Here is a 57,455-nt window from a genome sequence, read left to right as displayed (position 1 = left end):
GCCGCCGTACGGGCCGAGGAGGCCGGGGCCGAGCTGGACGACGGGGCGCTGCTGATCAGCCGTACTGTCTCCGCCGAGGGGCGTTCGCGCGCGCATGTGGGCGGGCGGTCCGTGCCGGTGGGGATGCTCGCCGAGCTGGCCGACGAACTCGTCGCGGTGCACGGGCAGACCGATCAGCAGGGGCTGCTGAAACTCTCCCGGCAGCGGCAGGCGCTCGACCGCTACGCGGGGGACGCCGTCGCCGTGCCGCTCGCCAAGTACGCCGAGGCGTACCGGCGGGTGCGGGCCGTCGCCGTGGAGCTGGACGAGATCACCACCCGGGCGCGGGAGCGGGCGCAGGAGGCCGACATCCTCCGCTACGGGCTGGACGAGATCGCCGGGACCGAACCCCGGGCCGGTGAGGACGTGGAGCTGGCCGAGGAGGCCGAGCGGCTCGGGCACGCCGAGGCCCTGGCGTCCGCGGCGACGGTCGCCCACGCCGCGCTCGCCGGGAACCCCGAGGACCCCGAGGGGGTCGACGCCACCACGCTGGTCGCGGGGGCGCACCGGGCACTGGAGGCCGTACGGGCGCACGACCCGGCGCTCGCGGCGCTCGCCGACCGGATCGGGGAGATCGGGATCCTGCTGGGCGATGTGGCCGGGGAACTCGCCGGGTACGCCGACGACCTCGACGCCGATCCGCTGCGGCTCGCCGCGGTGGAGGAACGGCGGGCCGCGCTGACCGCGCTGACCCGGAAGTACGGGGACGACATCGCGGCCGTGCTGGGCTGGGCCGAGCAGGGCGCCGCGCGGCTGACCGAGCTGGACGGCGACGACTCGCGGATCGGTGAGCTGACCGCCGAACGGGACGCGCTCCGCGGTGAGCTGGGCGGACTGGCCCAGGCGCTCAGCGAGGCCCGGGAGGAGGCGGCGGAGCGGTTCGCCGCCGCGGTGACCGCCGAGCTGGCGTCGCTGGCCATGCCCCACGCGCGGGTGTCCTTCGCGCTGCGGCAGAGCGAGGACCCGGAGGGCGTCGAGATCGGCGGACGGACCGTCGCGTACGGGCCCTCGGGTGTCGACGAGGTCGAGCTGCTGCTCGCGCCGCACCCCGGGGCGCCGCCGCGGCCGATCGCCAAGGGGGCCTCCGGGGGTGAGCTGTCGCGGGTGATGCTCGCGGTGGAGGTGGTGTTCGCCGGGACCGATCCGGTGCCGACGTATCTCTTCGACGAGGTGGACGCCGGGGTCGGTGGCAAGGCCGCCGTCGAGATCGGGCGGCGGCTGGCGCGGCTCGCCAGGTCCGCTCAGGTGGTCGTCGTGACGCATCTGCCGCAGGTCGCCGCGTTCGCCGACCGGCAGCTGCTGGTGGAGAAGACCGACGACGGGTCGGTGACGCGGTCCGGGGTGAAGGTGCTGGAGGGCGAGGAGCGGATCCGCGAGCTGTCCCGGATGCTGGCCGGGCAGGAGGACTCGCAGACGGCTCGGGCCCATGCGGAGGAGTTGCTGGCGACGGCTCGGGGGGATGGGTAGGGGGCCGTTCGGGTGCCCGCCGGGTGTTGCGGGCAGGGTGGTGGGGCGCCCGGGGCCGGGTCTTCCGGGTGCTGCGGTGCGGCCGGTGGTGGTTGCCGGGCTGGGCGCTTCTGGGGCGCGTACGGGGTTGGCCCCGGCGGGGTCGAGAGGAGTCCGGCGCCGGGTGCTCCGGTGGGTTCTCGGCGTGTGGGTGTGTTCCGCGAGGCCGGGTGGCTGAGGGGGGTGGTCCGTAGGTCTCCGAAGGTTCCGGGCGATGCCGTCGATGGGCTGGTTTCGGCCAGTTGGCCCCTGGGTCCGCGTGGGGTGGTCGGGCCGTCGGGGGACCCGGTGGGCGGTGTTCCCGGGGGCTGGTGGGGTGTGCGGGGCGGGGTGGACGGGTGATCCGCCGGCCGTCCGGGTCGGGGGTGTTCCCGGGTCACTCGTGTGAGTGGAAAGAATGACCTCGGTGTGACCGGTCGTGACCTCGGGCGTTGCGGGAACCGGTGGGCGTGCTGGCATCCTTGGGCGGGTGCAGGGAGGGAGCCGCGCGGTGCAGGGTGCGGGGCCGATCCTTCTGTACGTTTCTTCGTGACCGTTCGATGCCGAACCAGGAGCCCCGGCCACGTGACCCCCGTGAGCAGCCCCCCGCACGGCCAGTCGACGCTGCGCACCGTGCAGGTGCTGGGCGGCGGCAGCGCCGGAAGCAGCGCCCATGTGCGCTCGCTGGCCGCGGGGCTCGTCGCCCGGGGCGTGCGGGTCACGGTGTGCGCGCCGGCCGAGGCGGAGCGGGAGTACGACTTCAGCGGGGCCGGGGCCGATCACGCGCAGGTGCCGCGCAGCAGCGACCCGTCCTCCGTCGCGGCGCTGCGGGCGGCCTGCGCGGACGCCGATCTGGTGCACGCGCACGGACTGCACGCCTCCCTGCGGGCCGCGCTCGCGCTGAGCGGCCGACCCGTCCCGCTGGTGGTGACCTGGCACAGCCCGGCCCGGGTCGAAGGGGCGCGGGCCCGGCTGCTGCGGATGCTGGAGCGCCGGGTGGCGCGGTCCGCGGCGGTGGTGCTGGGGACGTCGTCCGATCTGGTCGACCGGGCCCGGCGGCGCGGCGCCCGGGATGCCCGGCTGGCGCCCGCCGCGCTGCCCGGGACGCGGTCGGCGCCCGGCGACGAGTCCGACCCGGGCAAGCTGCGCGCCGAACTCGGCGCCACAGGCCGGGCGTTGGTCCTCGCCGTCGGACCGCTCGAACGGCACCGGGGCCACGACGTGCTCCTGGACGCGGCGCGCGCCTGGCGCCTGCTGGATCCCCCGCCCTTCGTCGCCGTCGCCGGTGAGGGCGACCTGCGCGGCCCGTTGCAGCGGCGGATCGAGGACGAGGAACTGCCGGTGCGGCTGCTCGGGCGGCGCGACGACGTCCCCGAACTGCTCGACGCCGCCGACCTGGTGGTGCTGCCCGGCCGCTGGGAGTCGCGGTCGGTGCTCGCCCAGGAGGCCCTGCACGCCCGGGTGCCGCTGGTCGCCTCCGCCGTAGGGGGCATCCCGGACCTGGTCGGCGACGCCGCCGAACTCGTCCCGTACGGGGACGCGTCAGCGCTGGCGGCCGGGGTGCTGCGGCTGCTCGGGGACGCCGGTCGGCGGGACGAACTGCGCCGCAAGGGGGAGGCACAGGCGGCGACCTGGCCCACGGAGGACCAGACGGTGGCTCAGGTGCTGAGCGTGTACGACGAGCTGACGCAGCCGCGGCCGATGGTGTGAGCGTGGGGTGGCCGATTGGTGGGTTGTGGGTGCGGGTCCGTGGGGCGGCGGGTGGCTGGTTGGTGGGGCGCGGGTGCGGGTCCGGGTGTCGGTCGGTGGGCTGGTTGGTGGGTTGCGGGTGCGGGGCCGGGTGCCGGCGGGGTGAGCTGGGTGGTGGGCTGCGGGGTGTCGGCGGGTGGGCTGGCTGGTGGGTCGCGGGTGTCGACAGGTGAGCTGGCTGGTTGGCCGCGGGATGTCTGCCGGTGGGCTGACTGGAGGGCCGTGGGTGCGAGCCGGTCCGTCGGCCCGTGGGTCGTGGGTGAGCCGGTGTGCCGCCGGTCGGTCGGTGCGCCGCAGGTCGGCCGGTGGGGCCGCAGGTGCGAGCCCGGGTGTCGGCCGGTGTGCCGTCGGCGGGATGACGTGCGGCCCGTCGGTCGGGTGACGCGCGGTCTGTCGGCGGGATGGCGCGCGGTCCGTCGGTCGGGTGACGTGCGGTCCGTCCGTCGGATGGCGCGTGGTCCGTCAGCCGACGTGTCGGCGGGCCCGGAGGGCGAGGCTGAGGGCCCGGTCCGTCCGTCGGATGGCGCGTGGTCCGTCAGCCGACGTGTCGGCGGGCCCGGAGGGCGAGGCTGAGGGCGAGGACGGTCTGGGGGTCGTCGAGGTCGCTGCCGAGGAGTTCGCCGATGCGGGCCAGCCGGTTGTAGAGGGTCTGGCGGTTGAGATGGAGTTCCCGGGCCGTCTCCGCCTTGCGGCCGGCGTGCGCGAGATAGGTCTCCAGGGTGGGCAGCAGGGGCGGCTTGGAGCGGCGGTCGTGCTCGCGGATCGGGCCGATGGCACGGTCCACGAACGCCGCCAGGTCGGGATGGTCCCGCAGCCGCCACAGCAGCAGGTCGATGTCCAGGCGCCGGGCGTCGTACCAGGGCCGGTCGGCGAGGCCCTGGGCGGCGGTCGCCGTCTCCGCCGCGTGCCGCAGTCCCGCCGAGGCCGCCGCCCAGCCGCCCGGCACCCCCACGACCACCACCGGCGGTCGGGCCCCCGGCCGCTGCATCCCGGCCCGCTCGACGCCCGCCCGCAGCGCCGCCGCGACCCGGTCGGCCACCGACGCCCGCTCGGCCTCCGTCCGCAGGCCCACCAGCAGCGGCACCCGGCCCTCCACCGGCCGAACCCCCAGCAGCGCCGGCACCCCGACCGAGGCCAGCTCCTCGGCGACCGCGCGGGCCAGCAGTGCCCAGCCACCGGCCTGTGCGATCGGGTCGCCCAGCCGCATGACGACCGGCAGCAGCGGACCGGTACCGGGCTTGAAGCCGAGGACCCGGGCCTGCGCCGGGGCGTCCTCCGCGGTGATCCGGCCCTCGGCGAGGTCGGTGAGGAAGTCGCCGCGGCCCCGCGCGGCCAGCTCCTCCTCCTGGCGGGCCTGCATCAGCACCACCGCGAGGATCTCCGCGGCGCGCTCGGTGGCGATCCGGTGCACCGGCGCCAGCGCCCCGCGCACCGGCAGGATCACCAGCCGGGCCCGTACCGAGCCGGAGCCCGGCCCGCCGCCCGGTACGTCCACCAGCACCGAGCCCGCCGGGGGCGGGGCGTCCTTGTGCTGGCCGCGCAGCCCCTCCCACACCTGGAGCGGCTCGGCGCCCTCGGGGCCCGACCCGGCCGCGTACAGCAGCAGGCCCTCGGGGGTCTCCAGGAACACCGGGTTGCCGCTGGAGTCCGCCAGGATGGCCAGCACCTGGGGGACCCCGCCCCCGCCGAGCAGTGCCTCGGTGCAGCGGCGGACCACGTCCTCGGCGCGCTGGAGCAGGGCGTAGTGGCCGTTGACGATCTCGGTGTGGATCTCCTCGGTCACCGTCACGAACGGGACCTCGCGGTGCAGCTGGATCAGCGGCAGCCCGGTCGAGCGGGCCGTCTCCACCAGGGTGGCCGGCAGCCGGGTGAAGCGCGGGCCCAGCTCCATCACCAGGGCCGCGATACCGCGCTCGGCGAGGGTGCGGACGAACGCGCGCTGCTCGGCGGGGCGGGTGCCGAGGCCGTAGCCGGTGGTCAGCAGCAGTTCGCCGCCCTTGAGCAGGGAGGCGATGTTGGGCACCTCGCCGGCGTGCACCCAGCGCACCGTGCGCTGGAGCCGGTCGGCGCCCGCGAGCACCTCGGGGAGACCGCCGCGCAGACCGGGCAGCTCCAGCGCCCGCTGCACGGTGATCCCGGCGCCGCTGCTGTCGTATCGCTGGTCGGCGCCCGGCCGGTCGGTCCGGGGGTCGGTCCGGTGATCCGGGCGGGCGTCGGCGCGGGCGTCCGTGCGAGGGTCGGTGCGGGGGTCGGTGCGGCTGTCCATGGGGCGGACGCTACCCGCGCGGACGGGGTGGTGACAGTTCGGCCCCACCCCGTCGATGCCCCGCCGGTGCCCCCGCGGGCCGGGTCAGCCGCCGTACGCGCCCGACGCCGTCAGGCGCAGGGCCGTGTCGATCAGCGGGACATGGCTGAACGCCTGGGGGAAGTTGCCGACCTGGCGCTTCAGACGCGGGTCCCACTCCTCGGCCAGCAGGCCCAGGTCGTTGCGGAGCGCGAGGAGCTTCTCGAACAGCCTGCGGGCCTCGTCGACCCGGCCGATCATCGCGAGGTCGTCGGCGAGCCAGAAGGAGCAGGCGAGGAAGGCGCCCTCGTCGCCGGGGAGGCCGTCGACGCCCGCCTCGGGGCCGTCGGTGGGGTAGCGCAGGATGAAGCCGTCCGGGGTGGACAGCTCGCGCTGGATGGCCTCGATGGTGCCGATGACCCGCTTGTCGTCCGGGGGCAGGAAGCCCATCTGCGGGATCAGCAGCAGGGAGGCGTCCAGCTCCTTGGAGCCGTAGGACTGGGTGAAGGTGTTGCGCTCCTTGTCGTAGCCCTTCTCGCACACGTCCCGGTGGATGTCGTCGCGCAGATCGCGCCAGCGGTCCAGGGGGCCGTCCGCGTCGCCGGACTCGATCAGCTTGATGGTGCGGTCCACCGCGACCCAGGCCATCACCTTGGAGTGCACGAAGTGGCGGCGCGGGCCGCGCACCTCCCAGATGCCCTCGTCCGGCTCGTTCCAGTGGTTCTCCAGGTAGTGGATCAGCTTGAGCTGGAGCAGCGAGGCGTAGTCGCTGCGGGCCAGGCCGGTCATATGGCCCAGGTGCAGGGCCTCGGTGACCTCGCCGTAGACATCGAGCTGGAGCTGGTGGGCGGCGCCGTTGCCGACGCGGACCGGGGCCGAGTTCTCGTAGCCGGGCAGCCAGTCCAGCTCGGCCTCGCCCAGCTCGCGCTCACCGGCGATGCCGTACATGATCTGGAGGTTCTCCGGGTCGCCGGCCACCGCGCGCAGCAGCCACTCGCGCCAGGCGCGGGCCTCCTCGCGGTAGCCGGTGCGCAGCAGCGAGGAGAGGGTGATGGCGGCGTCACGGAGCCAGGTGTAGCGGTAGTCCCAGTTGCGCACCCCGCCGATCTCCTCCGGCAGGGAGGTGGTGGGGGCGGCGACGATACCGCCGGTGGGGGCGTACGTGAGGGCCTTGAGGGTGATCAGGGAGCGGACCACCGCCTCGCGGTAGGGCCCGTGGTACGTGCAGTGCTCGACCCACTCGCGCCAGAAGTCCTCGGTCGCCGTCAGTGACAGCTCGGGCTCGGGCAGTGCGGGCGGCTGCTTGTGCGAGGGCTCCCAGGAGATCGTGAACGCGATCCGCTCGCCCGGGGAGACCGTGAAGTCGGAGTAGGTGGTGAGCGCCTTGCCGTAGGTCTCGGCCGGGGTGTCGAACCACACCGAGTCGGGGCCCGCGACGGCGACCGTGCGCCCCTCGTGCTTGTGCACCCACGGCACGATCCGGCCGTAGGAGAAGCGCATCCGCAGGGTGGAGCGCATGGGGACACGGCCCGAGACGCCTTCCACGATCCGGATGACCTGGGGCGCCCCGTCCCTCGGGGGCATGAAATCGGTCACCCTGACCGTGCCGCGCGGGGTGTCCCACTCGGACTCCAGGATCAGCGAGTCCCCCCGGTAGGTCCGCCGGTTCGCCGTGGGCGGCTCGGTGTCCGGCGCGTGGGCCGGGCCGATCCGCCAGAAACCGTGGTCCTCGGTGCCGAGCAGACCGGCGAAGATGGCATGCGAGTCGAAGCGGGGCAGGCACAGCCAGTCCACCGTGCCGTCCCGGCAGACCAGTGCGGCGGTCTGCATGTCTCCGATGAGTGCGTAGTCTTCGATGCGCCCGGCCACGTGCAACTCCAGTCGAACGGCCACGTCACCCCATGAAGGGGCTGTCGCTGGTGCGGTCAAGGATGGTGTGTCATACAGCTGCGAGATGGATGTGTCATACGTCGTTGAGCGATGAAGCAAAACAGCCGATCGGCCTGGTGGCAAACGGCGGTCCGTGCTCAGCAGTCTGTGCTCAACGAACTGACGAGCTCTCGTTGTTCCGGCTTGTTCCTGCGTGTTCCGGTGGAACTCCGGGATGGAACCGGCATGGAAATACGGGCGTGGGTGGTGCCGTCGTTCCGGCGGGCTCGGCAGCGAGTGTCCGAGCAGGATACGACGCACGTAGATGATCTGCGCGCCGCTCCGGGCAACGCGGGTGAGCTGATCGAGTGAGCGATCGGTGAGAAGTGCGTAAGGCGTGTGCGTCCGTGTGGATCCGTGGCCGTGTGTGCGCGGAGCGTGGCCGGGCCGTACCGCCCCGAGGCGCTGTTACCCTGGTAGCCCGTGGACCGGTGGGCGTAGAACCCCCGAACCGCAGCGACGGCGCCCCCGGAGGCCCGGTACGCAGTCCCCGGCGGAATCTCCAAGGAATCCAGTCCCAAGGAAATCCGCGGAATCCCGCAGGGAGGCTCGTACGTGAATCCGGTACGGCGGCGCCACCGCACCCCCAGACCGCGACCACGGGAGCCCCGTCTTGGCCATGCCGCCCACCGCCTTTCGAAACAACACAGCCACGACGACCAAGCACATCTTCGTCACCGGGGGTGTCGCCTCCTCGCTCGGCAAGGGTCTGACGGCCTCCAGCCTGGGCATGCTGCTCAAGGCCCGCGGCCTGCGCGTGGTGATGCAGAAGCTCGACCCCTACATCAATGTCGACCCGGGCACGATGAACCCCTTCCAGCACGGTGAGGTGTTCGTCACCAACGACGGCGCCGAGACCGATCTGGACATCGGCCACTACGAGCGCTTCCTCGACCGCGACCTCGACGGCTCCGCCAATGTCACCACCGGCCAGGTCTACTCCACGGTGATCGCCAAGGAGCGGCGCGGCGAGTACCTCGGCGACACCGTGCAGGTCATCCCGCACATCACCAATGAGATCAAGAACCGCATCCGGCGGATGGCCGCGGACGACGTGGACGTCGTCATCACCGAGGTCGGCGGCACGGTCGGCGACATCGAGTCGCTGCCGTTCCTGGAGACCGTCCGCCAGGTCCGGCACGAGGTCGGCCGGGACAATGTCTTCGTCGTCCATATCTCGCTGCTGCCCTACATCGGCCCCTCCGGCGAGCTGAAGACCAAGCCCACCCAGCACTCGGTCGCCGCCCTGCGCAACATCGGCGTCCAGCCGGACGCCATCGTGCTGCGCTGCGACCGCGAGGTCCCCACCGCCATCAAGCGCAAGATCTCCCTGATGTGCGACGTCGACGAGGCCGCGGTCGTGGCCTGCCCCGACGCCCCGTCCATCTACGACATCCCCAAGGTGGTCCACTCCGAGGGCCTGGACGCCTACGCCGTCCGCCGCCTGGACCTGCCGTTCCGCGATGTGGACTGGACGACCTGGGACGATCTGCTGGACCGGGTCCACAGCCCGCGCCATGAGATCAGCCTCGCCCTGGTCGGCAAGTACATCGACCTGCCCGACGCCTATCTCTCGGTCACCGAGGCGCTGCGCGCGGGCGGCTTCGCCAACAAGACCCGCGTCAAGATCAAGTGGGTCACCTCGGACGACTGCAAGACCCCAGCCGGGGCCGCCGAGCAGCTCTCCGACGTGGACGCCATCTGCATCCCCGGCGGCTTCGGCGACCGGGGCGTCTCCGGCAAGGTCGGCGCGATCCGCTACGCCCGCGAGAACCGCATCCCGCTGCTGGGCCTGTGTCTGGGCCTCCAGTGCATCGTCATCGACGCGGCCCGCAACCTGGCCGGCATCACCGACGCCAACTCCACCGAGTTCGACCCCGCCACCGGGCACCCCGTCATCTCCACCATGGCCGAGCAGCTCGACATCGTCGCCGGTGAGGGCGACATGGGCGGCACCATGCGGCTCGGCATGTACCCGGCCAAGCTGGCCGAGGGCTCCATCGTGCGCGAGGTGTACGACGGCAAGGAGTACGTGGAGGAGCGGCACCGGCACCGGTACGAGGTGAACAACGCCTACCGCGCCGAGCTGGAGAAGAAGACCGGCATCGTCTTCTCCGGCACCTCGCCGGACAACAAGCTCGTCGAGTACGTCGAGTACCCGCGTGAGGTCCACCCCTATCTGGTCGCCACCCAGGCCCACCCCGAGCTGCGCTCCCGCCCGACCCGGCCGCACCCGCTGTTCGCGGGGCTGGTCAGGGCGGCGGTGGAACGCAAGACGGGTACGACGGGTACGGGGTCCGGCCCGGCGGAGCGTTCCGAGTAACGAGTGACACGCAGTACACCGGTTGTACGGTTGCCGGGGTGCGTCCCTGCGTGGGGACGCGCCCCGGTTTTCTCGTTCGCGCGTGGGAGGGCACCCGGCATGCAGGGCACGACGATCAAGGACACCCCCGAGGAGTGGGAGGTCCGGGCGACCGAGACCCCGTTCGTGGGCAACAAGACCTCCGTGCGGACGGACGAGGTGGTCATGCCCGACGGGACCGTGGTCCGGCGTGACTACCAGGTGCACCCCGGGTCGGTCGCCGTGCTCGCCCTGGACGACGCGGACCGGGTGGTCGTCCTGCGCCAGTACCGGCACCCGGTGCGGCAGAAGCTGTGGGAGATCCCGGCGGGGCTGCTGGACGTGCCGGGCGAGAACCCGCTGCACGCGGCGCAGCGCGAGCTGTACGAGGAGGCCCACGTCAAGGCGGAGGACTGGCGGGTGCTGACGGACCTCTACACGACGGCGGGCGGCTGCGACGAGGCGGTACGGATCTTTCTCGCGCGGGGCCTGTCGGAGGTGGAGGGCGAACGGTTCGAGGCGGAGGACGAGGAACTGGACCTGGAGCTGTCGCGGGTCCCGGTGGGGGAGCTGGTACGGGGGGTCCTGGCGGGGGAGCTGCACAACAACTGCCTGGTGACGGGCGTGATGTCCCTGGTGGCGGCGAGGGGCTCCGCCGGGGGGCTGGAGACGCTGCGCCCGGCGGGGGCGCCTTGGCCGGCCCGGCCGTTCGAGGCGTAGGGGTTGGGTCGGGGGTGTTACTGACCGCGTTGGCGGGTGCCGCCGCGCCCACCCACGCCTGCCCAGGGTTGGGGCGGGGTGGATGCGGCCGGGGCGAGCTGGCCGTGCCGGGGAGGGCCACCCCTCCAGGGGCGCGGGGAACTGCGCGACTAGCCCCCACCGGCGCGCGGCCGAATGACGACCGGTCCGCCCCGCCGGCCTGGCTGTCCGGGGCGTAGGGGTTCGGTCGCGGGGTGTCACTCACCGCGTTGGCGGGGTGCCGCCGCGCCCACCCGTGCCGCCCTGCGGCACGACTGCCCGCGGCTGGGGCGGAGGGGGCAGATGGGAACCGGGGGGCTTGAACTCGCCGGGGAGGGCCACGCCCTCCAGGGGCGCGGGGAACTGCGCGACCAGCCCCCACCGGCCCGCGGCTGAACGGCGACGGGTGTGCCGCCCCGGCGACCGGCGCGGCTGGGGCCGTTCGCCGGTGACGGTCACGCCGTCCCAGGGGCGCGGGGAACTGCGCGACCAGCCCCCCACCGACCCGCCCCCCGACCCCCACCGACACGACCACCACCCCCCATATGACAACCCGCTGATCCGATCGGGGGACCCGCCCGGCGCTGCACCGGGGTCGTCACCCGGTGTGAACTAGGCTCGTCGCGACCAGCCAGGGACAGGTGCGGGTGCCGGCGGAGCCGCGAGCGCGCCGGTGGACGGGAGTGTGGCCCGTGACGGATCAGGCGGTGGACACGGACGGCGCGACGCTGTCGGGACACTCGTCGCAGGACTGCGGATTCCTGGGCCGGACACGGGAGTTGAAGGAACTGCGCGCCGACATCGAGCGCGCCGGACTCGACACCCTGGCCGGCACCAAGGCCCCCCGCGCCCGCGTCCTCCTGATCGCCGGGAAGCCGGGTTCCGGGCGCACCGCGCTCGCCGGGGAACTGGTGACGGACATCGCCGACCGCTACCCGGACGGAGTGCTCCGCACCCGGCTCACCGAGCCCGACGGCACCCCCGTACCCGTCGCCCGCGCCGCCCGTGAGCTGCTCACCGCGCTCGCGCTGCCCACCCCGCCCGGTGCCGCCGAGGACGATCTCACCGCCGATCTGCGCGAGGCGCTCACCGGCCGCCGGGCCGTGCTGCTGCTGGATGACGCCGCCGACGCCGAGCAGGTCGACGCGCTGCTGCCGGACACCCCCGAGTGTCTTGTCGTCGCCGTCGCGCGCGGACCGCTCACCGGGATCGCCGACGTCCGGCCGTGCACCCTGGGCGGGCTGGACACCAAGTCGGCCGTGGAGCTGCTGTCCCGGCACACCGGTTCCGTGCGGATCACCGTCGACCCGCGGGCCGCGGAGGCGCTGGTGGAGGCGTGCCAGGCGCAGCCCGCCGCGCTGATGCTGGCCGGCGGCTGGCTGGCCGCCCGGCCCAAGGCGGCCGTCGCCGACCTCGCCAAGCAACTGCACGCCGAGGGCGACGAGGGCAGCGCGCTGGACCGTGTCTTCCGGCTGGTGTACGCCTCGCTCGCGGCCCCGGCCGCCCGGATACTGCGGCTGCTCTCCCTCGCCCCGGCCGGACTGGCCGACCCGCACACCGCCTCCGCCCTGGCCGGCTGCTCGGTCGGCGGCGCCCGCGCCACCCTGGACGACTTCGTGGCGTTCGGCCTGCTGCACCGCACCCCCGGCACCCTGCCGCAGTACGAGGTCCCCGGCTGTCTGCACCCCCTGCTGGCCGCCCTCACCGAGACCCATGACAAGCCCGCCGAGCTACAGCTCGCCCGCGCCCGGATGCTGGAGCGCACGGTACGGCTGCTCCAGTCCTGCCGGGCGATCACCGAGACCGACAACCCCGAGGCCCGCGAGAAGCTCCAGGGCATGCCCCGCGCCCTGCGCTTCCCGACCCCCCGGGCCGCCGCCGACTGGCTGGGCGTCCGGCGTCCCGCCCTGCTGGCGTCGGCCCGCCTCGCGGTCGCCGACGGCGAGCTGGACACCCTGGCCCGCCGGCTGATGTCCCAGCTGGTGAGGGCGATGGTGGCGCATGTCGGCACCCAGGCCGCCGCGGCCGACCTGTACGGCGTCCACGGACTGGTGCTGGATGTCGCCGAGCGGCGCAAGCTGCCCCGCGAGCGGGCGGCGGCGCTGCTGAACCTGGGCGATCTGGACGCCCGTACCGGCCGTACGGCGGACGCGCTGGTGCGCTACCGGGCCGCGCTGGACGCCGGACGGGAGGCCAACGACCCGTATGCGACCGGCCGCGCGATGGAATCCGTAGGCGGTGCCCATCAGGAGCTGGGGGACTACGAGCGGGCGGCGGACTGGTTCGGCCGGGCGCTGGCCGAGCGGCTGGCCCGCGACGAGCGCGAGGACGTGGCCCGGCTGTACGGCCGGATCGCCACCGCCCACACCTACGCGGGCCGCTACGGCGAGGCGCAGCGCGGCTGGCGGGCGGCGCTCGCCGGGTACCGCAAGCTCGACGATGTGGGCGCCTACGCGCGGGCGTTGAGCGAGCTGGCCCGGGTCCAGGAGTACGCGGGACGGCCCGAGGAGTCGCTGCGCACCTGCCAGGAGGCGGTGGAGTGGGCGCGCCGCGCCGAGGACACCCGGCTCCAGGCGGCGCTGCATCTGCGGCTCGCCGACACCCTGCTGCACCTCGGCGACACCACGGCGGCCGGGCTGCACCGCAGTGCCGCCGAGCGCATGCTGGGGGAGGAGCGCCAGGACGATGATCGGGAGGCCGATATCGCCGACGCATCCAAGGAACATGCCGCTAACGCCTGCGAAATCCGTAGTGTGCCCGCTGAAGATTGATGCAATGAAAGGCTAGACAGCGGGAACACCTTCATTAAACTGGCTCTACCGCACGTTCTCCTGCGGTGTCTCCCGGTGTGCCCGTGCGTGCCCGGGTTTATCGGATATGCACCCACTCTGAGCCAAGGACCGTGACGACATGAAGGTCGGCATCCCCCGCGAGGTCAAGAACAACGAGTTCCGGGTGGCCATCACCCCGGGCGGCGTGCACGAACTGGTGCGCCACGGTCATCAGGTCGTCGTCGAGCGCGGGGCCGGCCTCGGCTCCTCCATCCCGGACGCGGACTACGTCGCGGCGGGCGCCGCGATCCTGGAGACCGCCGACGAGGTCTGGGCCACCGCCGACCTGCTGCTGAAGGTCAAGGAGCCCATCGCCGAGGAGTACCACCGGCTGCGCAAGGACCAGATCCTCTTCACCTATCTGCACCTGGCCGCCTCCAAGGAGTGCACGGACGCCCTGATCGAGTCCGGCACCACCGCCATCGCCTACGAGACCGTCGAGCTGCCCGGCCGCGCGCTGCCGCTGCTCGCCCCGATGTCCGAGGTCGCCGGGCGACTCGCCCCGCAGGTCGGCGCCTACCACCTGATGCGCCCGGCCGGCGGTCGCGGGGTGCTGCCGGGCGGCGTGCCCGGCGTGACCCCCGCCAAGGCGGTCGTCATCGGCGGCGGGGTCTCCGGCTGGAACGCCACCCAGATCGCCGTCGGCATGGGCTTCGACGTGACCCTGCTGGACCGGGACATCAACAAGCTCCGCGAGGCCGACAAGATCTTCGGCACCAAGGTGAAGGCGGTCATGTCGAACGCCTACGAACTGGAGAAGGCCGTCCTGGAGGCCGACCTCGTCATCGGCGCGGTCCTCATCCCCGGCGCCAAGGCCCCCAAGCTGGTCACCAACGAGCTGGTCTCCCGGATGAAGCCGGGAAGTGTCCTTGTCGACATCGCGATCGACCAGGGCGGCTGCTTCGAGGACTCCCACCCGACCACCCACGCCGAGCCGATCTTCCGGGTGCACGACTCGGTCTTCTACTGCGTCGCCAACATGCCCGGCGCGGTCCCCAACACCTCCACCAACGCCCTCACCAACGCCACCCTCCCGTACATCGTGTCGCTGGCCGACAACGGCTGGGTCGAGGCGCTGCGCCGGGACCCCGCGCTGGCCAGGGGCCTCAACACCCATGACGGCAAGGTCGTCTACAAGGAGGTCGCCGAGGCGCACGGCCTGGAGCACGTCGAACTGGTGACCCTGCTCGGCTGACCCCGGCCCCGGATCCTCCCGGCCCTCCCGGGCCCTCTCCGGACCCCCGCGACACCCGGCGCGCACCCGCGACACGCCCGGGAACGGCCGCCGTACGGCGAAATCAAGTCGTCATCCGGCAAAAGGCGATTCGTCAACACGCCTCGTCAACCGCACACGCCCGGCCGGACCTTGCCCGACAAGGTCCGGCCGGGTGTGTGTATGGTCACTTTGCCGCACTCGGTCAACTCGCCTCGAACGTAACCCTTAACCGACCTTGGACCGATTCGCACACCCGGGAAACCCACCGTGCGACGGCCGTACGCCCTTGACAGAGGGATGTTTCATTGCCGACACATCCTGCCGGGTCCGGCGGATTGTGTTGCTGCGGACGCCCGACACGCCATAGAGTCGCCAACCGTCGGCATGGTGCCACGCTGACCTGTCTAGAAGTTTCCTGGTCACCAAGGAGGTAAGACGACTTGTGAATGAGTCGACATTTTCTCCCGGGGGTGGTCAACCAGGAAGCCTCGCGCGGGGCCAGGCTGCCGCGGGGTTCGAGGCTGTCGGCTCCGTAGCGGTGCGCACCTTCGCTGCCCACCAGAGTCTCCTCAAGCCCGGGGTGACTCAGTCAGCACACCCGAGCATGGATGGCCATCACGTGAACGCCATGACCGGCGACGGAAGTGGCGCGCCCCACAACCACTTCGCCGACTACGACGAACTGCCCGAGGGGCACTTCTACGACCCGGACGCCGAGTACGAGCCCGACCCCGAGTACGCGGCCACCCTCGCGCCCGACGCGGCCCGCCAGCGCCGCGAGCGGATCGGCCCGACCGGGCGCCCGCTGCCGTACTTCCCGATCCCGGGACCGCTGACGGACCACGGGCCCGCGAAGATCATCGCGATGTGCAACCAGAAGGGCGGCGTCGGCAAGACCACGTCGACCATCAACCTGGGCGCCGCGCTCGCGGAGTACGGCCGCCGGGTGCTGCTGGTGGACTTCGACCCGCAGGGCGCGCTGTCGGTCGGTCTCGGCGTCAACCCGATGGAACTCGATCTGACGGTCTACAACCTGCTCATGGAGCGGGGCATGTCCGCCGACGAGGTGCTGCTGAAGACCGCGGTCCCCAATATGGACCTGCTGCCCAGCAACATCGACCTGTCGGCCGCCGAGGTCCAACTGGTCTCCGAGGTCGCGCGCGAGTCCACGCTCCAGCGGGCGCTGAAGCCGCTGCTGCCCGACTACGACTACATCGTGATCGACTGTCAGCCCTCGCTCGGTCTGCTCACGGTCAACGCGCTCACCGCCGCGCACAAGGTCATCGTCCCGCTGGAGTGCGAGTTCTTCGCCCTGCGCGGAGTCGCCCTGCTGACCGAGACCATCGAGAAGGTCCAGGAGCGGCTGAACCCGGATCTGGAGCTGGACGGCATCCTCGCCACCATGTACGACTCGCGTACGGTGCACAGCCGTGAGGTGCTCGCGCGGGTCGTGGAGGCGTTCGACGACCACGTCTACCACACGGTCATCGGCCGCACGGTCCGCTTCCCGGAGACCACGGTCGCCGGTGAGCCGATCACCACCTACGCCTCCAACTCCGTCGGTGCCGCCGCCTATCGCCAGCTCGCCAGGGAGGTGCTCGCCCGGTGTCACGCCGAGTGAGTCTGCCGGGGGCCGACGAACTCTTCCGTACGACAGGGGGTATGGCGCTCCAGCCGTCCAGCCCGCGGCGTGGACCGGGCGGGGAGCCCCGGGTGCCGGCGCCGGCCGGGGAGAGCGACCCGCAGGCCGCCGAGGACGCCCCGCACGCCGTACCCGTCCAGGGCGGCGACGGCAACGGGGACGAGCATGTGGCCGCGGGCGCGGATACGGCCGACGCGGACTCGCGCGGGCGCGAGCGGGACCGTGAGCGCGGTGCCCGCCGGGGCGCCGCCGCGGCGCAGGAAGGTTCTGCCGCCGCCGGGAACGGCGACACCCCCCGCAAGCGCGGCCGGGGCGGGGGCACCCGCCGGCCCAGCGGACGCGAGCGCCACGACGAGAAGATCACGGTCTATGTCTCCGCCGAGGAACTGATGGATCTGGAGCACGCGCGGCTGGTGCTGCGCGGCGAACACGGACTGGCGGTGGACCGCGGACGGATCGTCCGCGAGGCGGTCGCCGTGGTCCTCGCGGATCTGGAGACCCGCGGCGACGCCAGCATCCTCGTACGACGGTTGCGCGGGCGGTAGCGGTAGCCTGCGGAGGCCATGACCTCCAGTGATGCTTCCGCCCCCGGCGACGGCCGTTCCGGTCGTCGGCGTGTGCTGGGGCGAGGGCCCGGGGTGGCCGCGCCGGAGCGGATGGACGCCGGGCCGAGCGAGACCGCTGAAACGGTTCCGCCCGCACCGGCCGCCGAGCCCGGCGAACGCACCGGACCCGCACAGCTCACCGAACCCGCCGCGCAGCCCGCCGACGCGGACGACGACGCTGGTTTCACCGTCCGGCTGGCCAACTTCGAGGGCCCCTTCGATCTGCTGCTCCAGCTGATCTCCCGCCACAAACTGGATGTCACCGAGGTCGCCCTGTCGAAGGTGACCGACGAGTTCATGGCGTACATCCGGGCGATGGGCCCGGACTGGGATCTGGACGAGACGACCGAGTTCCTGGTCGTCGCGGCGACCCTGCTGGATCTGAAGGCGGCCCGGCTGCTGCCCGCCGCCGAGGTGGAGGACGAGGCCGATCTCGCGCTGCTGGAGGCCCGCGACCTGCTGTTCGCGCGGCTGCTCCAGTACCGGGCCTACAAGCGGATCGCCGACATCTTCAGCGGGCGCCTCGACGACGAGGGGCGGCGCTACCCCCGTACCGTCGGGCTGGAGCCGCACCATGCCGAGCTGCTGCCCGATGTGGTGATCAGCATCGGGGCCGAGGGGTTCGCGCGGCTGGCGGTGAAGGCGATGCAGCCCCGGCCCCGGCCCCAGGTCTATGTCGACCACATCCACGCGCCGCTGGTGAGCGTGCAGGAGCAGGCCCGGATCGTGGTCGCGCGGCTGCGCGAACTCGGCGAGGCCAGCTTCCGGACGCTGGTCGAGGACACCGGCGACACCCTGACCGTGGTCGCCCGGTTCCTGGCGCTGCTGGAGCTGTACCGGGAGAAGGCGGTCGCGCTGGAGCAGGAGACCGCGCTCGGGGAGCTGCTGGTGCGCTGGACCGGGGGCGTGGAGGAGGCCGGGCCGCTGGTCACCGACGAGTTCGACCGGGCGCCGGAGCCGCCCGGGGAGAAGGAGAAGCCATGACGGACGGTGGGACCGGGGCGGCGGCGGGGTCCGTCGCCGATCTGGCGCTCAAGCCCGCGCTGGAAGCCGTACTGATGGTGGTGGACGAGCCCGCGACCGAGGAGCATCTCGCGAAGATCCTCCAGCGGCCCCGGCGCAGGATCGCCGACGCGCTGCGGGAGCTGGCCGACGAGTACGCGGCGCAGGGGCGGGGTTTCGAGCTGCGGGCGGTCGCCGGGGGCTGGCGGTACTACACCCGGCCCGCGTACGCGGCGGCCGTCGAGGGGTTCGTCCTGGACGGGCAGCACGCCCGGCTCACCCAGGCCGCGCTGGAGACCCTCGCGGTGGTCGCCTACCGCCAGCCGGTCAGCCGCAGCCGGGTCTCCGCGGTGCGCGGGGTCAACTGCGACGGGGTCATGCGCACCCTGCTCCAGCGGGGCCTGGTCCAGGAGGCGGGCACGGAACCCGAAACAGGTGCGATCCTATATACGACGACGCACTACTTCCTGGAGCGGATGGGCCTGCGCGGCCTGGACGAGCTGCCGGAACTCGCACCCTTCCTCCCGGAGGCGGAGGCGATCGAGGCCGACACCCTGGAAGGGGTGCCGTCGTTCGACCCGGACGCGCCCGACGCCCCGGGCGCAGACGACGCGGACGACTAGACGGAACCAGACGGAACCTTTGATGCGAAGCAGTGGTAGCGGCAGCGGCAGCGGTAAGAGCGGTGGGCGCGGTAACCACCGCGGTGCCGGGAACAGCAGGGACCAGCGGCAGGGACAGGGCCAGAGTCAGGGCCAGAGCCAGGGCCGTCCCCGCAAGCCCCGCCCCGAGGAGCGCCGCTACGACGTGGGCCCCGGGGCCACCCAGGACGGCCCGAAGGCCGGGCGCGGCGGCGCGGCCCGCGGGGGCGCCAAGGGCGGCCCCAAGCAGGGTCAGCCCGCGCGCGGCCGGACGGCCCCCGGGCGCTCGCGCGAGTACGAGACGCGGGCGGAGGAGCGCAACCGCGACCGGTACGCCGGCAAGAAGGACGTGAAGCCGCCCAGGACGTTCCCGGGCGCCGAGCAGGAGGGCGAGCGGCTCCAGAAGGTGCTGGCGCGCGCGGGTTACGGCTCGCGGCGGGCCTGCGAGGAGCTGATCGACCAGGCCAGGGTCGAGGTCAACGGCGAGATCGTCACCGAGCAGGGCAAGCGGGTCGACCCGGAGAAGGACGAGGTCAAGGTCGACGGACTGACCGTGGCCACCCAGTCGTACCAGTTCTTCTCGCTCAACAAGCCGGCCGGGGTCGTCTCCACCATGGAGGACCCGGAGGGGCGGCAGTGCCTCGGCGACTACGTCACCAACCGGGAGACCCGGCTCTTCCATGTGGGGCGGCTGGACACCGAGACCGAGGGCGTCATCCTGCTCACCAACCACGGTGAGCTGGCCCACCGGCTGACCCACCCCAAGTACGGCGTGAAGAAGACCTATCTCGCGCACATCGTCGGCCCGATCCCGCGCGATCTGGGCAAGCGGCTCAAGGACGGCATCCAGCTGGAGGACGGGTACGCGCGCGCGGACCACTTCCGGGTCGTGGAGCAGACCGGCAAGAACTACCTGGTCGAGGTCACCCTGCACGAGGGCCGCAAGCACATCGTCCGGCGGATGCTGGCCGAGGCCGGGTTCCCGGTGGACAAGCTGGTCCGGGTCGCCTTCGGCCCCATCACCCTGGGCGACCAGAAGTCGGGCTGGCTGCGGCGGCTGTCCAACACCGAGGTCGGCATGCTGCTCAACGAGGTCGATCTGTAGAGAGTCGACCTGGAGAGATCTGTACAGAATCAGCTGATCTGTACAGATCAGCAGACATCAGCGGTGGCGTCGCGCGGCCGGTCCTGGAATTCTCCGGGGCCGGCCGATGTCTTTGGGCCGCCCGGCCGGTCTGTACCGATGACGGCCGGTGCGTACCGCGGACGGATGCGGGACGACCGACGACCAACGGGAGGGAGTGCCGGATGACCGGGACGAGGGCGCGGGGGACGGACAGCGACCCGGGTGAGCTGCTGGAACGCTCGCTCGCGTACGCGCTGGGCAGTGTGGTCGGGGTGGAGGGCGCGAGCCTGGGGCGGCACACGCCCTGCCCCGGGTGGGATCTCGGCGCGCTGCTGGGGCATCTGGACGACGCCCTGGACGCGCTGTACGAGGGGCTGACGGGCGGGGTGATCGGGCCGTTCCCGGGAGCGCCGGAGGCCGCCGCGTGCGGGTTCCGGCGGCGGGCGTGCGCGGTGCTCGGGGCGTGGGCCGCGGGGACGCCGGAGCGGGTGCTGATCGGGGACCGGGCGCTGCCGTCGCGGGTGATGGTCGAGGTCGGGGCGGTGGAGATCGCCGTGCACGGGTGGGACGTGGGGCAGGCGTGCGGGCGCCCGCTGCCGTTGCCGGTGCCGCTGGCGGCCGAGTTGCTGCCGGTCGCCCGGCAGGTGGTGGCCGACACGGACCGGGGGGTGCGGTTCGCGGCGCCGCTCGCGGTACCGCGGTCCGCGGGGGCGGACGAACGGCTGCTGGCGTTCCTGGGACGCCGGAGCGGGTGACGCGTGAAAGGGGTTGCCGCCGCCCCGCCCTCTCTTTATAGTCGACTCGACTCTTAATAAGCCGAGCCGAACTGGGGGCGGGCGCGTGAGCATGCCCGGCGGATACGACAAGCACGCCTACGAACCCTTCGCGGTCACCGTCGATCTCGCCGTGCTCACCCTGCGCGAGGGCGTCCTGCGGGTGCTGCTCGTCCGGCGCGGGCAGGAGCCGTACGCCGGACGCTGGGCGCTGCCCGGCGGGTTCGTGCTGCCGGACGAGTCCGCCGAGACGGCCGCCCGGCGTGAACTGGCCGAGGAGACCGGCCTCGCGGATGTCTCCGGACTGCACCTGGAGCAACTGCGCACCTACAGCGACCCCGGCCGCGACCCCCGGATGCGGGTGGTGTCCGTCGCCTTCGCCGCCCTGCTGCCCCACCCGCCCGAACCGCGCGGCGGCGGCGACGCGGCGCTGGCCGACTGGGTGCCGTACGCCGACGCGCACGGCCTGGCCTTCGACCACGATCGGATCCTGGCCGACGCCCACGACCGGGTCGGCGCCAAGCTGGAGTACACCTGCCTCGCCACCGCCTTCTGCCCGCCCGAGTTCACCCTCGGCGAGCTCCAGCGGGTCTACGAGAGCGTCTGGGGCACCGAGCTGGACCGGCCCAACTTCCGCCGCAAGGTCCTCGCCACCCCCGGTTTCGTCACCGCCGTCCCCGGCGCCGCCCGGCTCACCGGCGGGCGCGGCAAACCGGCGGCCCTGTACCGCGCGGGCCCCGCCACCGCCCTCCACCTGCCCCTGCTGCGACCGACCACCCGGGAAGGACACCCCGCATGACCGTCATACCGCCGCCGCCCACGACGACCGTCCGCAAGCGCGCCGCCACCGGGTCCCTGCTCGGCCTCGCCCTCGGGGACGCGCTGGGCTTCCCGACCGAGTTCAACGACGTACCCTCGATCCTCGCGAAGTGCGGCCCCTGGCGCGAGATGGCGCTGCCCCGCCCGGCGTTCATCACCGACGACACCCAGATGACGCTGGCCGTCGGCCGGGCCGTCCGCACCGCCATGGACCGGGGCGTGCTCGGCCCCGAGGGGCTCACCGGGCCGCTGCGCGAGGAGTTCACCGCCTGGTACCGCTCCCCGGACAACGACCGCGCCCCCGGCCGCACCTGCCTGGTCGCCTGTGAACGCCTCCTGGACCCCGGGCTGCCCTGGCAGGACGCCTCCGAGATCCACTCCAAGGGCTGCGGGGCCAATATGCGGGTCGCGCCCCTCGGGCTGGTCCCCGGCCTCAGCGAGGAACAGCACGCCGGGGCCGCCCAGTTGCAGGCCGCCCTCACCCACGGCCACCCCACCGCGCTCGCCGCCGCCGACCTCACCGCCCACGCCGTACGGCTGCTCTCCCAGGGCGCCGAACCGACCGGCCTGGTCGGGCTGCTGCGGTCGTACGCCTACGACAACCGGGGCCGCTACCACGAGCGGTGGCTCGGGGATCTGTGGACGCGGGGACAGGACCCGTCGGCCGAGCACTACATCGCCCGCGGCTGGGACGAGTGCCTGGCGGTCCTGGAGCGGCTCGGCGGCGCCGTGCGGACCGTCTCGCCGGAGACCGATCCCTGTCTCGCCACCGGCGAGGGCTGGATCGCCGAGGAGGCCCTCGCCACCGGGCTGCTCTGCTTCCTGCTCTTCGTCGACGAACCGCTCACCGCGCTGCGCCGGGCCGCCTGCACCTCCGGCGACTCCGACTCGATCGCCTGTCTCACCGGAGCCTTCGCCGGGGCGTATCTCGGGGCCGGGGCGTGGCCCGCCGGGTGGGCGGACCGGGTCGAGCACCAGGGGGAGCTGGTGACGCTGGGCGCACTGTGGGACGCATAGCGTCGCTACCCCGCTGACCTGCGGTTTCCCGCCCGCGCCGGGCGCCGGGTCGCGGAACGGGACCGGTCACGTGACATTGGCAGGGTCGGGGCCGGAGCCGCGTCCTGCGCCCGGCCGCACTCTCGAAAGGCGCGATCATGGCGGGAAACGATCTCGGCAGTCTGCTCGGCGGCCTCCTGGGCGGCGGCCAGCAGCAGAGCGGCGGCAGCGGCGCGGGTGGAGCAGGTGGCGCGGGTGGTGCGAGCGGTGCGGTGAACATCCTCGGCTCGCTGCTCGGCTCGCTGATGGCCGGCAAGGGCGGGGGCGGCGGGACCAGTGCCGCGGCCACCGGCGGCGGCGCCCAGAACCCGCTGGGCGGGCTGCTCGACCTGCTCCAGAAGTCCGGGCTGGTCGACCAGGCGCAGTCCTGGATCAGCCAGGGCCAGAACAAGCCCGTCAGCGGCGCCCAGATCAAGGAGGCGCTGCCCGACGACACCCTCAGCAAGGTCGCCCAGGAGTCCGGCGTCAGCACCGACAAGGCGGCCGACGAACTGGCCTCCGTCCTGCCCCGAGCCATCGACCGGCTCACCCCCCAGGGGCAGGTCCCGTCCGGCTCGCTGGAGGACATCATCAAGCAGCAGCGGCTCTGAGCACCGGGCCGGACCCGGCGGCTCCCGGCGCCCGTCCGCCACCGTCTCAGCGGACGGGCACCGCGCCACCGCCCCCTGCGGCCTGACTACCCTGGACGGGCGTGACCGGCGCTGACCGGCTCCGCGTCGCAGCCGCCCTTCCCAAGGACACGCCCAGTGAGAACCGCACTCGTCATCGGCACCGGCCTGATCGGCACCTCCGTCGCCCTGGCCCTGGTCCGGCGCGGTGTCACCGTCCATCTCGCCGACCACGACCCCGAGCACCTGCGCACCGCCACCGCGCTCGGCGCCGGTACCGACGAGACACCGGACGGCCCGGTCGACCTGGTGGTCGTCGCCGCGCCGCCCGCCCATGTGGCCGCCGTCCTCGGCGACGCCCTGCGGCGCGGTGCCGGACGCGGCTACCTCGACGTGGCCAGCGTCAAGGGCGGCCCCCGCCGCGAACTGGAGGCCCAGGGCCTCGACCTCACCTCGTACATCGGCACGCACCCCATGTCCGGGCGGGAGCGGTCCGGGCCGCTGGCCGCCAGCGCCGATCTCTTCGAGGGCCGCCCCTGGGTGCTCACCCCGACCCGGGACACCGACACCGAGGTCCTGAACCTCGCCCTGGAACTGGTCTCGCACTGCGCCGCCGTCCCGGTCGTCATGGACGCCGACGCCCACGACCGGGCCGTCGCCCTGGTCTCCCACATGCCCCATCTGGTCTCCTCCCTGGTCGCCGCCCGGCTGGAGCACGCCGAGGAGGCCGCCGTACGGCTGTGCGGGCAGGGCATCCGGGACGTGACCCGGATCGCCGCCTCCGACCCGGCGATGTGGATCGACATCCTCTCCGCGAACCCCGGGCCGGTCGCCGACCTGCTCACCGATGTCGCCGCCGACCTCGACGGGACCGTCCGCGCGCTGCGCGCCCTCCAGTCCGCCGACGAGGCCAAGCGGGGCGAGGGCGTCGACGGCGTCCGGGACGTTCTGCGGCGGGGCAACGCCGGGCAGGTACGGGTCCCCGGCAAGCACGGATCCGCGCCCCGGGTGTACGAGGTCGTGGCGGTGCTCATCGACGACCAGCCGGGTCAGCTCGCCCGGATCTTCGCGGACGCGGGGCTGGCCGGGGTCAACATCGAGGACGTCCGGATCGAGCACGCCACGGGACAGCAGGCCGGGCTGGTGCAGCTGATGGTGGAACCGAAGGCGGTACCCGTACTGGGCGCGGCCCTGCGGGACCGGGGGTGGGCGGTGCGGCAGTAAGGGGTGACGTGTCGAGGCGGGCCGGGGTGGGTGTGGCCGTCGTGCGGGGGCTGCCGCCCCCGTGCCCCCGCTTCGGCTCCGGAAGGGCCTCGTCCTCACCCGCCGGACGGGCTGGTTGCGCCCGGCCCGGCCCGAAGGCCGCCGCAGCGTGTGGGCCGACGAGTGACCCGTACGCAGTAACCTTGTCCGGGGCCCCGTACAAGCCCCGCATCCCGTCCGTGTCCCCTCGCACCGCACCAGGAAGGTGTCCCTCCGTGGAAAACGGCGCCGCCCAGCCCGTGATTGTCGCTATCGACGGTCCCTCCGGCACGGGGAAGTCGAGCACGTCCAAGGCTGTCGCCGCTCAGCTGGGGCTGAGGTATCTGGACACCGGGGCCCAGTACCGGGCCATCACCTGGTGGATGGTGAGCAACGGGATCGACACCGACGACCCCTCGGCCGTCGCCGCCGCCGCGGGCAAGCCCGAGATCGTCTCCGGGGTGGACCCGGCCGGGCCGACCATCGAGGTGGACGGCGTGGATGTCGCCGGGCCGATCCGGACGCAGGAGGTGACCGCCAAGGTCAGCGCGGTCAGCGCGGTCCCCGAGGTGCGGACCCGGATCACCGAGTTGCAGCGGACCATCGCCGCCGGTGCCGAGGGCGGGATCGTGGTCGAGGGACGGGACATCGGCACGACCGTGCTGCCGGACGCCGATGTCAAGGTCTTCCTCACCGCCTCCGCCGAGGCCCGCGCCGCCCGCCGCAGCGCGGAGCTGAAGGGCGCCGACCTCGCCACCACCCGCGAGGCCCTGGTCCGGCGGGACGCGGCCGACTCCGGCCGCACCACCTCGCCGCTGGCCAAGGCCGGTGACGCCGTCGAGGTGGACACCACCGAGCTGACGCTGGCCCAGGTCATCGAGTGCGTGGTCACCCTCGTCGAGGAGAAGCGAGCCGAGCGGTGACCGATCTGCCCACCACACGCAGCGCCGACATCGGCCGCCGGATCGGCGTGCCGCTGATGTACGGGCTCTTCCGGCCGCGTGTGCTGGGCGGCTGGCGGGTGCCCGCCGCCGGGCCGCTCATCCTCGCCGTGAACCACTCCCACAACGTCGACGGCCCGATGGTGATGGGCGTCTCGCCCCGCCCGGTGCACTTCCTGATCAAGAAGGAAGCGTTCATCGGGCCCCTGGACCCCTTCCTGACCGGCATCGGCCAGCTGAAGGTGGACCGGGACAGCACCGACCGGACCGCGATCACCCGGGCCATCGGCGTACTGGAGCAGGGCGGCGTCCTCGGCATATTCCCCGAGGGCACCCGGGGCGAGGGCGACTTCGCCGCCCTGCGCGCCGGGCTCGCCTACTTCGCGGTGCGCGGGAACGCCCCCATCGTCCCGGTGGCGGTCCTGGGCAGCTCCGACCGGCGCGGACGCCTGGTCAAGGCCCTGCCCCCGCTCCGCAGCCGGATCGACGTGGTCTACGGCGACCCCTTCGACGCCATCGAAGGGGTGCGCAGCTCCTCTACGGGTGGTGGTGGGCGACGGGCGGGCGGCAGTGGCCGACGCACCCGCAAGGCCCTGGACGAGGCCACCGAACGCATCCAGAAGCAGCTCACCGCCCACCTGGAAAACGCCAGGCGCCTGACCGGGCGCTGAGCGACACTGAGTAGTGGATCAGCTCCGCGAAGCCGCCGACCGGGCGGCGGAGCGCTCCACGATCACCACGATGAACGAGGTACGGACTTCATGAACGACGACATCCACTCCGCGGGCTCGCCGGACGGGCCCGACCACGGAGCGCTCGGCGACGCCGAGTACGCGCGCTTCATGGAGCTGGCCGCGGAAGAGGGCTTCGACGCCGAGGACGTCGAGGGCGCGATCGAGGAGGCGGGCCACGGCCCGCTGCCCGTGCTCGCCGTCGTCGGCCGCCCCAATGTCGGCAAGTCGACGCTGGTGAACCGGATCATCGGGCGCCGCGAGGCCGTCGTCGAGGACAAGCCCGGTGTCACCCGCGACCGGGTGACCTACGAGGCCGAGTGGTCCGGCCGCCGCTTCAAGGTGGTCGACACCGGCGGCTGGGAGCAGGACGTCCTCGGGATCGACGCCTCCGTCGCCGCCCAGGCGGAGTACGCGATCGAGGCCGCCGACGCGGTGGTCTTCGTGGTCGATGCCAAGGTCGGCGCCACCGACACCGACGAGGCGGTCGTCCGGCTGCTGCGCAAGGCCGGCAAGCCGGTCGTGCTGTGCGCCAACAAGGTCGACGGCCAGAGCGGCGAGGCCGACGCCTCCTATCTCTGGTCGCTGGGCCTCGGCGAGCCCCACCCGGTCTCCGCGCTGCACGGTCGGGGCACCGGCGACATGCTGGACGCGGTCCTGGAGGTGCTCCCCGACGCACCCGAGCAGTCCTTCGGCACCGCCGTCGGCGGCCCGCGCCGGATCGCCCTGATCGGCCGCCCGAACGTCGGCAAGTCCTCGCTGCTGAACAAGGTGGCCGGCGAGGAGCGGGTCGTCGTCAACGAGGTGGCGGGCACCACCCGCGACCCGGTGGACGAGCTGATCGAACTCGGCGGGATCACCTGGAAGTTCGTCGACACCGCCGGTATCCGCAAGCGGGTCCACCTCCAGCAGGGCGCCGACTACTACGCCTCGCTGCGCACCGCCGCCGCGGTCGAGAAGGCGGAGGTCGCGGTCGTCCTGATCGACGCCGCCGACAGCATCTCCATCCAGGACCAGCGGATCGTGACGATGGCCGTGGACGCCGGGCGGGCGCTGGTGCTGGCCTTCAACAAGTGGGACACGCTGGACGAGGAGCGCCGCTTCTATCTGGAGCGGGAGATCGAGACCGAGCTGGGCCAGGTGGCCTGGGCGCCGCGGGTCAATGTGTCCGCGCGCACCGGCCGTCATATGGAGAAGCTGGTCCCGGCGATCGAGACGGCGCTGGACGGCTGGGAGACCCGGGTCCCGACCGGTCGGCTCAACGCCTTCCTCGGTGAGCTGGTCTCCGCCCATCCGCACCCGGTGCGCGGCGGGAAGCAGCCCCGGATCCTCTTCGGCACCCAGGCCGGTACCAAGCCGCCCCGGTTCGTCCTGTTCGCCTCCGGGTTCATCGAGGCCGGCTACCGCCGGTTCGTGGAGCGCCGGCTGCGCGAGGAGTTCGGCTTCGACGGCACCCCGATCCATATCTCGGTCCGGGTCCGCGAGAAGCGCGGCGCCAAGAAGAAGTAGACGGCATGAGTGAGGGGGGCGGCCCGCCGAGCGGACCGCCCCCCTCACTCATGCCTCAGACGCCCCGGCGTGGCGCCGGGGGCAGGGCCGCCGGGAGATGCTGCCCCGCCCCCTGCCCCTGCTGGCCGACCTGGCCGACTTGACCGATCTGGCCGACCCGCTGCCACGGGGACGGCTGGCCGCCCCCCTGCCGCGCGCTGTTCGCCCCCGCGCTGTACGCGCTGTAGCTGCTGCCGAACAGACCACTGCCGAGCCCGTACGACCCGATCCCCGGGGGCAGACTGCCGAAGGCGGTGAACCCCAGTTTCTCCTCGCCGCTGCGGTCCCCCGGCAGGGTCCGGAAGGACTTGACGTACTCGGCGTAGAGGGCGTCGTAGATCGGGGTGGGCGAGGGGCCGCCGTGGTTGTCCGGGGCCGTCCGGCCGGAGGGGATCGACGGATAGGACGGACGGGAGGGAACGTCGTATGCGTGCACGTACGTCCAAACGAACCGAAACCCGAAGAGATGCGGTTACCGGACATACCGCAGAGGCGCGGGGGTGTGCGAACGGTCAGGTACCGGCCAGGGGCAGCGCGCTGGCGACCAGCTTGCCGTTGGCCGCCGCCTTGTCGAGGGCGTCGCGCAGCAGGTCCTCGCGGGGCTGACGGCCGATCGAGCCGACCGGCGCCGCGAACATCAGGACCTGCTGGTGCTTGTTGGCGGCGGTCCGCCAGCCGTCGGTGACCTGGAGCGGCTGGTGCGCCTGCCACCAGGCCACCGGCTGGCCACCGCCGGGACCGGGCTGGAGGACGGCGTGCAGCTGGCCCATCGCCAGCAGCACCGACCAGCCGTGCAGCACCGGCGGCACCGCGGAGAGTTCGGTGACCGGCATGAAGCCCTGCTCGATCAGCAGCGGCAGGAAGTCGTCGCCGAGGGCGGTGGAGCCGGGGCGGACGATCGGGGCGGTCGGCTCCACGACCAGCGCGGGGTGCAGCTCCCCGGCGATCAGCACCAGTCCGCTGGTGACCCCGAGCACGGCCTGCTCGGGGGCGACCTTGTGGGGCTCCAGGTCGGCGGCGACCCCGCCGATGGACCGGACGGCGCCCTGGAGCTGCTCCTCGGTCACCTGGACGACCTGCGAGGGCAGACAGCCGGCGTGGGCGAAGGCGAGGACGGCGGTCTCGTCGCCGATGAACAGCACGGTGCTGGTGCGCTCGTGCGCGGAGTCGCCCGGGGTGCGGCAGGACGTGCAGTCGTAACTGCCCGGGGCGTTGTCTCCGGCGAGCAGCCGGTCGGCTTCTTCGTCGCCGATCTCGGCGCGAACCTCGTCGCTGACGTCGAGCATGCGCGGCACGGGTGACTCCCTCGGGATGCGGTGCGTGGGTCGGGGCCGGCTGGCTCCCGGCCCATGGATCCGGGTGGGTCCCGGGCTCCTGAAGGAACAACGGGCGACCTGTGGCGGGGGTCACGCGCGAGGGCGGACGGAATCGACCCGGCGGACGCGCACGGTCACCCCCGGCGCGGAACCGGCCACTCATCGTCAGGCAGGGGGAATGTCAATGGATTTACGGCGGTGAGGTGTCTCACAGGTTTCGCCCAGGTGCGGTCACCATATGGCGACATGCAGGGATGAAGTGGGTGTCCGGAACTCGACGCTACCGCCGGTAACGCCCAACTGGCCTGCCAGGACAGGCAGTTCATTGCCACCGGCTCGCTCTCCTCCGTACATTCCTGCGCCGTGTGCACCGAGCACCGTCCGGGCACGTCCGCCATCGCACCACCCGTACGACAGCAGGCCCCTCGGCGGACGGGACGGGTGCGCCGCACCGCGCCTTCGCGCGGAGCGCGCACCGCGTCCGGGGATCCCGGGTCCGTGGAGAGGGAACTACATGTCCGAATGTGCCGATACCACCCGCGGCAGCATCCGCAAGACCCGTACGACGGCGGTTCTCGCCGGGGCGGCCCTGCTCGCTCCGCTCGGGCTGCTGGCCGCGACCGGCGGCGCCGCCGCGGCGGACGGCGGGGTGTGGGACCGGATCGCCCAGTGCGAGAGCGGCGGCAACTGGCACATCAACACCGAGAACGGCTACTACGGCGGACTCCAGTTCTCCGGCGCGACCTGGCGGGCGTACGGCGGCACGGCATACGCGCCGACCGCCGACCGGGCCACCAAGGAGCAGCAGATCGCCATCGCCACCAAGGTGCAGCGCGGTCAGGGGTGGGGCGCGTGGCCCACCTGCTCGGTCAAGGCGGGCGCCTACGGCGACGCCCCGGCGGCACCCGCCGCGTCCTCGCCGGGCACCTCCCAGCGAAAGGCGCCGCCGACCGGGCAGCCGGCCAGTGCGTCCGGGCACGGCGACCCCGGCTCCGCCCGCGATGACTACACCGTCCGCGCGGGCGACACCCTGGGCGCCATCGCCGACCGGCACGGCACCACCTGGCAGCGGCTGCACGCCGCCAACCGGGAGATCATCGGCGCGGATCCGGATGTGATCGTGCCGGGCCAGCGCCTCGACGTCTGAGCGATAACCCTGCCCTCTGCTCCGGGTTCCGGTCGGGTCCGGTGCCTGGAGCGGGGGGGCTTCCTCGCGCGGCAAGGAGCAGCCGCCGAAGAGGAAGGTGTGGCCCTCGCTCGTTCGCCCCCTCGCCCCTTCGCTCACTCGCTCGGGTCACCGGGCCGGGGCGGGGGCGATTCTGGGTGGTGGCCGTGCAATACCTGTGCGCCACCGGCTTCCCGGCCCGCCCGGAAACGGAATGAAATGCGGTACGGGGACCAGCCTCGCGGAACTCCCCGGGCGCCTTTTCCGGCGATCGGACCGGCACACGGGAATTGCGTTCGAATGCCGGTGGAAGGCGGCCGGATACCGTCATCCGGGTGAGGGAGTTCCCGGGAAACGCCCGTCGTGATCCTGTGACAGAAGCGTGACCGGTCGGGTACCGGTGACCCTCGGTGTCCGCCCCCGCTTCCGCCCGCGGCGCCGAGCGCCTAGCGTGGCGGCATGCCACGTATACCGACACCCCCCACGGACCCCGATGACCCCACCGGCCCCTATGTCGGCCTCGGCGCCGAGGCCGCCGAGCGGCGGGCGCGGGAACGGGGCTGGACCACCGTCCGGGCGCTGCCGCCGGGCGCGATGATCACCATGGAGTACCGCCAGGGGCGGCTGAACTTCGAGGTCGAGGGCGGGCGGGTGAAGCGGGCCTGGAAGGGGTAGCGGGCCGGAGGGGCCGGGGCGGCCCGGTCCCGGTCAGGTGTCGCGCTGGCCGTTCGCCGTCAGGGGGCGGGTCGTCGTCGCCGGGCCGCCGCGCGCGGGGCGGTCGGGGTGCGGTGGGCGGCGGGCGCCGACCGGGGTGACGGGGGTGCGCTCGGGGCGGACCGGGTGCGGGCCCGGGGCCAGCCGGGCCGGCGTGCGGGCGCCGCCGCCGCGCGGTGAGGAGGCCGGCTCGCAGGCCGCGGGTTCGTGCAGCGGACCGGGGTCGGCGGTGCCGGGCGGGGCCGGGTGGGGCTGGAAGGCGGCCACCGGGACGGCCGGCAGCGCGGGGGCCGGGGGCGCCGGTACGCGCCGGGCGCGCGGGACGTACACCCGGTCGCGCTGGGCCAGCAGCCATGCCTCGGCCTGGCCGATCAGCGGCTCCAGCCAGGGCAGCGCCAGCAGCACCAGCAGCCCGGCGGCCCAGCCCAGCAGGACATCGCTCAGCCAGTGGGTGCCCAGATACACCGTGGTCAGACCCACGGACAGGGACATGATGGCGGACAGCGCCGACAGATAGCGGCGGGCGGCCGGGGTGGACGCCAGATAGGCGAGGATGCCCCAGGTCACCACGGCGTTGGCGGTGTGACCCGAGGGAAATATGTCACTGCCGGCCTGGAACCAGTGCCACATCTCGTTGGAGCCGACCTCGGTCGCGTAGTGCGGACCCGAGCGGCCCAGGCCGTACTTCACCGCGCCCACCGTGATGTTGAGCAGCAGCAGCGCCGCGCCGAACGCCAGCAGCGGGCGCAGGGTGTGCTGCCGCCAGCAGCGCCAGCCCAGCCAGGCGGTGACCATCACGGCCGTCGGGCCGCGCTGGCCCAGGACCACCCAGTAGTCCAGGAACGCGTGCACCTCCGGCCACTGCTGGTACGGGCGGAAGAGCATCGCCTGCCAGTCCAGCCGGACCAGCCACGAGGTGGTCGCGACCGCCAGCACGATCGTGATGTAGAAGGTGAGCGTCGCGCCGAAGAGCACCACCCGGTGCCGCGTCATCCGGGGCACGTCGAGGCCGGGCCGCGCCGGCTCACGATCCAGTCGGGCGAACATCCGGTCCAGCCGGGTCGGCTTTGATTCGGTACGCACGCAATCGACGTTACAGGGAGTGAGCTGAGAACCCCGTACAGGCTACGCCTTTGTGATGACGATGTGATGTGGGATTGCTCTCAAGGCGGCCTAATTTCACGGGAATCCGGAATCCCCGGGGCGGGTCTCCTTCGAATTCATTTGGTTACTCCATAGGAGGTGTTCCGCCGGGCGTGTGAATGCGTTCACCGGGGGATCGTGCGGAGTTATCCGGGCGATCACCGGGTGTCGGCGCACGGCGCCCCGGGGCGGTCGTCGCCCGAGGGGTCATGGCGCTGTGCGGGGAGTGGCCGACCTGCCCCGACGCCCACGTGGCGCACGCCACATGCCCTGCCGGGAGAAGGCGGGGTCCGACACCCGTCCCCCGGGGGAACTCGCGTACGCTGACGTGTCACTCGCCGTCCGCCGCGCGGGCCGGAGACACCGCTCCTCTCCGGCCGGGTCACCAAGGAGTCCCCCCTTTCCCGACCCCCGCGATCCCGCCCACGGCGAGGGAACATCTGGGAGGTACGTACATGTCCGGGACGACCACGGCCGCCGCTCTGCTGCGCCGTCGGGCGGCCGGGGCCGGTGCCAGCCGCTGGGTCGTCCTCGTGGTCCTCTGCACCAGCCTGCTGCTGGTCGCGGTCGACGCCACCGTGCTGCATGTCGCGGTGCCCGCCGTCACCGAGGACCTCCGCCCCGGCGCGACCGAGCTGCTCTGGATCGTCGACACCTACCCGCTGGTCTGCGCGGCGCTGCTGATCCTCTTCGGCACGCTCGGCGACCGGGTCGGCCGCAGACGGATCCTGCTCCTCGGCTACGCCCTCTTCGGCGTCGCCTCCGCCCTGGCGGCGTTCGCCGACAGCGCGCAGCTGCTGATCGTGGCGCGGGCGCTGCTCGGGGTCGGTGGCGCGATGATCATGCCGGCCACGCTGTCGATCCTGCGGCAGGTCTTCCCCGACCGCCGGGAACGGGCCGTCGCCATCGGCATCTGGAGCGCGGTCGCCGCGGTCGGCGCGGCCCTCGGACCGCTGCTCGGCGGGTTTCTGCTGGAGCACTTCTGGTGGGGCTCGGTCTTCCTGGTCAATATCCCGCTGATGCTGATCAGCCTGCCGGTGGGACGGCTGCTGCTGCCCGAGTCCACTCGGCGGGGGCGACGGGCCCTGGGACGTGGCCGGCGCGCTGATGGCCGCGGGCGGTCTGTTCGGGGTGGTGCTCGGCGTCAAACGGCTCGGCGCCGGTGAGCAGGCGCTCAGCGCGTACACCGTGGTCCCGCTGGCCGTGGGCACGGCGCTGCTGGTCCTCTTCGTCCGACGGCAGCGGCGGCGCCGGCATCCGCTGGTGGATCTGCGGCTGTTCTCCCGTCCGGCGTTCAGTACGTCCGTCGGGTGCATCGTGCTGGCGATGCTCGCGCTGGTCGGGCTCGAACTGATCGCGGCGCAGTATCTGCAACTGGTGCTGGGGCTGTCCCCGCTGGAGACCGGGCTGCGGCTGCTGCCGCTGACCATCGCCGCGATGGCCGCCGGGCTGTTCGGGGCGCGGCTGCTGCGGCGGTTCGGGCCCCGGCGGATGGTGTGCGCCGGGTTCTGCCTCACCGCGTTCGCGGTGGTGCTGCTGACCGCGATGGGCCGCGACGACAACGCTCCGCTGCTGCTGAGCGGGTTCGTGCTGCTCGGGTTCGGACTGGAGACGACGCTCTTCGGGGCCTATGAGTCGATGCTCGCGGAGGCTCCCCAGGAGCAGGCCGGGGGCGCGGCGGCGATCGGCGAGACCTCCTACCAGCTCGGTGCCGGGCTGGGCATCGCGCTGCTCGGCAGTGTGATGAACGCGGCCTATGCCCCCGGGCTGAAGGCGGTGCCCGGGGTACCGGCGTCGGCGTCGGCCTCGGCGGGGCATTCGCTGGGCGAGGCGTACGAGGTGGCCGGGCGGATCGGGGGGTCCGCCGGAGGGGTCCTGCGGCGGGCGGCGCGGGATTCCTTTGTGCACGGGCTGCATATGACGCTGCTGGTCAGCGCGGGGCTGTTGCTGCTGGGGGCGGTGATGGCGCTGCGGTTGCCGCGGCTCGTGCAGTGCGAGGCGGGAGTGGTGGAGGTCCCGGCGCCGAGAGAGGTCACCCACCCGCCGGCCCGCGACCCCCTGTTGAGAAGCTGAACTCTCCCGTGGGGGCGGATCGCCATCGGCGGCGGCTGCGCCGTGGGGATGCGCGGGTCGGCCGAGGCCGCTCGCCCTCGGCCCGGCTTGCTTCCCCCGGCTCAAGAACCCCGCCTCCGATTCGCCGCCGTTTCAGCGCTGGATAAGGCGAGCGCGTGGCCGTAGCGTCAGGGGCGTTCCTAGCGGTGCTAGTTTTTGGTGCTCTGGAGGTTCGCCATGTCCGTGAAGCCCCCGTCCCCGTCCTCTACTTCTTCCTCCTCCCCGTCCTCCCCGCGCGTGCGGTTCGATCCCCGGGATCCCCTCGGGATCGATGAGCTGCTGGCGCCCGAGGACCTTGCCGTGCGGGACTCCGTGCGGCGGTGGGTGGGGGAGCGGGTCGGGCCGTCGGTGGCGGAGTGGTTCGAGAAGGGGGAGCTGCCCGGGGTCCGGGAGCTGGCGCGGGAGCTGGGGGCGCTCGGGGCGCTCGGGATGTCGCTGGAGGGGTACGGGTGCGCGGGGGCCAGTGCCGTGCAGTACGGGCTGGCCTGTCTGGAGCTGGAGGCGGGAGACTCCGGGATCCGTTCGCTGGTGTCGGTGCAGGGGTCCCTCGCGATGTACGCGATCCACCGGTTCGGGAGTGAGGAGCAGCGCGAGGAGTGGCTGCCGCGGATGGCGTCCGGTGAGGTCATCGGGTGCTTCGGGCTGACCGAGCCCGATCACGGGTCGGATCCCGCGTCGATGCGGACGTACGCGCAGCGGGACGGGTCCGACTGGGTGCTCACCGGGCGGAAGATGTGGATCACCAATGGGTCGGTCGCCGGGGTCGCGGTGGTGTGGGCGCAGACCGAGGAGGGGATCCGGGGGTTCGTCGTGCCGACCGGCCTGCCCGGGTTCGCCGCGCCGGAGATCCGGCACAAGTGGTCGCTGCGCGCCAGCGTCACCAGCGAGCTGGTGCTCGACGAGGTGCGGCTGCCCGCCGACGCCGTACTGCCGGAGGCGATCGGGCTGCGTGGACCGCTCAGCTGTCTGTCGCACGCCCGGTACGGGATCGTGTGGGGGGCGATGGGCGCGGCGCGCAGCTGCTTCGAGGCGGCCGTCGAGTACGCCAAGACGCGGGAGCAGTTCGGGCGGCCCATCGGCGGGTTCCAGCTGACGCAGGCCAAGCTCGCCGACATGGCGGTCGAACTGCACAAGGGGATTCTGCTCGCCCACCATCTGGGGCGGCGGATGGACGCCGGGCGGCTGCGGCCGGAGCAGGTCAGTTTCGGCAAGCTGAACAATGTGCGCGAGGCGATCGAGATCTGCCGTACCGCGCGGACGATCCTCGGTGCCAACGGGATCTCGCTGGAGTATCCGGTGATGCGGCACGCGAGCAATCTGGAGTCGGTGCTCACCTACGAGGGCACGGTCGAGATGCACCAGCTCGTGCTGGGCAAGGCCCTCACCGGGCTGGACGCCTTCCGCTGACCGGGTGACGGGGGCGCGGGGGCCGGCGCCGGCGGGGCGAGCGTGGGCAGGGCCGGGTGAGCGGCCCCGCCTCAGCTCTGGTTGAAGAAACCGTCCGAGCGATGCGCGGCCGGCTCACCGGTGACGATCTCCGTGTCGGCCGGGGTGAGCAGGAACACCCGGTTCGACACCCGCTCGATGGAGCCGCGCAGCCCGAAGATCAGGCCCGCCGCGAAGTCGACCACGCGCTTGGCGTCGCCGGCCTCCATCGCCGTCAGATTCACGATGACCGGGACCCCGTCCCGGAACAGCTCGCCGATCGCGCGGGCGTCCCGGAAGCTGTCCGGGGTGACCGTGGCGATCCGGCGGCCCTTCTCCTGCGCGGAGTCCGTGGCGACCTTGACCCGGGGGTCCGTGACCCAGGCGTCCCCGGGCTCGTTCCTCTCGTAGCTGTCGTCGTCGTAGTAGCGCTCGTCTTCGCTGTCGTCGACGAGGCCGAGCCACGCACTCGCCTTGCGCACCGATCCCATGGACGCCTCCTCTCACTGCGGTCTGTTCTGCGTTCCGCATCCCTATGGTCATCCATGATGCGTGTGACGCGCCAAGTGGATAGACGCCGCGCGGGGGGTTTGTGACGGTACTGGTGCACAGCCGATCCGTCGAGAGCCCGTGTGCCCCAAGGCTTCCCAAGGGTCCTGACCCTCATGGCTGCTGACTGTGAGTGAAATATGACTCTTCGGGGCGTACGGGTGATGGACGGGGTCGTACGGGTGAACGAGATCGAAGGGTGCGGGCGGCCGGTCGGCCGATACCATGCGGTGCGGGGGCGCCTGTTCGACGGGGCGTCAAGATCGCGCGCAGCGCGGGGGAGCACGGGGGAGCACCATGTTCGGGATCGTCAAGCCCTGCCGTCATCGGCTCGGGGAGCGGCTCACCACACAGTGGATGGCGCATTTGTGCGGGCTGTGCCTCGCCTTGCGCAAGGATCACGGGCAGTTCGCCCGGGTTGTCACCAATTACGATGGGCTGCTGATCTCCGTTCTGACGGAGGCTCAGCTCGCCGGGGCGGTACGGGAGACGGGCGCCTGGCGGCGGACCGCCGGGCCCTGTCCGCTGCGCGGGATGCGCACCGCCTCCGTCGCCAAGGGCGAGGGCGCCCGGCTCGCGGCGGCGGTGTCGCTGGTGCTGGCCTCCGCCAAGGTGCGCGACCATGTCGCCGACGGGGACGGGCTGCTGGCCCGGCGTCCGGTCGCGCTGGCCGCCCGCCGGGTCGCCGACAGCTGGGGGCGGGCCGGGGCCCGCGGTGGCTCGGCCGTCGGCTTCGACACCGATGTCCTGGTCGACGCCGTCGACCGGCAGCTCGGCATCGAGGCCCTCGCCGGACCCGGCACCCCGCTGCTCACCGTCACCGAGCCCACCGAGTCGGCCACCGCCGCCGCCTTCGCGCACACCGCGATCCTCGCCGCGCGCCCCGGCAACGCCGCACCCCTCGCCGAGGCCGGGCGGCTCTTCGGGCGCCTCGCCCATCTGCTGGACGCCGTCGAGGACCGGGACGCGGACGCCGAGGCCGGTGCCTGGAACCCGCTCACCGCCACCGGCACCCCGCTCACCGAGGCCCGCCGCCTCGCCGACGACGCCGTGCACGGCATCCGGCTGGCGCTCGGGGAGGTCGAGTTCGAGGAGGGACGGCTCGCCCACCGGCTGCTCGTCCATGAACTCCCCGCCTCCGTCGACCGCGCCTTCGGTACGGCGTCCTGCGCCACACACGCCGCCCACGGCAGCCATGGCGCTCACGGCACCGGCCCCTACGCGCCGCCCGACTCGCCCGGCACCCCGCAGCCGCCCGAGCCGCCACGCCGCAGACGCGGACTGATCGAGGGCTGCGCGGTGTTCCTCGCCCTGGGCTGCACCTGCCAGCTCTGCTGCGGGGAGTACGAGGACCCGTGGACCGGCGAGCGCAAGCAGGGCGGCTGCGACGGCTGTGACTGCGGTGGCTGCTGCGAGTGCGGCAGTTGCTGTGACGGGTGTTGCTGTGATGGGTGCGGGGGTTGTAACTGCTGAGCTATCGCCGGAGGAACGGCTTCGGCTGCTGAGCCACCGCCGGCGGAACGGCAGCGACTGCTGAGCCACTGTCAGAGGAGCGGCTGCGGCTGCTGAGCGACCGCTGATGACAGGGCTGCGACTGCTGAGCCGCCGCTGGCGAGAAGGCTCAACCGTTGAGTCACCGCTGAGCCACGCTGAGGAAAGGCGAACGCTGACGCGAGGGGCGCGTGTGAAGGCGAAGGGGTGCGCGTCCCCGCCGGACGGTTCGGGCGGCGGGCGGGAGACACGAGGGCGTCCGCTCAGCGGGCGGACGCGGGCCGTGCAGCAGGGGTCAGCTCAACAGGAACAGGACCACACTCGACCGAGGTCGATGTGGGAGCGGGTGACCAGCCACTGCTGCGGATGCATGGGGCAAGTGGAACAGGCATCCGGTTCCGCGTCAACCGGCTCCCGCCGCGCTGCTCACAGTTCGGACAGCCTTGACAGGGCCCGCGAACCGGCCCGTACTCTCATCGCACCACGGCCCTGCTGAGGGGCTCGGCCGTGCCGCGCCGCCCGTCGGCGCCCGTGTGAAGGCATCACCGGTGTTCGAGTTCCCGGCGTTCTCGAACCGTCGTGTCATGGAGCCTTCGCATGCCTTCCAGGGCCTTCAGATCCTCCCGCGCCTCCCACCCCGCCCGCGCCCCCCGCGCGCCCCGCCCCTTCCTCGTCGCCCTCCCGCTCTCCGGGTCCGTCCGATGAGGGGCTCCCTGGTGATCGTCGGCGCCGGGCCGCGGGGGACCGGGGTCATCGAGCGGATCGCCGCGAACGCACCCGAGCTGTACGCCGGTACGGGCCTCGACATCCATCTCGTCGACCCGCATCCACCGGGCGCCGGGCGGATCTGGCGCGAGGGCCAGTCGCCGCTGCTCTGGATGAACTCGCACGCCGAGGACGTCACCATGTTCACCGATGACACCGTGACCATGGAGGGACCGGTCCGGACCGGGCCCACCCTGCACGAATGGGCCGGTGTCGACGGGTCCGCCTTCGCCGGCCGCCGGCTCCAGGGCGCCTATCTGCGCTGGGTGCACGAGCAGGCGGTGGCCGCGCTGCCGCCCGGCGTCACCGTCCACCACCACGCCACCCGGGCGGTCCGGGTCAGCGGACCGCGCGAGGGACGCCAGCGAGTCTGGCTGGCGGACCGGCCGCGCCCGCTCCTCGCCGACCTGGTGGTGCTCACCCTCGGCCATCTCGACGCCGAACTCGACCCCGAGCAGCGCGAACTGGCCGCGTACGCGCGCGAGCACGGGCTGATCCATCTGCCGCCCGAGTTCACCGCCGACAGCGACCTCGACGTCCTCCCGGCCGGGGAACCGGTGGTGGTGCGCGGGCTGGGGCTGGCCTTCGTCGATCTGATGGTGCTGCTCACCGAGGGGCGCGGCGGGCGGTACGACGGCGACACCTATGTGCCCTCGGGCCGGGAGCCGGTGCTGTACGCCGGGTCGCGGCGCGGAGTGCCGTACCACGCGAAGATCGGGTACGGCTTCGACGGGGAGCGTCCGCCGCTGCCGAGGTTCCTCGGGCCCGCCGAGATCGACGCGCTGCTCGCCCGGCCGGACGGCGTCGACTTCCGCCGGGACGTCTGGCCGCTGGTGGTCAAGGAACTCGGCTTCGCCCACTACCACCGGCTCTTCCACGCCCACCCCGGGCGCACCGGCATGGACTGGACCGTCTTCGAGGAAAAGTACGCCGCCGGGGACGCCGCCGAGCGGGCCGCGCTCGCCGAGGCCGCCGTGCCCGACCCGGCCGACCGGCTCGATCTCGCCCGGCTCGACCGACCGCTGACCGGGGTGCGCCACGGCTCCCACGAGGAGGCCCAGCAGGCGCTGCGGGAGTATGTCGAGCGGGATCTGAACCGGCGTCATGACCCCGCGCACAGTCCCGACCTGGCCGTCTTCCTCGCCCTGCTGTCGGTGTACGGGCAACTGATCCGGCTCGGGGACATCGGGTCCTGGTGGCACGGGTTCTTCAGCTATCTGGCGTCCGGTCCGCCCGGCCCCCGGCTGCGGCAGCTCCAGGCGCTCTCCCGGGCCGGGGTGGTGCGGTTCGTCGGCGCCGATATGGAGGTTGCCGCCGAGGGCGGGGTGTTCCGGGCGTCCAGCCCGACCGTGCCGGGGTGGAGCGTTCAGGCACGGGCGCTGGTCGAGGCGCGGCTGCCGGAACCCACCCTGGACCGCGCCCGCGACACCCTGCTGCGCGAACTGCACGCCGACGGGGCCGCGTCCACGCCGGACGGGCTGCTCGCGGTGGACCCGGCCGACGGACGGGTGCTGGACCGGGCCGGGACCCCGCACCCCCGGCGGTTCGCGCTCGGCCCGCCCACCGACGGCAGGGGCGCCGGGGCGTTCACCCGGCCGCGCACCGGCGGCCCGGCGTTCCGGCAGAACGACGCCACCGCGCGGGCGGTCCTCAGATTCCTCGCGGCCCGGAGCGCATCCGCGGTCGCCTGAACGGTTCCTGTCCGTGTCCGTGTCCGTGTCCGTGTCCGTGTCCCGGTACCAGTCCCCGTCCCTGTTCCCGCCCCTCACCCTCCCGACCTCTGCGAAGGGCTTACCTCGATGACCTCCTCGTACGGCCGCGGTTTGCCGCATCTCGCTGCCGCCGTCGATTCCCGGGCGGCGGGCGACGCCGGGCCGGTGATCGAGCTGATCCGGCTGGCCGAGCGCGGCGGGCTGGACTTCGTGACGCTGGACGACGGCCGCGGCGCGCTGGACGCGCCCGGGACCCTCGCCCACGCGGTCCCCGTCACCAGCCGGATCGGGCTGGTCGCCCGGACCGCCGGGCCGGACGCCGCGGCGGCGCTCGGCACGCTCGACTGGATCAGCGGGGGCCGGGCCGGGGCGTGTACCGAGGGGCCGGGGGCGGCCGGGGACGTGGTGCGGGTGGCCGACGCGGCGGCCGGGCGGGCCGGGCAGTGGGCCGATGTGGTGCTGGTCGGCGCCGGCGGCCCCGAACAGGCGGCGGCGGCACGGGCCGAGGTGCGCCGGGAGGCCGCCGCCGCCGGGCGCGACCCGGCCGGTGTCCGGGTGCTGGCGGCGCTGCTGGTCGACCTGGGGGACGGGGAGCGGGCCGCCGAGCCCGGCCATGGCGGCGGCGGGCCGCGCTTCACCCCGAGCGGTCCCCTGTACCGGGGTGGGCCGGTCGATCTGGCCGAGCTGATCACCGGCTGGCACTCGGGCGGGGCGGTGGACGGCTTCCATCTCACCCCGGTCGAGCCGCGCCGGGATCTGGAGCGGCTGGTCAACGGGACGGTGGGGCTGTTGCAGCACCGGGGGCTGTTCCGCACGTTCTATCCCGGCAGCACCCTGCGCGAGCATCTCGGGGTGGGGGCGCGGCGGTTCGGCGCGCCGGCCGAGGGTGCGGCATGACGACGGACGGGTGGCTGCGGCTGGGGGTGCGGCTGCCGCTGGACGCGCCCGGGATCACCTACCCGGTGGTGGAGCGGCTGGCGCGGACCGCCGAGCGGGGGCTGCTCGACTTCGTGCTCGCGGACGGGGCGGGTCCGGCCGCCGACCCGGTCACCGTGCTGAGCGCGCTGGCCGCCGTCACCGAACGGATCGGGCTGGTCGCCGGGGTGCGGCGGGGCGGCGGACCCGGACCGGCCCGGCGGGTGGCGGGACTGGACCGGCTGAGCGGGGGACGGGCCGGGCGGCTGGGCGGGACGGGGGAGCCAGGTGCGCCGGGTGGATCGGGTGCGCCGGGTGCGCCGGGTGCGCCGGGCGGGTCGGGTGCGCCGGGCAGGTCAGGCGCATCGGGTGCGTCGGGGGAGCCCGGGTGGCCCGGGTGGCCGGTCGTCGCCGTGGGGCGGGGGGACCCGGGGTGGGCGTCCGCCGATCTGCGGATGCTGGGGCCGGTCGGGGTCGACGGGCCGCCCGAGGAGGTCGCCGACCGGATCCTCGGCGCCCCGGTACGGCGGGAAGGCGCCGATGGACTGCTGCTCGCGCCGCGCGGAGTCCCGGACGGACTCGACGCGTTCGTGGACCGGGTGATCCCGCTGCTGCGCGGGCGCGGTGTGCTGCGGATGGAATACGGGGGTGCGACACGGCGCTCCCACCTGGGGCGGAGTGCCCCGGTAAGGAAGGGTTAGGTACATGACGGACGCAACCGATGCGTGGAAGCGGTGGCACGAGGGGCGCCTGGAGTCGGTCTCCGCGCCCTACGGACCGCTCGCGCTGACCGGCACCCACTGGCTGGAGGACTATCCGGACGGTCGAATTCCGGCCACTCCCGGGGTGTGGACCGCCGACGGCGACGCGGTGGTCCTCACCGCCGCCGCGGACGACGCGCTGACCCTGGACGGGGAGCCCTTCACCGGCCGGGTCCGGCTGGCCGTCGATCAGGGTCCGGCGGGGGCCGCCCGGGTGGCGCACGGGGCGCGCAGGCTGGTGGTGTTGGAGCGCGAGGGCAGCTGGGGCGTGCGCGACTTCGACCCCGCCACCACCGCACGCCGCGACTTCGGGGGCATCGACGCCACCCCCTATGAACCCCGCTGGTCGGTGCCGGGCCGGTTCACCCCGTACGACGCCCGGCGCACCGTCCGGGTCGCCAATGTGGACGGCCGGGAACGCGGGCTGGGGTTGGGCGGAGAACTGGCGTTCGTCCTGGACGGGCGGGAACTGACCCTTCAGGTGTCGGTGGAGGGCGATGGCTCGCTGTGGGCCGTGTTCGCCGACGCCACCAGCGGGAACGGCAGTTATCGGTTCCGGTTCCTGCGGCCCGCCGCGCCGGACGCCGAGGGGCGTACGACCGTCGATTTCAACCGGGCCCTGCTCCCGCCCTGCGCCTTCGCCGATCACTTCCTCTGCCCCTTCCCGCCCCCCGGGAACCGGCTGGACGTGGCGGTCGCGGCGGGCGAGCGGAACGTCGCCGGCTGACGGCACAGGACCGTCCCCGGAAGCGGAACATGGCCGACCGGTGACGGGGCACCACCCGACGACACCGGGAATCCACAGGTAACGGCCGTCGCCGCCCCGGACCTCTCCGGGGCGCGCGGCCGAAAGGCACCCTTGCGCCGATCGGCCGTGCCCCCGAATACTCCCCCTCAGCGCTTGTCAGGGTCACGGCATAACCGGAATCCGGTCTCCCCTGCCCCCGACTGCGCCTCACGGGCCCCGACCCCACGAGAGGGCCCCCGACTTCCCCTGTGGAGGAACGAAAAGTGAGGATCAAGCGCACCACCCCCCAAAGCGGAATCACGAGACGGACCCGGCTGATCGCCGTCACCACCGGACTCGTGGCCGCGGCCGCGATCGCGATCCCCAGCGCGAACGCGTCGGACGTCACCCCGTTCAGTGCCAACCAGCTCAGGAGCGCCGGTGACGCGGTGCTCAAGGCCGATGTCCCGGGCACCGCCTGGGCCGTCGACAGCAAGACCAACCGGGTGCTGCTCACGGTCGACTCGACCGTGTCCGCGGCGGAGCTGGCCGAGATCAGGCAGCAGGCCGGGGCCAACGCCGACGCCCTGACCGTCAAGCGCACCCCGGGCACGTTCAACAAGCTGATCCAGGGCGGCGACGCCATCTATGCGACCAGTTGGCGCTGTTCACTGGGCTTCAACGTCCAGAACAGCAGCGGTACCCAGTACTTCCTGACCGCCGGTCACTGCACCGACGGCGCGACCACCTGGTACTCCAACTCCGCCCGTACCGCGGTCATCGGCTCCACCACCGGCTCCAGCTTCCCGGTCAACGACTACGGCATCGTCCAGTACTCCGGGTCCGTCGCCCGGCCCGGTACCGCGAACGGTGTGGACATCACCCGGGCCGCCACCCCGGGCGTGGGCACCGCCGTCATCCGCGACGGCTCCACGACCGGTACGCACACCGGGACGGTCACCGCCCTCAACGCGACCGTCAACTACGGTGGCGGCGACATCGTCTACGGGATGATCCAGACCAATGTCTGCGCCGAGCCCGGCGACTCCGGCGGCTCGCTCTACGGCAGCAACGGCACCGCCTACGGTCTGACCTCCGGCGGCAGCGGCAACTGCACCAGCGGCGGGACGACGTTCTACCAGCCGGTCACCGAGGCGCTCAGCGCGTACGGCGTGAGCGTGTACTAGGCGCTCCGCCGCACCCCGTTGACGGAACGGTCTCCCAGCGAGCCCCCGCGCATCCGGTGATGTGCGGGGGCTCGTTCGTTCGTGTGCGGTGCCCGGGGCGGGGCCTCCGTGTTCTCCGACGTCAGGCTCTCAGGCCCGTGGGCGGGCCCGGCCCGTTCAGGATCAGCCCGGTCAGCACCTCGATCGCCGCCGCCTCCGTCGCCCGGCCCCGGGTCAGTTCACCGGCGAGGGCCTCCGCCGCCCCCAGCAGCGCGGCGCAGCGCAGCCGCAGGGCGGCGCGGGACAGACCGGAGTAGGGGGCGAGGGCGTCGGCCATCAGGGCCGTGTAACCGTCCGTCAGCTCGGACCGGGTCGTCTCCATCTCCGGGTTGCCCTTCAGGGCGGCGGAGACGGCGGTGACCTCCGGCATGTCCCGGGCGCAGCCGAAGTACGCGGTGCTGATCACCCGGGCGACGGCGTCCTCGGTGGGGGCGGTGTCCCGCAGCGCCTGTGCGGTGGCCGTGCGATGGCGTTCGTCGAGCCGCCGGTAGAGGGCGAGCAGCAGACCGGGCCGGGTGCCGAAGTGGTCGTAGACGATCGGGCGGCTCACCCCGGCCGCCTCCGCGAGGGTGACCAGGGTCAGTCCGTCGGTGCCCTGGGCGCGGACCAGTGCCGCGGCGGTGTCGAGCAGTTGCTCCCGCCGGGCCTGCTTGGACAGCCGGGTGGGGGTGGTCGCCATGGCGCTGACCCGTTTCTCGCTGTGGTCTCTGTGGTCTCTGTGGTCTCTGTGGTGCGGTGCCTGGTTGCCGAGTTTAGGTTACATATCGTAGGTTACAAAATGTAGGCTACGGTTTGTAGCTTGTGGATCGGCAGGGCGAGTCGGGAATGAGGGACAGGGCATGAGGCATGGGCGACCGGTACTGATCCTGGGTGGTTCGGGGCAGGCGGGCTCGGGGACCGCGCGGCTGCTGCGGCACTGGTATCCGGAGCTGCCGCTGACCGTCGCCGGGCGGGACCTCGGCCGGGCCCGGCGGGTGGTCGGGGAACTCGGCGCGGCGACGGCCGTGACCGTCGATCTGGGGCGGGACGATCTGGGCCTGCCGGCCGGGCCGGAGTACGGGGCGGTGGTGGCCACGCTCTGGGACGACCGGCTGAACGGGCTGGAGTACGCGCGGCGGCTCGGGGTGCCGTACGTCAGTCTCTCCAGTTCGCTGCCGGACATCGGGGTGGAGGTGGTGGCGGGGCTCCAGCGGCCGGTGCCGCTGCTGCTGGCCAGCCAGTGGTGCGCGGGGGTGCTGTCGCTCGCGGTGCTGGACCTGGCCCGGGAGTTCGGGCGGGTGGACGCCGTCCGGATCGCCGCGGTGCTGGACGGGTCGGACACCGGCGGGCCCGCGGGCGTCGCGGATCTGGAGCGCTGGTCCACGGTGACCTCGGCGGGGCTGGAGCGCCGGGACGGCCGGTTCATCTGGGTCGACGGCCCGGAGGCGGATGTGGAGGTGCCCACCCTCGACGGCCGGGTGCTCATCGGCCGCAGTACGCCGGTCCTCGATGTGCCGAGCCTCGCCCTGGCCACCGGTGCGCGGGATGTCCGTTTCGCCTTCGCGGTCGGGGAGTCCGAGGGGAGCCGCCGGGGGGCCGGTCCCTCCGTCGAGATGCGGATCGACCTGCGCGGGACGGGGACGGACGGCGCACCCCGGCGGGTCACCCGCGCCCTGGTCCATCCCGAGGGGCAGCGCCCGCTGACCGCGCTCGGTCTGGCCCTCGGCGTCGAGCGGCTGCTCGGACTGCGCGGGGACGGGCCGGCGGCGCCGGGGCTCTACACCCCGGAGACCCTGATCGACCCCGTCTACGCGGGGGAGCGGCTGGGGGAGATCGGGGCGCGGTGGGTGGAGGTGGGAGTGGGAGTGGGGTGAGGCGGGGCGAGGTTCGTGGGGGTGGTGCTGAAGCCGGGGTACCAACGCGGTGGACGCCCTCAGCCCGGCCGTGCCGTCGCCGCCTCCGTCAGTCGCTGTCTGCGGTGCAGCCCCGCTGCCAGCAGGGTCAGCAGGATGCCGCCCAGGGCCCAGGCGGAGAGCACCAGCAGGGCGGAGGTGAGGGCGTTGCCGTGGAAGTAGGCGATCGAGCGGGCCGCCCAGGTGCCCGCGCCCGGCGGCAGCGCGGGGCCGATGGCCTGCCAGAACGGGGGCAGCATCGGGTAGGGGAAGGCGCCGCCCGCGCTGGGGTTGCCCGCGATCACCACCAGCAGGATCGCCAGCCCGATCCCGACGATCCCGAAGATCCCCTGGAGGGCGAGGGTGGCCGCGCCGACCGCGAAGGTGATCAGCGCGCCGAGCCCCCACAGCGCCGCCACCGGGCCGGGCAGGGCGTCCAGGACCGGCCCGACGACGATCGCGCCGCCCAGCCCGCCGACGATCGCCACCAGCGCCATCGCCCCCAGCCGGATCACCGCGCGGCGCGGATCGGCGGGCCGGGCCCCGGTGCTGATCGCCAGGATCGAGGCGCACAGATAGCCGCCGACACACCAGCCGACCACCAGATAGAAGGACGACAGTCCATTGAAGTCCTGCGGTGAGGCCGGGGCCACGTCGACGGTCCGCACCGCGCGCCCCCGGGTCTCGTCCACCGCGCCGACCAGGCGTTCCAGGGTGGTGGCGAGGGCGGTGCCGCCACCGGAGGCGACCAGGAGGGTGTCGGTGGCGCGGGCCGGGTCCGTGATCAGGGCGCCGTCGATCGTCCGGTTCAGGATCTGGTCGCGGGCGGTCGCCTCGTCGGGCACCGGGCGCGGGTCCAGCGGGGAGCCGGGCAGTTCCGCCAGCCGGGTCACCGCCGGTCCGGCCGCGGCGGCGGGGGCGACCACCCCGAAGGGCACGTCCCGGGGTTTCGGGTCGTGCAGCGCGCCCACATAGGAGGCGATGAACAGCAGCTGGAGCGCGACCACGCCGATCACCAGCAGGGTGGCCCGGGGGGTGACGGCGTCCCTCACCTCGGCGAGGAACCCGTGCCGGGGCGGGGGTCCGGCGGTCGGTGGCATGCCCTGTGTCATGTCCTCACGGTCCGGGGCCGGGGGCGTTTGCGCAGGTGGGAGGCGGCCGAACGGATGTCGTACTAGCGTTCGAAGATGAGCGGGGATGGGGGTATGGTGGGCGATGGAAGTTGTGGGAACTGATGTTCGACAGGGCGGGCTCGAAGCGGAGCCGGCCCACCAGTGCGGGAGGTGCGGGTGCCGGGCTTCACGCATCTGCACACCGTCTCCGGGTTCTCCCTGCGCCACGGCGCCTCGCACCCGGAGCGGCTGGCCGAGCGCGCCGCCGAACGGGGCATGGACGCCCTCGCGCTCACCGACCGCGACACCGTCGCCGGGGCCGTGCGGTTCGCCAAGGCGTGCGCGAAGGAAGGGGTACGGCCCCTGTTCGGCGCCGATCTGGCGGTGGAAGCCCCTGATCCGGCGGCGCGGCGACCGGGGGCGGGGGCGGGGGCGAGTGCGGGTGCGGGGGGCCGATCGGATTCGGGTGCGGGGCGGTCGGGTTCGGGGGTGGGGCGACCCGGCTCGGCGGCAGAGCGTTCCGGCCCGGCGGCGGGGCGTTCCGGCTCGGCGGCGGGGCGTTCCGGCTCGGCGGCGGCGGGGCGTTCCGATCCGGCGATGGCCGAAGGAGCCGACCCCCTCGGTCGCCCCCGGCGCCGTACCCCGGTCCGCGGCGGTGCCTTCATCGATGAGTCGACCCCGCGTGTCACCTTTCTCGCCCGGGACGGCGCGGCCGGCTGGGCGGATCTGTGCCGGCTGATCACCACCGCCCACCAGCACCCCGACACCCCGCTGCTGCCCTGGCCCGGCAACCACGCCGACGGCCTCACCGTGCTGCTCGGCCCCGACTCGGACATCGGCCGCGCCCTCGCCGCCGGCCGCCCGGACCGCGCGGCCCGGCTCCTCGCCCCCTGGCGCGAGGTCTACGGCGACGCCCTGCGCCTGGAGGCCGTCTGGCACGGCCGCGAGGGCACCGGCCCCGGCTCCCTCCGGCTCGCCGCCCGCACCGTCGGCTTCGCCGCCGAACAGCGCGTCCGCCCCGTGCTCAGCAACGCCGTACGGTACGCGGACCGAGGCATGGGCCCGGTCGCCGATGTGCTGGACGCGGCCCGCCGCCTCGTCCCCGTCGACCCCACCAAGGAACTGGACTCCGGTGAGGCCTGGCTCAAGGGCGCCGACGCCATGCTGCGGGCCGCCGAACGGATCGTGGAGGCGGCCGGGTTCCGGCGTGACACCGCCCACCGGCTGCTGGAGCAGACCCGGGCCACCGCCGCCGAGTGCCTGGTCGACCCCGAGGACGACCTCGGCATGAACAGTGTGCACTTCCCCGAACCGGGCCTGGTCGGCGCGGGGCGGCGCGACGCCCGGCGGGTGCTCGCCTCCCGGGCGGCGGCGGGCATGGTGCGCCGCGGCTACACCGACCGCCGCGCCTACTGGGAGCGGATGCACGACGAACTGGACATCATCGACCACCACGGCTTCGCCACCTACTTCCTGACGGTGGCCCAGGTCGTCGACGACGTACGGGCGATGGGGGTCCGGGTCGCCGCCCGCGGCTCCGGCGCCGGTTCCCTGGTCAACCATCTGCTCGGCATCGCGCACGCCGACCCCGTCGAGCACGGGCTGCTGATGGAGCGGTTCCTGTCCAAGCGCCGCCAGGTGCTGCCGGACATCGACATCGACGTGGAGTCCGCGCGCCGCCTCGACGTCTACCGGAGGATCATCGACCGGTTCGGCGCCGAGCGGGTCGCGACGGTCGCGATGCCGGAGACCTACCGGGTACGGCACGCGGTCCGGGACGTCGGCGCCGCCCTGTCCATGGACCCCGCCGACATCGACCGCATCGCCAAGTCCTTCCCGCACATCCGCGCCCGGGACGCCCGCGCCGCCCTGGCGGAACTGCCCGAACTGCGCGAACTGGCGGCGGAGGTACGCCGTGAGGAACGGCGCTACGGCCGGTTCTGGGATCTGGTCGAGGCGCTCGACGCCCTGCCGCGCGGGATCGCCATGCACCCTTGCGGGGTCCTGCTCTCCGACGCCGGGCTGCGCTCGCGCACCCCGGTGATGCCGACCAGCGGCGAGGGCTTTCCGATGGCCCAGTTCGACAAGGACGACGTGGACGACCTCGGGCTGCTCAAACTCGATGTGCTCGGGGTGCGGATGCAGTCGGCGATGGCCCACGCGGTCGCCGAGGTGGCACGGGCGACGGGAGAGCGGATCGACCTGGACGCGGTCCGGGACGGCGATCCGGCGACGTACGCGCTGATCCGGTCGGCCGAGACGCTGGGGTGCTTCCAGATCGAGTCGCCGGGGCAGCGGGATCTGGTGGGGCGGCTCCAGCCGGCCGACTTCGGCGATCTGGTCGTGGACATCTCACTCTTCCGGCCAGGACCGGTCGCCGCGGACATGGTGCGGCCGTTCATCGAGGCCCGGCACGGCCGGGCACCGGTGCGCTACCCGCACCCGGATCTGGAGGGGCCGCTGAAGGAGACGTACGGGGTCGTCGTCTTCCATGAGCAGATCATCCATATCGTCCACATCATGACCGGCTGCGGGCTCGACGAGGCGGACCGGGTGCGGCGCGGGCTGTCCGACCCGGAGTCGCAGGGACGGATCCGGGTGTGGTTCGCCCAGCACGCGGCGGCCCGGGGCTATGACGCAGAAACGATTCAGCGCACCTGGGAGATCGTGGCGGCGTTCGGGTCGTACGGCTTCTGCAAGGCGCACGCGGTCGCCTTCGCCGTACCGACGTACCAGTCGGCCTGGCTGAAGGCCCATCACCCGGCGGCCTTCTACGCCGGGCTGCTCGCCCATGACCCCGGGATGTACCCCAAGCGGCTGCTGCTGGCGGACGCGCGGCGCAGGGGGGTGCGGGTGCTGGGGCTTGATGTGAACCGGTCGGGGGTCGCTCATCAGATCGAACTGGTGTCTGATTCAAGGATCGGGGAGGGGAAGGAATGGGGGCTGCGGCTCGCGCTCCGCGATGTGCACGGCATCAGCGAGGCCGAGGCCGCGCGGATCGCGGACGGACAGCCGTACGCCTCCCTGCTGGACTTCTGGGAACGGGCGCGGCCCAGCCGGCCGCTGGCCCAGCGGCTCGCCCAGGTCGGCGCGCTGGACGCGTTCGGCGCCAACCGGCGTGATCTGCAACTGCATCTGACCGAGCTGCACCGGGGCGCGCGCGGCGCGGGCGGCGGACAGCTTCCCCTGTCCGGGGGACGCCGGACCGCCTCCGCCGGGCTGCCCGACCTCTCCCCGGCCGAGCGGCTCAGCGCCGAGCTGGGGGTGCTGTCCATGGACACCTCGCGCCATCTGATGGACGACCACCAGGAGTTCCTGCGCGAGCTGGGGGTGGTGTCGGCCAAGCGGCTGCGGGACGCCCGGCACGGGGAGAGCGTGCTGGTCGCGGGCGCCAAGGCGGCCACCCAGACCCCGCCGATCCGGTCCGGCAAACGGGTCATCTTCTCCACCCTGGACGACGGCACCGGCCTGGTCGACCTCGCCTTCTTCGACGACTCGCACGACGCCTGCGCCCACACCGTCTTCCACTCCTGGCTGCTGCTGGTGCGCGGAGTGGTGCAGCGGCGCGGCCCGCGCAGCCTCAGCGTGGTCGGCTCCGCCGCGTGGAACCTCGCCGAGCTGATCGAGCTGCGCGCGGAGGGCGGCCTCGACCGGGTGGCGGCGCGGCTGGCGGAACCGGAGCCGGGGGAGGGAGAAGGGGATCTCACTCAGGGGCGCCGGATCCGGCTGCCCACCGGGTACGAGCTGCATCCATGGGCCGATCTGCGTCCGGCGGGGCAGGACCCCGCACAGCTGAGGAAGTTGTGGCACCAGAGTCCGGGGAGTGCGGGATGACCGTTCTGTGCGTACGTTTTCAGCTGCCGAGGGACGGCGACGCGGTGGCCGCGCCCGAGGGTGCCCTTCCGGGGCTGCTCGCCCTGCTGGAGGAGTTCACCCCGGTCGTCGAGGCGCTGCCGCCCGACGGGGCGCTGGCCGATCTGCGCGGCGCCGAGCGGTACTTCGGGCGGGACGCGGTGCAATTGGCGTCGGTGATCCGGGTCCGCGCCCTGGCCCGGTACGGCGTCGACTGCGTGATCGGCGCCGGGCCCGGCCCCCTGCTCGCCCGGCTCGCGCTGCGGACGGCCCGGCCGGGGGTGACCCGCGCGGTGCCCGGGGACCCGGACGGGATCGCGGAGTTCCTCGCCGGGCAGCCCGTCGGCGCGCTCCCCGGGGTGGGCGCCGCGACCGCCCGCACCCTGTGCGGATACGGCCTCGACACCCTCGGCGCGGTCGCCGCCGCGCCGCTGTCCACCCTCCAGCGGCTGATCGGCGCGAAGGCCGGACGCGTGCTGCACGAGAAGGCGAACGGGGTCGATCGCGGGCGGGTGGTGCCGAACGCCGTCTCCGCCTCCCTGGTCGCCGAGCGCGCCTTCGACCGGGACGAGCTGGACCCCGACCGGCATCGGCGGGCGCTGCTCTCGGCCGCCGGGGAAGTGGGCGGCCGGCTGCGGGCGCTGGAGAAGATCTGCCGGGGGCTCACCCTCACCGTGCGGTACGCGGACCGGTCCGCGACCGTCCGGACCCGCACCCTGCGCGAACCGACCGCGCACTCCGCCGCGCTGGTCCGGGAGGTGTACCGGATGTACGAGGCGCTGGGGTTGCAGCGGGCGCGGGTGCGGGGGGTGGCGGTGCGCGCGGAGGGGCTGGCCGCCCGGGAGCGGGGGGCTCAGCAGCTGACCTTTGATCCGGTGGACGAGAAGGTGCGGCGGATCGAGGCGGTCGCGGATCGGGCGCGGGCGAGGTTCGGGGAGAGGGCGGTGGTGGCGGGGAGCTTGGCGGCGTAGGGGGGTGTGGGGCGGTCTTTTTGGGTGCGGGTGGGTGGGGGCTGGTCGCGCAGTTCTCCCCCAGAGGGGGTACCCCCACCCTCGGAGGGGGTACCCCCAGCGCCCCTGAGAAGAAGGGCGTCGCCCTGACCGGTGTTCGGGAGGTTTTACTCGACCGTAACTTCCCCCTTGAACTACCGGTCCGTAACTTGACGGGTGAACAGCATCCTCGTGATCCGGATCACAGGGCGTAAGGCCATCGCAACTCCCTTGAGCCGCAAGGAGATCACCCGATGCTGCCCTGGAGAAGAGTGCTCAGACCGCTGGCGGCGCTGCTGCTGACCGGCGCGCTGGCCATCGTCCCCACCGCCACCGCACAGGCCGCCGCACCGAGCGCGGGCTGGAACGACTACTCCTGCACACCGTCCGCCGCGCATCCGCGCCCCGTCGTCCTGGTGCACGGCACCTTCGGCAACGCGGTCGACAACTGGCTCGGCCTCGCGCCCTATCTGACCAGGCGCGGCTACTGCGTCTTCTCGCTCGACTACGGCCAACTGCCCGGCGTGCCGTTCTTCCACGGGCTCGGCCCGATCGACAGGTCGGCGGAGCAGCTCGACGCGTTCGTCGACAAGGTGCTCGCCGCGACCGGCGCCCGGGAGGTCGATGTCGTGGGGCACTCGCAGGGCGGCATGATGCCCCGGTACTACCTCAAGTTCCTCGGCGGGGCGGCCGAGGTGAACGCCCTCGTCGGCATCGCCCCCGACAACCACGGCACCACCCTGTCCGGGCTGACGAAACTGCTGCCGTACTTCCCCGGCGCCGAGGACCTGCTCAGCAGCGCCACCCCGGCGCTCGCCGACCAGATCGCCGGCTCGCCCTTCCTGACCAGGCTCAACGCCGGGGGCGACACCGTGCCCGGGGTGGATTACACCGTCATCGCCACCCGGTACGACCAGGTCGTCACCCCGTACCGCAGCGCCTTCCTGGACGGTCCCGGGGTGAAGAACGTGCTGCTCCAGGATCTGTGCCCGGTCGATCTGTCCGAGCATCTGGCGATCGGGCTGTTCGACCGGATCGCCTTCCACGAGGTGGCCAACGCCCTCGATCCCGGGCGGGCCAGACCCACCACCTGCGCGTCGGCGTTCAGTTGAGACCGACGCGCCGGGGTGTGCGGTGCGTCCGGGGCCCGGCCGGCCTGAGCCGCAGGCCGGGCCCCGGAGCGCGGGGTGTCCGGATCAGGCGCTGTTGCGCGCCCGGCGCCGCACCGAGGCGAACAGCGCCGCCGAGCCCAGCGCGAGGGCCGCCGCCCCGCCGACCGCGATCATCGGGGTGGTGCTGTCACCGCCGGTCTCGGCGAGGTTGGCGCCCTCGTCGGTGCCGTCCGCCACCGGCTGGGCCGGGGCGCCCGCTGCCTTCGGGTCGTTGCCCGCGTCGGACCCGGAACCGGCCTCGGGGGTCGGGTCGGTCGTGGTGTTCGGGTCGTGGTCGCCGTGCCCGCTGTTCTCGACCGTCGACTTGTCGGTACCGGCGTCGATCTGCTCCTGGGAGGGCGCCGAGGCGGTGGGCGCCGGGGTGCTGCCGCCGCCGGACGTCCCGGTGGTGCCGCCGCTCGCGCCGCCGAAGGTGACGTCCGAGCAGGAGTAGAACGCCTCGGTGCTGTCCGAGCGCTGCCACACCGCGTACAGGATGTGCTTGCCGGACCGCTCGGGCAGGGTGCCGGTGAAGTTGTAGAAGCCGCCGTCCGAGCTGCGGGTGGTGGCGGTCGACGCGACCGGGTTGGCCAGATCCAGATCGCCCCAGGCGAGCGCCTTGGACGGGTCGAAGCCGGGCTTGGTCAGATACACCTTCATGGCGCCCTGGTGCGGGGCCGTCACCCGGAACTTGAAGGTGAACGAACCGGCCTGGACGCTGGTCGCGGGCCAGTCGGCGCGGGCCAGGTCCATCCCCTTGAAGGTGGGGTCGTTGGCGCTGCACAGCTTGCCGTCCGGGATCAGCTGCTGGTGGCGGCCGTCGGCGTTGCCGATGCGGATGCCGTTCCAGTCGTAGAGCGCCTGGGTGCCACCGGCCGCGACCGCCGCCTTGCAGGCCGCGGACTGGGGGTTCTCGGCCCCCTCCGCGAGACACTGCGAGACCCGGCTGACCGGGTTGCCCATCGAGCCGTGCGCGGCGGCGGGGGCGGTGGACAGGGCGGTCAGAGCGAGCGGGGCGATACCGACGGCCGCGACAGCGGCGGCCTTGCGGCGAACGGACATGGGGGCACTCCTCGTAGCGGTCATTCGCGGGATCCCTGGGTGATCCGTGATCCGTGATCGGCGATCCGTGAGCTGTGATCGGTGATCGGTGATCGGTGGTTCGGTGATCTGTGATGGCGATCGGTGATGCGTGACGGCCATCTGCGATCGGTGATCCGTGATCGGTGATCCGTGATCGTGATCCCGTGGGGGCGATCCGAAGCTAGCCCCAAGAAGCCGCCGGATCGGCTGCTGAGAGCGTGCTGAGGAGATCCTTATGCTCGCTTTAAGGAGGTGCTCAGGCTGGGCTCAGGTAGGTACGTTTCGAGCCATGGACGACACAGGGATCCGGGCCGCCACCCAGGAGGACATCGCCGCGGTGAAGGCGGTGACCGATGCCGCCTACCGGCGGTACATCGCCCGGATCGGGGTGGTGCCGCAGCCCATGGAGGCGGACCACGCGGCCGAAGTGGCGGCGGGACGGGTGTTCGTGACCGGTGTGCCGGTGACCGGACTCGTGGTCCTGCGGGCGCGCGCCGACCATCTCTTCCTCGACAGCATCGCCGTGCACCCCGACGCGCACGGCCGGGGTGCGGGACGGCGGCTGCTGGAGTTCGTCGACGCGCGGGCCCGCGCGCTGGGCCTGCCCGAGGTACGGCTCTACACCAACGCCCTGATGTGGGAGAACCAGGAGATCTACCCGCGGTTCGGATACGAGATCGTGGAGCGCCGGACGGACGGGCCCTACGACCGGATCCACTACCGCAAGCCGCTGGACTGAGCGGTCCGGTCCGGGCCGGTCCGGTCCGGGCCGAGGGGGACGCCGGTCAGCTGTCCGGCCACCAGGTGCGGGCGATGTCCTCGCGCACCTCACGCCGGTCCGCGGGACGCTCCTCGCTCTTCTCGCGGAGCCGTCTGGCGTCGGTCTTCTTCAGGGGCTTCTGCACGGTCACGCGGCGCATGGCTGCCTCCTTCAGTGCCTACCCGGGTTCCGTGGCGGCACGGAGGTAGACCCTTTGGGGGAGAGTTCCTCATCCGTGCCGATCTGTCAGTGGCGGACATCACGATTGAAATGTCCTTCGGGTCACATCGGATCACATCAGGTCACATGGGGCGCGGCGGCGGATTCCCGGAACGGCGGGTGATCACGGTCGATTGTCAGTGCCGGGTGTCACTCTGGGTGCATGACGAACGACAGCGACATCACGGTCCCCGCCGGTGCCGGCGACGTGGATTGGGACGCGGAGGCGGCCGGGTTCGACGCCGAGCCGGACCACGGGCTGCGCGACCCGGAGGTGCGGGCCGCCTGGGCGGGCCGGCTGCGCGGCTGGCTGCCGCCGCGCCCCAGCGATCTGCTCGACCTCGGCTGCGGCACGGGCAGTCTGGCGCTGCTCGCCGCCGAGCAGGGCCACCGGGTCACCGGGGTCGACCGCTCCCCGGCCATGGTCGAGCGGGCCAGAGCCAAGCTCGCGGGGCGGGACGCGGCCGTGCTCGTCGGCGACGCGGAGACACCCCCGGTCGGCGAGGAGCGCTACGACGTCGTCCTCGTCCGGCATGTCCTGTGGGCGCTGCCCGATCCCGCCCGCGCCCTGAGCCGCTGGCGTGGGCTGCTGCGCCCCGGCGGCCGACTGGTGCTGATCGAGGGGGTGTGGGGCGCGGTCGCCCCGGTGGGGATCCCCGCCGGTCGGCTGACCGGACTCCTCGTCCCGGCCGCGGCCGAACTGCACACCGAGTCCCTGTCCGGCGAACCGGCACTGTGGGGGCGGGAGGTGACCGACGAGCGGTATGCGGTGGTGGCGGTGGTGTGAGCGGGGGAGGGGGAGGGGTCGCTGGGGTGCCTGGTGTCAGGCCCTGCGTCGGCGGCGCCCCCGAATGAACGCGTGCCCCTACGCCAGCGGTGTTCCGAACCCGAACCCGAACCCGAACCTGTACCTCTACGCCAGCAGCCTCCCGAACCCGAACCCGTCCCCCTTCGCCAGCCCTTCCAACTCCTCCAGCGCCGCCATGGCCGCCGCCGCTGCCTCCGGGTCCCGGTCCGTGAGGCCGCTCTCCGCGAACTCGTCCTCGTCCAGCCGCCGTACGTCCGTGCCGTCCGCCGAGCGCCACAGGTCCAGGTCGAGATCCTCCACGGTCAGCTCACCGCCGCTGAGCACGGCCGGGCGGGTGATGTCGCAGTACCAGCCCTTGGGGACGCCGTCCGCGTCCCGGACCTCCTTCACCGCGTACCAGCGGTCGCGCCAGTAGTACTCGGTGAAGACATCGCCGGGCTCGAACCGGACGAACCCGAAGTCCCGTGCCGTGTCGCCCGCCCAGGGGGCGCGGACGGTGATCCGTACGCCGTCGTCCGCCAGCACTGCGGCGGGGTAGCGGATCTTGATGCGGCCCGCCTTGACCAGGACGACGTCCACGCCCGTGGGGGCGGCCGGGTCAGCCGAGGGTGCGGACATGGCGGACCTCCGTCGCGCAGATGGTGTAGCCGAACGCCTTGTTGATCGCGAGCATCGGCTCATTGCCCGAGTCGTTGCCGGTGATCGCCTCGGTGCAGCCCGCCGCGCGGGCCCGGAGCAGCGAGTCGGTCTTGGCGAGCCGGGCCAGGCCCCGGCCGCGGTGGGCGCGGGCGGTGCCGGTCATGGCGGAGCCGTAGCGTCCGGTGCCGTCGGTGTAGGCGGCGCTGAACGCGGCGGGTTCGCCGTCGACCAGGACGACCGTGGTGAGGGTGTGGTTCAGGAGGGGGTGCTGCCAGGTCTCGGCGAGCCAGGCCGGGTAGTCGGTGAGTTCGGCGGTGATGTCGCCGGGCTCGTCCGAGGTGACCTCGGCGTCCAGGGCGAACAGCGGGCGGGGGTCGTCGGCGTAGTCGGCGCCGGTGCGCAGGGTCACGCCGGGCGGCAGCGGCGGGAGCGGGGGGAGGGCGCCGTCCGTCAGGTCCAGCCGCAGGAAGTGCCCGGAGCGGCTGGGGGTGTAGCCGTGGCGGGCGGCGAAGGCGCGGTGCTCGGGGCGGTCCAGGACCCAGACGAACGCCTTGGCGGCGCCCGCGCTCGCCAGATGCTCCTCGGCGGTGCGCAGCAGCAGCGAACCGGCGCCCTGGCGGGTGCGGTCGGGGCGGACATACACATTGAGGTAGCCATGGCCGGGCTCGGGGCTGTCCAGGGAGAGACCGGTCTCGGCGGTGCCGACGATCTCGCCGTCCACCTCCGCCACCAGCAACCGGTAGTGGGCGCCGGGGCGCTGATGGGTGAGGTCGTGGACCACCGACTCCGGGGTGGCCAGCAGGTGGGGCAGGGCGAGCCGGCGGGCCATGCAGAAGCCCTCGGTGTCGGCCCGGACCCCGGGACGGATGTCACGCACGAGCACGGTCATGTGGGCGCACGCTACGGGGGCCGGGTACCGGGCGCCTCCCAATTTCCGGGGGTCGGGGCGGTCGCGGCGGGCGGGCGGGGGGTGGGGGAGAATCGGACCGTGACCTTGAAGATCCGGATCGATGACAGCGCGCCGCCGTACGAGCAGGTGCGGGCGCAGATCTCCGCGCAGGCCCGGTCGGGGGTACTGCCGGTCGGGTACCGGCTGCCGACGGTGCGGGGGCTCGCCGAGACGCTGGGCCTCGCGGCGAACACCGTGGCGAAGGCGTACCGGGCGCTGGAGACGGACGGGGTGATCGAGACCCGGGGGCGCAACGGCACGTTCGTCGCGGCGGCGGGCTCGGCGGCGGAACGGGAGTTGGCGTCGGCCGCGCAGACATACGCACAGCGGGCGCACCGCCTGGGCGTGCCGGAGGCGGAGGCACTGTCCGCAGCACGGGATGCCCTGCGGGCGGCTTACGGGGGGTGAGGGGGGCCACGCGGCCGGGGACTCCGTACCGGCTGGGGCGCCCCCCGCCCCGACTCTCCCCCGCCCCGCCCCGCCCCGACCTGGCCGGGGTGCCCCGCCCCGCCCTGCCGGGAGGGTGATCCGCCCTGGCGGGGCGCCTCTCTGACCCGGGGGGATCCGCCCGGCCTGGGGGGATCCGCGCTGCCGGGGGTGATCCGCCCCGGTTGATCCGCGCTGGCGGGGATGGCTCCTCGGCCTGGGGTGTTTA

The 57,455-nt window shown here is 73.3% G+C and carries 48 protein-coding genes and 1 pseudogene (1 of these 49 only partly in view); 37 read left to right on the top strand and 12 right to left on the bottom strand.

Going from position 1 to position 57,455, the window contains the following annotated elements; genetic code table 11:
* Together recN and ABZX40_RS02045 are read left to right on the top strand one after the other, a co-directional pair.
* Window positions 1–1,506: the 3' portion of a DNA repair protein RecN gene (recN, locus tag ABZX40_RS02050; protein ID WP_355748413.1), read on the top strand. It extends 213 nt beyond the left edge of the window; only the last 1,506 of its 1,719 coding nucleotides appear in the window; its start codon lies beyond the left edge, outside the window; its stop codon occupies window positions 1,504–1,506.
* A gap of 603 nt (window positions 1,507–2,109) precedes the next feature.
* Complete coding sequence (locus ABZX40_RS02045) at window positions 2,110–3,234, top strand: glycosyltransferase family 4 protein (RefSeq protein WP_355748388.1); 1,125 nt, start codon at window positions 2,110–2,112, stop codon at window positions 3,232–3,234.
* A 574-nt stretch (window positions 3,235–3,808) separates the two neighbouring features.
* Here the strand turns inward: ABZX40_RS02045 and ABZX40_RS02040 are convergent.
* Window positions 3,809–5,539, bottom strand: coding sequence for a PucR family transcriptional regulator (locus ABZX40_RS02040; protein WP_355748385.1), 1,731 nt, complete (start codon window positions 5,537–5,539; stop codon window positions 3,809–3,811).
* A gap of 84 nt (window positions 5,540–5,623) precedes the next feature.
* Window positions 5,624–7,426: a glycoside hydrolase family 15 protein gene (locus ABZX40_RS02035; RefSeq protein WP_355748411.1), complete on the bottom strand. Its 1,803-nt coding sequence runs from the start codon at window positions 7,424–7,426 to the stop codon at window positions 5,624–5,626.
* Between the two features lie 111 nt (window positions 7,427–7,537).
* Between ABZX40_RS02035 and ABZX40_RS02030 the strand changes: the two genes are divergently transcribed.
* The 18 genes from ABZX40_RS02030 to der all read left to right on the top strand — a co-directional run bounded on the left by ABZX40_RS02030 (window position 7,538) and on the right by der (window position 27,307).
* Complete coding sequence (locus tag ABZX40_RS02030; RefSeq protein ID WP_355748382.1) at window positions 7,538–7,798, top strand: hypothetical protein; 261 nt, start codon at window positions 7,538–7,540, stop codon at window positions 7,796–7,798.
* Between the two features lie 307 nt (window positions 7,799–8,105).
* Complete coding sequence (locus tag ABZX40_RS02025) at window positions 8,106–9,809, top strand: CTP synthase (protein WP_355748408.1); 1,704 nt, start codon at window positions 8,106–8,108, stop codon at window positions 9,807–9,809.
* A gap of 99 nt (window positions 9,810–9,908) precedes the next feature.
* A complete protein-coding gene (locus tag ABZX40_RS02020) occupies window positions 9,909–10,547 on the top strand; it encodes an NUDIX hydrolase (protein WP_355748379.1) in 639 nt (212 codons plus the stop codon).
* Window positions 10,548–11,257: 710 nt separating this feature from the next.
* Window positions 11,258–13,336, top strand: coding sequence for a tetratricopeptide repeat protein (locus ABZX40_RS02015; RefSeq protein WP_355748376.1), 2,079 nt, complete (start codon window positions 11,258–11,260; stop codon window positions 13,334–13,336).
* Window positions 13,337–13,475: 139 nt separating this feature from the next.
* Entirely contained in the window at window positions 13,476–14,591 is a 1,116-nt protein-coding gene (ald, locus tag ABZX40_RS02010) for an alanine dehydrogenase (protein WP_355748373.1), read from the top strand.
* A 463-nt stretch (window positions 14,592–15,054) separates the two neighbouring features.
* Window positions 15,055–16,233, top strand: a complete 1,179-nt coding sequence (locus ABZX40_RS02005) for a ParA family protein (RefSeq protein ID WP_355748370.1) — start codon at window positions 15,055–15,057, stop codon at window positions 16,231–16,233.
* Window positions 16,218–16,799 carry a hypothetical protein gene (locus ABZX40_RS02000; RefSeq protein ID WP_355748367.1) on the top strand — a complete coding sequence of 194 codons (582 nt, stop codon included), beginning with the start codon at window positions 16,218–16,220 and terminating at the stop codon, window positions 16,797–16,799. The genes ABZX40_RS02005 and ABZX40_RS02000 overlap by 16 nt, the downstream gene beginning before the upstream one ends.
* An 18-nt stretch (window positions 16,800–16,817) precedes the next feature.
* A complete protein-coding gene (locus ABZX40_RS01995) occupies window positions 16,818–17,843 on the top strand; it encodes a segregation/condensation protein A (RefSeq protein ID WP_355748364.1) in 1,026 nt (341 codons plus the stop codon).
* On the top strand, window positions 17,840–18,484 hold the full coding sequence (scpB, locus tag ABZX40_RS01990) for an SMC-Scp complex subunit ScpB (protein WP_355748361.1): 645 nt from the start codon (window positions 17,840–17,842) through the stop codon (window positions 18,482–18,484). The genes ABZX40_RS01995 and scpB overlap by 4 nt, the downstream gene beginning before the upstream one ends.
* Window positions 18,485–18,506: 22 nt before the next feature.
* Entirely contained in the window at window positions 18,507–19,607 is a 1,101-nt protein-coding gene (locus tag ABZX40_RS01985) for a pseudouridine synthase (protein ID WP_355748358.1), read from the top strand.
* A gap of 203 nt (window positions 19,608–19,810) precedes the next feature.
* Window positions 19,811–20,383, top strand: a complete 573-nt coding sequence (locus ABZX40_RS01980) for a TIGR03086 family metal-binding protein (RefSeq protein WP_355748355.1) — start codon at window positions 19,811–19,813, stop codon at window positions 20,381–20,383.
* 91 nt (window positions 20,384–20,474) lie between these two features.
* Window positions 20,475–21,200 (top strand): NUDIX domain-containing protein, encoded by a 726-nt coding sequence (locus ABZX40_RS01975; protein ID WP_355748405.1) that lies wholly within the window; start codon window positions 20,475–20,477, stop codon window positions 21,198–21,200.
* Window positions 21,197–22,237: an ADP-ribosylglycohydrolase family protein gene (locus tag ABZX40_RS01970; protein WP_355748352.1), complete on the top strand. Its 1,041-nt coding sequence runs from the start codon at window positions 21,197–21,199 to the stop codon at window positions 22,235–22,237. The genes ABZX40_RS01975 and ABZX40_RS01970 overlap by 4 nt, the downstream gene beginning before the upstream one ends.
* A gap of 137 nt (window positions 22,238–22,374) precedes the next feature.
* Window positions 22,375–22,866, top strand: coding sequence for a YidB family protein (locus ABZX40_RS01965; protein ID WP_355748349.1), 492 nt, complete (start codon window positions 22,375–22,377; stop codon window positions 22,864–22,866).
* 156 nt (window positions 22,867–23,022) lie between these two features.
* The gene (locus ABZX40_RS01960) at window positions 23,023–24,108 is read left to right on the top strand and encodes a prephenate dehydrogenase (RefSeq protein ID WP_355748346.1); all 1,086 of its coding nucleotides are present in this window, start codon (window positions 23,023–23,025) and stop codon (window positions 24,106–24,108) included.
* Between the two features lie 254 nt (window positions 24,109–24,362).
* On the top strand, window positions 24,363–25,049 hold the full coding sequence (gene cmk, locus ABZX40_RS01955; protein WP_355748344.1) for a (d)CMP kinase: 687 nt from the start codon (window positions 24,363–24,365) through the stop codon (window positions 25,047–25,049).
* Window positions 25,046–25,738, top strand: coding sequence for a lysophospholipid acyltransferase family protein (locus ABZX40_RS01950; RefSeq protein WP_355748341.1), 693 nt, complete (start codon window positions 25,046–25,048; stop codon window positions 25,736–25,738). The genes cmk and ABZX40_RS01950 overlap by 4 nt, the downstream gene beginning before the upstream one ends.
* Window positions 25,739–25,828: 90 nt before the next feature.
* Window positions 25,829–27,307, top strand: coding sequence for a ribosome biogenesis GTPase Der (gene der, locus ABZX40_RS01945; RefSeq protein ID WP_355748338.1), 1,479 nt, complete (start codon window positions 25,829–25,831; stop codon window positions 27,305–27,307).
* Between the two features lie 55 nt (window positions 27,308–27,362).
* Here der and ABZX40_RS01940 read toward each other — a convergent pair whose 3' ends face one another.
* Together ABZX40_RS01940 and ABZX40_RS01935 are read right to left on the bottom strand one after the other, a co-directional pair.
* A complete protein-coding gene (locus tag ABZX40_RS01940) occupies window positions 27,363–27,782 on the bottom strand; it encodes a hypothetical protein (RefSeq protein ID WP_355748335.1) in 420 nt (139 codons plus the stop codon).
* 76 nt (window positions 27,783–27,858) lie between these two features.
* Window positions 27,859–28,641 carry a hypothetical protein gene (locus tag ABZX40_RS01935; RefSeq protein WP_355748333.1) on the bottom strand — a complete coding sequence of 261 codons (783 nt, stop codon included), beginning with the start codon at window positions 28,639–28,641 and terminating at the stop codon, window positions 27,859–27,861.
* Between the two features lie 535 nt (window positions 28,642–29,176).
* On the opposite strand from ABZX40_RS01935, the gene ABZX40_RS01930 reads away from it, so the two are divergent.
* Window positions 29,177–29,809: a transglycosylase family protein gene (locus ABZX40_RS01930; RefSeq protein ID WP_355748330.1), complete on the top strand. Its 633-nt coding sequence runs from the start codon at window positions 29,177–29,179 to the stop codon at window positions 29,807–29,809.
* A gap of 477 nt (window positions 29,810–30,286) precedes the next feature.
* The gene (locus ABZX40_RS01925; RefSeq protein WP_355748327.1) at window positions 30,287–30,502 is read left to right on the top strand and encodes an I78 family peptidase inhibitor; all 216 of its coding nucleotides are present in this window, start codon (window positions 30,287–30,289) and stop codon (window positions 30,500–30,502) included.
* A 33-nt stretch (window positions 30,503–30,535) separates the two neighbouring features.
* Here ABZX40_RS01925 and ABZX40_RS01920 read toward each other — a convergent pair whose 3' ends face one another.
* On the bottom strand, window positions 30,536–31,624 hold the full coding sequence (locus ABZX40_RS01920; RefSeq protein WP_355748324.1) for a phosphatase PAP2 family protein: 1,089 nt from the start codon (window positions 31,622–31,624) through the stop codon (window positions 30,536–30,538).
* 515 nt (window positions 31,625–32,139) lie between these two features.
* On the opposite strand from ABZX40_RS01920, the pseudogene ABZX40_RS01915 reads away from it, so the two are divergent.
* Window positions 32,140–33,757, top strand: a pseudogene (locus tag ABZX40_RS01915) (MFS transporter).
* 216 nt (window positions 33,758–33,973) lie between these two features.
* Window positions 33,974–35,203 carry an acyl-CoA dehydrogenase family protein gene (locus ABZX40_RS01910; RefSeq protein ID WP_355748321.1) on the top strand — a complete coding sequence of 410 codons (1,230 nt, stop codon included), beginning with the start codon at window positions 33,974–33,976 and terminating at the stop codon, window positions 35,201–35,203.
* Between the two features lie 71 nt (window positions 35,204–35,274).
* On the opposite strand, the gene ABZX40_RS01905 is transcribed toward ABZX40_RS01910, so the two are convergent.
* Window positions 35,275–35,712 carry a cell division protein SepF gene (locus ABZX40_RS01905; RefSeq protein ID WP_355748318.1) on the bottom strand — a complete coding sequence of 146 codons (438 nt, stop codon included), beginning with the start codon at window positions 35,710–35,712 and terminating at the stop codon, window positions 35,275–35,277.
* 355 nt (window positions 35,713–36,067) lie between these two features.
* Here ABZX40_RS01905 and ABZX40_RS01900 point away from each other — a divergent pair, with 355 nt between their 5' ends.
* The 6 genes from ABZX40_RS01900 (at window position 36,068) to ABZX40_RS01875 (ending at window position 43,328) form a co-directional block, all read left to right on the top strand.
* Window positions 36,068–37,243 carry a DUF5685 family protein gene (locus ABZX40_RS01900; RefSeq protein WP_355748315.1) on the top strand — a complete coding sequence of 392 codons (1,176 nt, stop codon included), beginning with the start codon at window positions 36,068–36,070 and terminating at the stop codon, window positions 37,241–37,243.
* A 719-nt stretch (window positions 37,244–37,962) separates the two neighbouring features.
* Window positions 37,963–39,717 (top strand): FAD/NAD(P)-binding protein, encoded by a 1,755-nt coding sequence (locus tag ABZX40_RS01895; protein WP_355748312.1) that lies wholly within the window; start codon window positions 37,963–37,965, stop codon window positions 39,715–39,717.
* A 108-nt stretch (window positions 39,718–39,825) separates the two neighbouring features.
* Entirely contained in the window at window positions 39,826–40,635 is an 810-nt protein-coding gene (locus tag ABZX40_RS01890) for an LLM class flavin-dependent oxidoreductase (protein ID WP_355748309.1), read from the top strand.
* Window positions 40,632–41,354: an LLM class flavin-dependent oxidoreductase gene (locus ABZX40_RS01885; RefSeq protein ID WP_355748306.1), complete on the top strand. Its 723-nt coding sequence runs from the start codon at window positions 40,632–40,634 to the stop codon at window positions 41,352–41,354. The genes ABZX40_RS01890 and ABZX40_RS01885 overlap by 4 nt, the downstream gene beginning before the upstream one ends.
* A gap of 4 nt (window positions 41,355–41,358) precedes the next feature.
* Complete coding sequence (locus tag ABZX40_RS01880) at window positions 41,359–42,141, top strand: DUF1684 domain-containing protein (protein ID WP_355748303.1); 783 nt, start codon at window positions 41,359–41,361, stop codon at window positions 42,139–42,141.
* A 284-nt stretch (window positions 42,142–42,425) separates the two neighbouring features.
* The gene (locus tag ABZX40_RS01875; RefSeq protein WP_355748300.1) at window positions 42,426–43,328 is read left to right on the top strand and encodes a S1 family peptidase; all 903 of its coding nucleotides are present in this window, start codon (window positions 42,426–42,428) and stop codon (window positions 43,326–43,328) included.
* Between the two features lie 121 nt (window positions 43,329–43,449).
* Here ABZX40_RS01875 and ABZX40_RS01870 read toward each other — a convergent pair whose 3' ends face one another.
* Complete coding sequence (locus tag ABZX40_RS01870; protein ID WP_355748298.1) at window positions 43,450–44,046, bottom strand: TetR/AcrR family transcriptional regulator; 597 nt, start codon at window positions 44,044–44,046, stop codon at window positions 43,450–43,452.
* A 160-nt stretch (window positions 44,047–44,206) separates the two neighbouring features.
* On the opposite strand from ABZX40_RS01870, the gene ABZX40_RS01865 reads away from it, so the two are divergent.
* On the top strand, window positions 44,207–45,220 hold the full coding sequence (locus tag ABZX40_RS01865; RefSeq protein ID WP_355748295.1) for a saccharopine dehydrogenase: 1,014 nt from the start codon (window positions 44,207–44,209) through the stop codon (window positions 45,218–45,220).
* Window positions 45,221–45,279: 59 nt separating this feature from the next.
* On the opposite strand, the gene ABZX40_RS01860 is transcribed toward ABZX40_RS01865, so the two are convergent.
* Window positions 45,280–46,350 (bottom strand): DUF3533 domain-containing protein, encoded by a 1,071-nt coding sequence (locus ABZX40_RS01860; protein WP_355748293.1) that lies wholly within the window; start codon window positions 46,348–46,350, stop codon window positions 45,280–45,282.
* Window positions 46,351–46,527: 177 nt separating this feature from the next.
* Here ABZX40_RS01860 and dnaE point away from each other — a divergent pair, with 177 nt between their 5' ends.
* From dnaE to ABZX40_RS01845, 3 genes are all read left to right on the top strand, one after another.
* Window positions 46,528–50,184, top strand: coding sequence for a DNA polymerase III subunit alpha (gene dnaE / locus ABZX40_RS01855; RefSeq protein WP_355748290.1), 3,657 nt, complete (start codon window positions 46,528–46,530; stop codon window positions 50,182–50,184).
* A complete protein-coding gene (locus ABZX40_RS01850; RefSeq protein ID WP_355748287.1) occupies window positions 50,181–51,173 on the top strand; it encodes a hypothetical protein in 993 nt (330 codons plus the stop codon). The genes dnaE and ABZX40_RS01850 overlap by 4 nt, the downstream gene beginning before the upstream one ends.
* Before the next feature lie 272 nt (window positions 51,174–51,445).
* The gene (locus tag ABZX40_RS01845) at window positions 51,446–52,303 is read left to right on the top strand and encodes an alpha/beta fold hydrolase (RefSeq protein WP_355748284.1); all 858 of its coding nucleotides are present in this window, start codon (window positions 51,446–51,448) and stop codon (window positions 52,301–52,303) included.
* A gap of 84 nt (window positions 52,304–52,387) precedes the next feature.
* Here the strand turns inward: ABZX40_RS01845 and ABZX40_RS01840 are convergent, their stop codons facing one another.
* A complete protein-coding gene (locus ABZX40_RS01840) occupies window positions 52,388–53,404 on the bottom strand; it encodes a lytic polysaccharide monooxygenase (RefSeq protein WP_355748283.1) in 1,017 nt (338 codons plus the stop codon).
* Window positions 53,405–53,714: 310 nt separating this feature from the next.
* On the opposite strand from ABZX40_RS01840, the gene ABZX40_RS01835 reads away from it, so the two are divergent.
* Window positions 53,715–54,164, top strand: coding sequence for a GNAT family N-acetyltransferase (locus ABZX40_RS01835; protein ID WP_355748280.1), 450 nt, complete (start codon window positions 53,715–53,717; stop codon window positions 54,162–54,164).
* 46 nt (window positions 54,165–54,210) lie between these two features.
* Here ABZX40_RS01835 and ABZX40_RS01830 read toward each other — a convergent pair whose 3' ends face one another.
* On the bottom strand, window positions 54,211–54,345 hold the full coding sequence (locus ABZX40_RS01830) for a hypothetical protein (RefSeq protein ID WP_355748277.1): 135 nt from the start codon (window positions 54,343–54,345) through the stop codon (window positions 54,211–54,213).
* A 222-nt stretch (window positions 54,346–54,567) separates the two neighbouring features.
* Between ABZX40_RS01830 and ABZX40_RS01825 the strand changes: the two genes are divergently transcribed.
* Window positions 54,568–55,191, top strand: coding sequence for a class I SAM-dependent methyltransferase (locus ABZX40_RS01825; RefSeq protein WP_355748274.1), 624 nt, complete (start codon window positions 54,568–54,570; stop codon window positions 55,189–55,191).
* A gap of 126 nt (window positions 55,192–55,317) precedes the next feature.
* Here ABZX40_RS01825 and ABZX40_RS01820 read toward each other — a convergent pair whose 3' ends face one another.
* Entirely contained in the window at window positions 55,318–55,830 is a 513-nt protein-coding gene (locus ABZX40_RS01820; RefSeq protein WP_355748271.1) for a DUF402 domain-containing protein, read from the bottom strand.
* A complete protein-coding gene (locus ABZX40_RS01815; RefSeq protein ID WP_355748268.1) occupies window positions 55,811–56,740 on the bottom strand; it encodes a GNAT family N-acetyltransferase in 930 nt (309 codons plus the stop codon). Before ABZX40_RS01815 ends, ABZX40_RS01820 begins: the two co-directional genes overlap by 20 nt.
* 99 nt (window positions 56,741–56,839) lie before the next feature.
* Between ABZX40_RS01815 and ABZX40_RS01810 the strand changes: the two genes are divergently transcribed.
* Window positions 56,840–57,208 carry a GntR family transcriptional regulator gene (locus ABZX40_RS01810; RefSeq protein ID WP_355748265.1) on the top strand — a complete coding sequence of 123 codons (369 nt, stop codon included), beginning with the start codon at window positions 56,840–56,842 and terminating at the stop codon, window positions 57,206–57,208.
* Window positions 57,209–57,455: the final 247 nt, after the last annotated feature.

This window comes from Streptomyces sp. NPDC004610, from assembly GCF_040609715.1.
Taxonomy (GTDB): Bacteria; Actinomycetota; Actinomycetes; order Streptomycetales; family Streptomycetaceae; genus Streptomyces.
This window is presented reverse-complemented; position numbering and strand designations above follow the sequence as displayed.

Excerpts from the sequence above, each read along its gene's own strand:
- ald (WP_355748373.1), top strand. The coding sequence starts at position 13,476 with ATGAAGGTCGGCATCCCCCGCGAGGTCAAGAACAACGAGTTCCGGGTG.
- ABZX40_RS01905 (WP_355748318.1), bottom strand. The coding sequence starts at position 35,712 with ATGGGATCGGTGCGCAAGGCGAGTGCGTGGCTCGGCCTCGTCGACGAC.
- ABZX40_RS01825 (WP_355748274.1), top strand. The coding sequence starts at position 54,568 with ATGACGAACGACAGCGACATCACGGTCCCCGCCGGTGCCGGCGACGTG.
- ABZX40_RS01845 (WP_355748284.1), top strand. The coding sequence starts at position 51,446 with ATGCTGCCCTGGAGAAGAGTGCTCAGACCGCTGGCGGCGCTGCTGCTG.
- ABZX40_RS01870 (WP_355748298.1), bottom strand. The coding sequence starts at position 44,046 with ATGGCGACCACCCCCACCCGGCTGTCCAAGCAGGCCCGGCGGGAGCAA.
- ABZX40_RS01925 (WP_355748327.1), top strand. The coding sequence starts at position 30,287 with ATGCCACGTATACCGACACCCCCCACGGACCCCGATGACCCCACCGGC.
- ABZX40_RS01880 (WP_355748303.1), top strand. The coding sequence starts at position 41,359 with ATGACGGACGCAACCGATGCGTGGAAGCGGTGGCACGAGGGGCGCCTG.
- ABZX40_RS01890 (WP_355748309.1), top strand. The coding sequence starts at position 39,826 with ATGACCTCCTCGTACGGCCGCGGTTTGCCGCATCTCGCTGCCGCCGTC.
- ABZX40_RS01980 (WP_355748355.1), top strand. The coding sequence starts at position 19,811 with ATGACCGGGACGAGGGCGCGGGGGACGGACAGCGACCCGGGTGAGCTG.
- ABZX40_RS01975 (WP_355748405.1), top strand. The coding sequence starts at position 20,475 with ATGCCCGGCGGATACGACAAGCACGCCTACGAACCCTTCGCGGTCACC.
- ABZX40_RS01830 (WP_355748277.1), bottom strand. The coding sequence starts at position 54,345 with ATGCGCCGCGTGACCGTGCAGAAGCCCCTGAAGAAGACCGACGCCAGA.
- ABZX40_RS01900 (WP_355748315.1), top strand. The coding sequence starts at position 36,068 with ATGTTCGGGATCGTCAAGCCCTGCCGTCATCGGCTCGGGGAGCGGCTC.
- scpB (WP_355748361.1), top strand. The coding sequence starts at position 17,840 with ATGACGGACGGTGGGACCGGGGCGGCGGCGGGGTCCGTCGCCGATCTG.
- ABZX40_RS01910 (WP_355748321.1), top strand. The coding sequence starts at position 33,974 with ATGTCCGTGAAGCCCCCGTCCCCGTCCTCTACTTCTTCCTCCTCCCCG.
- ABZX40_RS01840 (WP_355748283.1), bottom strand. The coding sequence starts at position 53,404 with ATGTCCGTTCGCCGCAAGGCCGCCGCTGTCGCGGCCGTCGGTATCGCC.
- ABZX40_RS01970 (WP_355748352.1), top strand. The coding sequence starts at position 21,197 with ATGACCGTCATACCGCCGCCGCCCACGACGACCGTCCGCAAGCGCGCC.
- ABZX40_RS01985 (WP_355748358.1), top strand. The coding sequence starts at position 18,507 with ATGCGAAGCAGTGGTAGCGGCAGCGGCAGCGGTAAGAGCGGTGGGCGC.
- ABZX40_RS02025 (WP_355748408.1), top strand. The coding sequence starts at position 8,106 with ATGCCGCCCACCGCCTTTCGAAACAACACAGCCACGACGACCAAGCAC.
- ABZX40_RS02040 (WP_355748385.1), bottom strand. The coding sequence starts at position 5,539 with ATGGACAGCCGCACCGACCCCCGCACCGACCCTCGCACGGACGCCCGC.
- ABZX40_RS01995 (WP_355748364.1), top strand. The coding sequence starts at position 16,818 with ATGACCTCCAGTGATGCTTCCGCCCCCGGCGACGGCCGTTCCGGTCGT.
- ABZX40_RS01895 (WP_355748312.1), top strand. The coding sequence starts at position 37,963 with ATGAGGGGCTCCCTGGTGATCGTCGGCGCCGGGCCGCGGGGGACCGGG.
- ABZX40_RS01820 (WP_355748271.1), bottom strand. The coding sequence starts at position 55,830 with ATGTCCGCACCCTCGGCTGACCCGGCCGCCCCCACGGGCGTGGACGTC.
- ABZX40_RS01815 (WP_355748268.1), bottom strand. The coding sequence starts at position 56,740 with ATGACCGTGCTCGTGCGTGACATCCGTCCCGGGGTCCGGGCCGACACC.
- ABZX40_RS01865 (WP_355748295.1), top strand. The coding sequence starts at position 44,207 with ATGAGGCATGGGCGACCGGTACTGATCCTGGGTGGTTCGGGGCAGGCG.
- ABZX40_RS01850 (WP_355748287.1), top strand. The coding sequence starts at position 50,181 with ATGACCGTTCTGTGCGTACGTTTTCAGCTGCCGAGGGACGGCGACGCG.
- ABZX40_RS01835 (WP_355748280.1), top strand. The coding sequence starts at position 53,715 with ATGGACGACACAGGGATCCGGGCCGCCACCCAGGAGGACATCGCCGCG.
- der (WP_355748338.1), top strand. The coding sequence starts at position 25,829 with ATGAACGACGACATCCACTCCGCGGGCTCGCCGGACGGGCCCGACCAC.
- ABZX40_RS01965 (WP_355748349.1), top strand. The coding sequence starts at position 22,375 with ATGGCGGGAAACGATCTCGGCAGTCTGCTCGGCGGCCTCCTGGGCGGC.
- ABZX40_RS02020 (WP_355748379.1), top strand. The coding sequence starts at position 9,909 with ATGCAGGGCACGACGATCAAGGACACCCCCGAGGAGTGGGAGGTCCGG.
- ABZX40_RS01885 (WP_355748306.1), top strand. The coding sequence starts at position 40,632 with ATGACGACGGACGGGTGGCTGCGGCTGGGGGTGCGGCTGCCGCTGGAC.
- ABZX40_RS01860 (WP_355748293.1), bottom strand. The coding sequence starts at position 46,350 with ATGACACAGGGCATGCCACCGACCGCCGGACCCCCGCCCCGGCACGGG.
- ABZX40_RS01930 (WP_355748330.1), top strand. The coding sequence starts at position 29,177 with ATGTCCGAATGTGCCGATACCACCCGCGGCAGCATCCGCAAGACCCGT.
- ABZX40_RS02030 (WP_355748382.1), top strand. The coding sequence starts at position 7,538 with ATGAAGCAAAACAGCCGATCGGCCTGGTGGCAAACGGCGGTCCGTGCT.